The organism is Celerinatantimonas yamalensis (assembly GCF_046054155.1).
Classification (GTDB): domain Bacteria; phylum Pseudomonadota; class Gammaproteobacteria; order Enterobacterales; family Celerinatantimonadaceae; genus Celerinatantimonas; species Celerinatantimonas yamalensis.
Window position 1 is genome coordinate 1 of record NZ_JBEQCT010000011.1, and the last position, 57,671, is coordinate 57,671.

The 57,671-nt window shown below is 46.0% G+C and carries 49 protein-coding genes and 1 pseudogene; 29 read left to right on the forward strand and 21 right to left on the reverse strand.

Annotated elements, in window-relative coordinates:
- From ABUE30_RS17100 to ABUE30_RS17135, 8 genes and pseudogenes are all read left to right on the forward strand, one after another.
- Positions 1–530, forward strand: a pseudogene (locus ABUE30_RS17100) (type VI secretion system tip protein VgrG); the annotation flags it as partial.
- Positions 527–1,105, forward strand: a complete 579-nt coding sequence (locus tag ABUE30_RS17105) for a DUF4123 domain-containing protein (RefSeq protein ID WP_408625053.1) — start codon at positions 527–529, stop codon at positions 1,103–1,105. The pseudogene ABUE30_RS17100 and the gene ABUE30_RS17105, both read left to right, overlap by 4 nt.
- Positions 1,106–1,176: 71 nt before the next feature.
- Positions 1,177–4,839 (forward strand): toxin VasX, encoded by a 3,663-nt coding sequence (locus ABUE30_RS17110; protein WP_408625054.1) that lies wholly within the window; start codon positions 1,177–1,179, stop codon positions 4,837–4,839.
- Entirely contained in the window at positions 4,832–5,815 is a 984-nt protein-coding gene (locus ABUE30_RS17115; protein WP_408625055.1) for a hypothetical protein, read from the forward strand. The genes ABUE30_RS17110 and ABUE30_RS17115 overlap by 8 nt, the downstream gene beginning before the upstream one ends.
- Positions 5,816–5,945: 130 nt before the next feature.
- A complete protein-coding gene (locus ABUE30_RS17120; RefSeq protein ID WP_408625056.1) occupies positions 5,946–6,926 on the forward strand; it encodes a hypothetical protein in 981 nt (326 codons plus the stop codon).
- Positions 6,927–7,049: 123 nt separating this feature from the next.
- A complete protein-coding gene (locus ABUE30_RS17125) occupies positions 7,050–8,033 on the forward strand; it encodes a hypothetical protein (protein WP_408625057.1) in 984 nt (327 codons plus the stop codon).
- A 134-nt stretch (positions 8,034–8,167) separates the two neighbouring features.
- Positions 8,168–9,148 (forward strand): hypothetical protein, encoded by a 981-nt coding sequence (locus ABUE30_RS17130; protein WP_408625058.1) that lies wholly within the window; start codon positions 8,168–8,170, stop codon positions 9,146–9,148.
- A 123-nt stretch (positions 9,149–9,271) separates the two neighbouring features.
- The gene (locus tag ABUE30_RS17135) at positions 9,272–10,207 is read left to right on the forward strand and encodes a hypothetical protein (protein ID WP_408625059.1); all 936 of its coding nucleotides are present in this window, start codon (positions 9,272–9,274) and stop codon (positions 10,205–10,207) included.
- A 65-nt stretch (positions 10,208–10,272) separates the two neighbouring features.
- Here ABUE30_RS17135 and ABUE30_RS17140 read toward each other — a convergent pair whose 3' ends face one another.
- The 12 genes from ABUE30_RS17140 to ABUE30_RS17195 form a co-directional block, all read right to left on the reverse strand.
- Positions 10,273–11,199 carry a methyltransferase domain-containing protein gene (locus ABUE30_RS17140; protein WP_408625060.1) on the reverse strand — a complete coding sequence of 309 codons (927 nt, stop codon included), beginning with the start codon at positions 11,197–11,199 and terminating at the stop codon, positions 10,273–10,275.
- On the reverse strand, positions 11,156–13,066 hold the full coding sequence (locus ABUE30_RS17145) for a glycosyltransferase family 9 protein (RefSeq protein ID WP_408625061.1): 1,911 nt from the start codon (positions 13,064–13,066) through the stop codon (positions 11,156–11,158). Before ABUE30_RS17145 ends, ABUE30_RS17140 begins: the two co-directional genes overlap by 44 nt.
- A gap of 9 nt (positions 13,067–13,075) precedes the next feature.
- Positions 13,076–14,026, reverse strand: a complete 951-nt coding sequence (locus tag ABUE30_RS17150; RefSeq protein ID WP_408625062.1) for a glycosyltransferase family 2 protein — start codon at positions 14,024–14,026, stop codon at positions 13,076–13,078.
- A 314-nt stretch (positions 14,027–14,340) separates the two neighbouring features.
- The gene (locus ABUE30_RS17155; RefSeq protein WP_408625063.1) at positions 14,341–15,825 is read right to left on the reverse strand and encodes a glucosyltransferase domain-containing protein; all 1,485 of its coding nucleotides are present in this window, start codon (positions 15,823–15,825) and stop codon (positions 14,341–14,343) included.
- Between the two features lie 13 nt (positions 15,826–15,838).
- Entirely contained in the window at positions 15,839–16,759 is a 921-nt protein-coding gene (locus tag ABUE30_RS17160; protein WP_408625064.1) for a glycosyltransferase family 2 protein, read from the reverse strand.
- Entirely contained in the window at positions 16,756–17,115 is a 360-nt protein-coding gene (locus ABUE30_RS17165) for a GtrA family protein (RefSeq protein ID WP_408625065.1), read from the reverse strand. The genes ABUE30_RS17160 and ABUE30_RS17165 overlap by 4 nt, the downstream gene beginning before the upstream one ends.
- 249 nt (positions 17,116–17,364) lie before the next feature.
- Positions 17,365–18,543 (reverse strand): acyl-CoA reductase, encoded by a 1,179-nt coding sequence (locus ABUE30_RS17170; RefSeq protein ID WP_408625066.1) that lies wholly within the window; start codon positions 18,541–18,543, stop codon positions 17,365–17,367.
- Positions 18,522–19,592 carry a LuxE/PaaK family acyltransferase gene (locus ABUE30_RS17175; protein ID WP_408625067.1) on the reverse strand — a complete coding sequence of 357 codons (1,071 nt, stop codon included), beginning with the start codon at positions 19,590–19,592 and terminating at the stop codon, positions 18,522–18,524. Before ABUE30_RS17175 ends, ABUE30_RS17170 begins: the two co-directional genes overlap by 22 nt.
- Positions 19,585–20,967: an AMP-binding protein gene (locus ABUE30_RS17180; RefSeq protein WP_408625068.1), complete on the reverse strand. Its 1,383-nt coding sequence runs from the start codon at positions 20,965–20,967 to the stop codon at positions 19,585–19,587. Before ABUE30_RS17180 ends, ABUE30_RS17175 begins: the two co-directional genes overlap by 8 nt.
- Complete coding sequence (locus tag ABUE30_RS17185; RefSeq protein WP_408625069.1) at positions 20,964–21,713, reverse strand: SDR family NAD(P)-dependent oxidoreductase; 750 nt, start codon at positions 21,711–21,713, stop codon at positions 20,964–20,966. Before ABUE30_RS17185 ends, ABUE30_RS17180 begins: the two co-directional genes overlap by 4 nt.
- The gene (locus ABUE30_RS17190) at positions 21,710–21,952 is read right to left on the reverse strand and encodes an acyl carrier protein (protein WP_408625070.1); all 243 of its coding nucleotides are present in this window, start codon (positions 21,950–21,952) and stop codon (positions 21,710–21,712) included. Before ABUE30_RS17190 ends, ABUE30_RS17185 begins: the two co-directional genes overlap by 4 nt.
- Positions 21,945–22,502, reverse strand: coding sequence for a GNAT family N-acetyltransferase (locus tag ABUE30_RS17195; protein WP_408625071.1), 558 nt, complete (start codon positions 22,500–22,502; stop codon positions 21,945–21,947). The genes ABUE30_RS17190 and ABUE30_RS17195 overlap by 8 nt, the downstream gene beginning before the upstream one ends.
- A 109-nt stretch (positions 22,503–22,611) precedes the next feature.
- Between ABUE30_RS17195 and pseF the strand changes: the two genes are divergently transcribed.
- The 12 genes from pseF to choV all read left to right on the forward strand — a co-directional run bounded on the left by pseF (position 22,612) and on the right by choV (position 36,354).
- A complete protein-coding gene (gene pseF, locus ABUE30_RS17200; RefSeq protein ID WP_408625072.1) occupies positions 22,612–23,310 on the forward strand; it encodes a pseudaminic acid cytidylyltransferase in 699 nt (232 codons plus the stop codon).
- A gap of 2 nt (positions 23,311–23,312) precedes the next feature.
- Positions 23,313–24,344: a UDP-2,4-diacetamido-2,4,6-trideoxy-beta-L-altropyranose hydrolase gene (gene pseG / locus ABUE30_RS17205; protein ID WP_408625073.1), complete on the forward strand. Its 1,032-nt coding sequence runs from the start codon at positions 23,313–23,315 to the stop codon at positions 24,342–24,344.
- Between the two features lie 19 nt (positions 24,345–24,363).
- Positions 24,364–25,158 (forward strand): carbon-nitrogen hydrolase family protein, encoded by a 795-nt coding sequence (locus tag ABUE30_RS17210; RefSeq protein WP_408625124.1) that lies wholly within the window; start codon positions 24,364–24,366, stop codon positions 25,156–25,158.
- Positions 25,159–25,263: 105 nt separating this feature from the next.
- Positions 25,264–26,319: a mechanosensitive ion channel family protein gene (locus ABUE30_RS17215; protein WP_408625125.1), complete on the forward strand. Its 1,056-nt coding sequence runs from the start codon at positions 25,264–25,266 to the stop codon at positions 26,317–26,319.
- Between the two features lie 251 nt (positions 26,320–26,570).
- Complete coding sequence (locus ABUE30_RS17220) at positions 26,571–27,332, forward strand: FadR/GntR family transcriptional regulator (protein WP_408625074.1); 762 nt, start codon at positions 26,571–26,573, stop codon at positions 27,330–27,332.
- 43 nt (positions 27,333–27,375) lie between these two features.
- Positions 27,376–29,052 carry a choline dehydrogenase gene (betA, locus tag ABUE30_RS17225; RefSeq protein WP_408625075.1) on the forward strand — a complete coding sequence of 559 codons (1,677 nt, stop codon included), beginning with the start codon at positions 27,376–27,378 and terminating at the stop codon, positions 29,050–29,052.
- A 337-nt stretch (positions 29,053–29,389) separates the two neighbouring features.
- Positions 29,390–29,986 carry a transcriptional regulator BetI gene (betI, locus tag ABUE30_RS17230; protein WP_408625076.1) on the forward strand — a complete coding sequence of 199 codons (597 nt, stop codon included), beginning with the start codon at positions 29,390–29,392 and terminating at the stop codon, positions 29,984–29,986.
- Between the two features lie 33 nt (positions 29,987–30,019).
- On the forward strand, positions 30,020–31,480 hold the full coding sequence (gene betB / locus ABUE30_RS17235; RefSeq protein WP_408625077.1) for a betaine-aldehyde dehydrogenase: 1,461 nt from the start codon (positions 30,020–30,022) through the stop codon (positions 31,478–31,480).
- A gap of 35 nt (positions 31,481–31,515) precedes the next feature.
- On the forward strand, positions 31,516–33,213 hold the full coding sequence (betA, locus tag ABUE30_RS17240; protein WP_408625078.1) for a choline dehydrogenase: 1,698 nt from the start codon (positions 31,516–31,518) through the stop codon (positions 33,211–33,213).
- Positions 33,214–33,299: 86 nt separating this feature from the next.
- Positions 33,300–34,256, forward strand: a complete 957-nt coding sequence (locus ABUE30_RS17245; protein ID WP_408625079.1) for a choline ABC transporter substrate-binding protein — start codon at positions 33,300–33,302, stop codon at positions 34,254–34,256.
- A gap of 59 nt (positions 34,257–34,315) precedes the next feature.
- Positions 34,316–35,164 carry a choline ABC transporter permease subunit gene (gene choW / locus ABUE30_RS17250; protein ID WP_408625080.1) on the forward strand — a complete coding sequence of 283 codons (849 nt, stop codon included), beginning with the start codon at positions 34,316–34,318 and terminating at the stop codon, positions 35,162–35,164.
- Positions 35,161–36,354 (forward strand): choline ABC transporter ATP-binding protein, encoded by a 1,194-nt coding sequence (choV, locus tag ABUE30_RS17255; protein ID WP_408625081.1) that lies wholly within the window; start codon positions 35,161–35,163, stop codon positions 36,352–36,354. Before choW ends, choV begins: the two co-directional genes overlap by 4 nt.
- Positions 36,355–36,497: 143 nt before the next feature.
- On the opposite strand, the gene ABUE30_RS17260 is transcribed toward choV, so the two are convergent.
- Both ABUE30_RS17260 and grxB read right to left on the reverse strand, forming a co-directional pair.
- The gene (locus ABUE30_RS17260; protein WP_408625082.1) at positions 36,498–36,962 is read right to left on the reverse strand and encodes a Dps family protein; all 465 of its coding nucleotides are present in this window, start codon (positions 36,960–36,962) and stop codon (positions 36,498–36,500) included.
- A gap of 116 nt (positions 36,963–37,078) precedes the next feature.
- The gene (grxB, locus tag ABUE30_RS17265) at positions 37,079–37,726 is read right to left on the reverse strand and encodes a glutaredoxin 2 (RefSeq protein ID WP_408625083.1); all 648 of its coding nucleotides are present in this window, start codon (positions 37,724–37,726) and stop codon (positions 37,079–37,081) included.
- Positions 37,727–37,951: 225 nt separating this feature from the next.
- On the opposite strand from grxB, the gene gmk reads away from it, so the two are divergent.
- The 5 genes from gmk to ABUE30_RS17290 all read left to right on the forward strand — a co-directional run bounded on the left by gmk (position 37,952) and on the right by ABUE30_RS17290 (position 44,322).
- A complete protein-coding gene (gene gmk, locus ABUE30_RS17270) occupies positions 37,952–38,590 on the forward strand; it encodes a guanylate kinase (RefSeq protein ID WP_408625126.1) in 639 nt (212 codons plus the stop codon).
- Positions 38,591–38,624: 34 nt separating this feature from the next.
- A complete protein-coding gene (gene rpoZ, locus ABUE30_RS17275) occupies positions 38,625–38,900 on the forward strand; it encodes a DNA-directed RNA polymerase subunit omega (protein ID WP_408625084.1) in 276 nt (91 codons plus the stop codon).
- A 117-nt stretch (positions 38,901–39,017) separates the two neighbouring features.
- Positions 39,018–41,123 (forward strand): bifunctional GTP diphosphokinase/guanosine-3',5'-bis pyrophosphate 3'-pyrophosphohydrolase, encoded by a 2,106-nt coding sequence (gene spoT, locus ABUE30_RS17280; protein WP_408625085.1) that lies wholly within the window; start codon positions 39,018–39,020, stop codon positions 41,121–41,123.
- A 163-nt stretch (positions 41,124–41,286) separates the two neighbouring features.
- Positions 41,287–43,302 (forward strand): methyl-accepting chemotaxis protein, encoded by a 2,016-nt coding sequence (locus ABUE30_RS17285; protein WP_408625086.1) that lies wholly within the window; start codon positions 41,287–41,289, stop codon positions 43,300–43,302.
- A gap of 183 nt (positions 43,303–43,485) precedes the next feature.
- A complete protein-coding gene (locus tag ABUE30_RS17290) occupies positions 43,486–44,322 on the forward strand; it encodes an alpha/beta hydrolase (RefSeq protein ID WP_408625087.1) in 837 nt (278 codons plus the stop codon).
- A 92-nt stretch (positions 44,323–44,414) separates the two neighbouring features.
- Here the strand turns inward: ABUE30_RS17290 and ABUE30_RS17295 are convergent, their stop codons facing one another.
- The 3 genes from ABUE30_RS17295 to ABUE30_RS17305 form a co-directional block, all read right to left on the reverse strand.
- The gene (locus ABUE30_RS17295; protein ID WP_408625088.1) at positions 44,415–45,023 is read right to left on the reverse strand and encodes a thiol:disulfide interchange protein DsbA/DsbL; all 609 of its coding nucleotides are present in this window, start codon (positions 45,021–45,023) and stop codon (positions 44,415–44,417) included.
- 97 nt (positions 45,024–45,120) lie between these two features.
- Complete coding sequence (locus ABUE30_RS17300; protein ID WP_408625089.1) at positions 45,121–46,092, reverse strand: serine/threonine protein kinase; 972 nt, start codon at positions 46,090–46,092, stop codon at positions 45,121–45,123.
- 56 nt (positions 46,093–46,148) lie between these two features.
- Positions 46,149–46,415 carry a YihD family protein gene (locus ABUE30_RS17305; RefSeq protein ID WP_408625090.1) on the reverse strand — a complete coding sequence of 89 codons (267 nt, stop codon included), beginning with the start codon at positions 46,413–46,415 and terminating at the stop codon, positions 46,149–46,151.
- A 325-nt stretch (positions 46,416–46,740) separates the two neighbouring features.
- Between ABUE30_RS17305 and pgi the strand changes: the two genes are divergently transcribed.
- The 4 genes from pgi (at position 46,741) to ABUE30_RS17325 (ending at position 53,118) form a co-directional block, all read left to right on the forward strand.
- Positions 46,741–48,393, forward strand: a complete 1,653-nt coding sequence (pgi, locus tag ABUE30_RS17310; protein ID WP_408625091.1) for a glucose-6-phosphate isomerase — start codon at positions 46,741–46,743, stop codon at positions 48,391–48,393.
- Positions 48,394–48,533: 140 nt separating this feature from the next.
- Complete coding sequence (locus tag ABUE30_RS17315; RefSeq protein WP_408625092.1) at positions 48,534–50,873, forward strand: DNA polymerase II; 2,340 nt, start codon at positions 48,534–48,536, stop codon at positions 50,871–50,873.
- Positions 50,874–51,207: 334 nt separating this feature from the next.
- Positions 51,208–52,590 (forward strand): ATP-dependent RNA helicase DbpA, encoded by a 1,383-nt coding sequence (gene dbpA, locus ABUE30_RS17320; protein ID WP_408625093.1) that lies wholly within the window; start codon positions 51,208–51,210, stop codon positions 52,588–52,590.
- 144 nt (positions 52,591–52,734) lie between these two features.
- A complete protein-coding gene (locus ABUE30_RS17325; RefSeq protein WP_408625094.1) occupies positions 52,735–53,118 on the forward strand; it encodes a GNAT family N-acetyltransferase in 384 nt (127 codons plus the stop codon).
- Positions 53,119–53,136: 18 nt separating this feature from the next.
- Here the strand turns inward: ABUE30_RS17325 and glgX are convergent, their stop codons facing one another.
- The 4 genes from glgX to ABUE30_RS17345 form a co-directional block, all read right to left on the reverse strand.
- Entirely contained in the window at positions 53,137–55,215 is a 2,079-nt protein-coding gene (gene glgX / locus ABUE30_RS17330) for a glycogen debranching protein GlgX (RefSeq protein WP_408625095.1), read from the reverse strand.
- 179 nt (positions 55,216–55,394) lie between these two features.
- Complete coding sequence (locus ABUE30_RS17335) at positions 55,395–55,580, reverse strand: hypothetical protein (protein ID WP_408625096.1); 186 nt, start codon at positions 55,578–55,580, stop codon at positions 55,395–55,397.
- A 218-nt stretch (positions 55,581–55,798) separates the two neighbouring features.
- The gene (locus ABUE30_RS17340) at positions 55,799–55,996 is read right to left on the reverse strand and encodes a hypothetical protein (RefSeq protein ID WP_408625097.1); all 198 of its coding nucleotides are present in this window, start codon (positions 55,994–55,996) and stop codon (positions 55,799–55,801) included.
- Positions 55,997–56,834: 838 nt separating this feature from the next.
- Positions 56,835–57,332 (reverse strand): MarR family winged helix-turn-helix transcriptional regulator, encoded by a 498-nt coding sequence (locus ABUE30_RS17345; protein WP_408625098.1) that lies wholly within the window; start codon positions 57,330–57,332, stop codon positions 56,835–56,837.
- Positions 57,333–57,671: the final 339 nt, after the last annotated feature.

Here is a 57,671-nt window from a genome sequence, read left to right on the forward strand (position 1 = left end):
ATCATCTGACGGTGGCCCGCCATCAGTTCAGCCACATCAAGGGCGATGAACACAATCGTGTGGACGGGGAAAGCCGGGTGCATGTCCGGGGCATGCAAACCCAGTATGTTGAGCAGTCGCTACATCTAAAAACCGATGCCTCGCTACTTGACCAGACCAGCCGAGAGATCCACCTCAACGGCGGCATTAAAATCACCTTAGAAGCAGGCGCCGCCATTACTTTAAAAGCAGGGGGAAGCTTTATCACCATCGACAGTACCGGCATCAGCGCTAGCGGCCCTAAAGTCAAACTGAACTCAGGCGGCAGTGCCAGCAACGGCAGTGGTTATGCCGGTCATATTGCAAAATTGCCAGGAGATGTAGAAGCACCCCAGTCTTTGACAAAGCAGCAATATCAGGCAACACCCGCATCACTGTATCAACAAGTATTGGCGGATATAAAAACAGGCACCCCAATCACCATAACCTGCCAAAAGCGCGCAGATGGAACATGCCCTTTATCCAACTGCCCATGTAGGAATGACGCATGAGTGAATTACAGTTGCAACATCGAGATGACAAAAAGCAGACGTTAGGATGGTATGTACTCGTAAGTTACTATGAAGGGATGCCAGAAAAGATTTATTCAAAAATAAAATCTCATACGATTGAGCCATTATATTGGAACACTCAGCTCAATGACTTAATTAAGTTTAGCCCGCTCATCATACAGCTAAAAGATAACACCGACGAATTACTCCGATCCATATCAGCACAGCATTCATTGTACTTCGCAGATAATCAAAAAAAATCATTGGAGCAAATTACTACATGGTTTCGCACTAGACTCAACATATTAATTGACAATAAAAAAGGCATATTTCATTACTATCACCCGATTGTAGCCAGTTACTTTTTCTCTGAATCTTCTATTAAAGATACCGCCGACTGGCTTGCGCCATTTTGGGGTATTCAATACTTAGAGCAACAAGTCGGAAAAACCAGCAAGTGGGTATTTAGACATGGCAAGAATAATGTCACTGAAAAATCACAGCCTTGGAAAATGCGTGAGAGCCAAATAAAATCTCTCATACAAAAGTATCGTGATGAAACCGGCACTCAATAGGTTTATCTGGAAAAAGAAACACACCTAACAGAAAAATCCTGAAATACATAATCAAAGATAGAGAATAAATAATGACAGACGAAACAGATAAGATCACATCAAAAACAGCATGTGATGGTCAAAAATTATTCATTGAAGTAACCGGGATCGAACATGATGAAAAACAAGGTTTTCTTTTTTATGACCAAACAGATATGCAAGAATTGCAGTCTCTCGAGCAGCAAAAAGTTCTTGATACAACGCTAGAAGAAACACCGGATAAAGAGTCGCAATATACGTCCATATACAGTTGGAATTGGCAGAAACAAAAAGAGCCTCGTCACGTTTGGTTAAACGTGGAAAGTGAGCATAAATCGATCAAGCTTCCTCTTTTTCAAAACGTGAGTGCAACTGAGCGGCGTAAAAAAACAGCTCAAAAATATCAGCTGCAAGCGATTATTCCACTGTCATTTATGCCGCATCAAAATAACGTGGCGCGCAAAGATTCGCAGCAAGTTCCCGTGCGCAACGGCTATCTCTATATCGTTTATAATAAAAGAATTTGGCGTGAGCTACAAATTACGACCGATTCACAAGGACAGCCCCATTTTCAAGATGTTGATCTATTCAGTTATCGAACCGCAAGGGATCAGCCCTTCGTATTAGAGACGCCACGAAAAGCAACCGGCAAACCCCTTGATTGCATTTGGATCCCATTTAAAGATAACGACTCATCGACTAACATACGAATTGCTTTTTCAGAGGTGCCATGGAGCGCGGCGCGACTCAACTATCTCGAGTCAACCCCAACGGAGATCAACAAACGCTTTACGCCACTCCCTCAGCACTTAGAATTAGCCACAACATTGCAGGCAATGCGTCCCAGAGACTTAGCAGCAGAAATGTCACTAGGAAACCCTTATGAATTTAACCAAGATCTAACCGGCAAGGTATTATCCAATACGTTTAACAATGCTCAAGCCAACCTTGCAAATACCACTGACCAAACCATTCCCTCGGTGAATCAGCACCAATATGCGGCCCAAGTTGATGCGTTCGCTGAAATACTCACGAAGAAATCGACAGATAATCAGCAATCGATTGATTTTTCAAAAAATTGGGCCGCAACGACGGTAACAGACTGGCTGAGCGTTGCTAAAACACATGTCTATCGCGTTATGACGCTAGCAGACCCTATTCAAGCACTGCGACAAATACTTGCCACGACGCAATATGCCCAGCTTTACTATCAACAACTGCAAAAAGATGCGCGCCTTCAACGAAATTTTAAAAGTGCTCATTTAGCGACCAAAATCATTTTTCCCGAGCAACTGGGTCAACAGAAAAATAAATTACATGAGCATCTCGATTTGCTCAAAAGAGGCACTGGTACGCCTTTTAACTTAAGCCTACGCATAGATGAAAGAGCAACATGCCGAGCACAACTAGAAGAGTTAAAACAACATCTTTATCACCACTTGTCCGATCGAGATTTAGTGCTAATACTTAAAGATATTACAAGTTTAGATGATGCCAATGGTTTAGGGGGACATGTACTCCTCAATCGCTGTAATAGTGCATTACTCAATGACCCAATTGAAAATGATGATCTACTACTTCCAGAAGAAAAAAAACATCATGCGCATAGTTATCTAAACCAATTAATCAGTTTATATACAGATTCTGCTCTCACCCAAATCATATTTCTACAACAGGATGTGATAAATGAAGTGAGTAATTATCAGCAGCCAGCACCTGCCAATGACGGCACAGGATTTTTAACCCTACCGCATCTGAGTCAATGGGCCAACCAGAACTTGTTATTACAACCAACGGATTCTGTTTGTATCGATACACTGACCATTGCAACTAGCACCGCTGAACAAAAAAATTCCGCAGAATCTCAGTTTAGTCAAATGCGACGTATTTTCGGTGTTATTGACAAAATAACCAGTAGTTATGCTGAAATGTGGTTAAAGGTAGCGAATGCTTTGCGCAGCGATCTCTATTCTGTTCATTTTTCAAAGTTATACATCAACAACTTAAGTTTAATTAAAATATTAGCCAGCGATCAATTTGGCTCACTTGAATTTATATCAGCCAATAATAACCAGGAGTTAAACGGGTTACTCATTGGGCTAACTGGCTTAGAGAAAAATCCATCAACGAACCTAAATACAAAACCTTATGTCTATCAGCAAACGGGTAGAAAAACGGCGTATGGCACAGCCAACGTAAATGATGAGATACTCGCCGACACCAGTAAAAACCGTCTACCGAAGGGGATGAAGGCAAATATTTCCAAAGTAGAGGATGTGAAATTTGTTGTATTGAAAAATCCGGATAAAGATATTGAAAAATATTTAACAGAGAGTACTCGCGCTAGACGCCTTGTGCGAGAAGGCAAACTAAATGCAAAAACAGCCTATGAAAGGTTTAATGTTCCTATTTTTATTATGGCGATAGAATTCTGGAATTTAAAAAATAGCATTATTAATTATAATAAACATGATAGATTATTTTCTATATCTAGTATTATGTCTGCAATCGTAGATTTATCAGCAGCGGCTATTTCGGCTCATAATTTTTATGCTATGAAAGCTGAAAAGTTGAGCATGACTAGAGCAAAAGTGCTAAGTACATCCAATAAAGTTGCAGTTTATATGGGTAAAGATAAAGGCTTCACCCAACAAGTTGGTAAATTTGAATTCTCCGTCAATTTAAAAGAAAGCCTCAGTATACTAGATGTGGTAAATATTACAGCGGGGTTATTCACTGTAGCTGTAGCAACTTGGCAAATGATTCGACTATGGCGGGAAGAAGATTACGACGCAGCCATGGGGATGGGCATGGTCGCAGTCGGTACACTGATATCAACACTAGCCAGTAACTTACTAGCAGGCTCCGAGATAGTAGAAGGAGCCGGGATAGCAGAAGGCGTTGAGGCAATGACTTTAGGGATAGTAAGTTGGATAGGTTTAATCATTGTTATAACTGGCGCTGCAATTGTCTACTACTTTACCGATACTAATATTGAAAAATGGCTAAAACATGGCCCTTTTGGTGAAACGCCCGAAGCAACTGGCCCATATGCCTACCTCAATCAAGATCCAAGCCTTGCCTTTAACCAACTCTTAAATTTATTTTTATCACTGAGAGCGATCGTCTACCCCGTGGATCAATTGCCGCACAAATACCAAAAACGAGAAGCGTTAAAAAAAGCAGGGATCACCCATGCGGTCTATATCAGCTGTAATATTCCCCATTTAATTCATGTGAATAAATCAGAGTATCACTTCTTTGCCCAGCAAACTTTCGACTCATTTGAAGTTGACATACAACAATCAGCAACCCTTTATAATGGATATACTATCGACTCAAAACCAAATCCACCGCATTACCGCTATCTTAATAGTACATCGAGTAAAGCTGCCCAACCCATTGATAGCTATGACACAATTGAAGGAAAGATATATCTTTTTGCCAATACGCTAAAAGGCAAAGAAAAAGTGATTCCGATTCCACCAATCGGAAGTTCCCAAAAAACCTCTATTGTTAGTAAAAAATCGATTCATGCCAAAGTACAACTGCAAATCAATGATCTTATTTTTCCTTTACCTGAAATCGATCAATATCAAGATGTGCAAGCAGATATCCAAAATAAAAAGACAAGTAAGATCAAACCTGACTTTTCCAAAAAAAATCAACCCTACTGGCAAGACTCTATGAATATCCTTGAGGTTAAAAATGTCTAGTTACGGCCCAAATGCTTACAATAGCCAAACCATTGCGCCACAACCACCGGCTAAGGCCAAGCGGCGACTACTGAGTAAGTTACTTAGCGCAGGACAAGCCGCGCTGCCCTTTCACCGGACCCATCAGCAGATCCCACAGTCACTATGGGAGGATATGACCCCGGAGCGCTGGCGAGAGATGGAGCAAAGACATGATGGCGATTTTCAATACAACTGGAATGAACAATTTATCCAGATCTATGTTCCACAGCTTTGGGGGCGACTCTATTTATTCCTTGCTGCATTAGCAAAAGTGATCGTTATTTACTTCACTTTCTTTTTTATAATTACTCAATGCATTTCATTTCCCCTATCTGATTATGATGTGCCATTTTTAATTCATTCATCTGTTCTATATCTCGAATGGATTTTTCTACCCTGCGCGTTGATTTGGGCTCAATTTGAACTCTCGACGAACTTTCGCACCAACTTATGGTTTTTACGCCCACGGCTACTCTTTGAGTTCAACCGCCAAACCGGCATGGTCACGTTGTATAGACCTGGGCGGTTGGTTCGATTTTCACACCCTTTTGTGGAATTTGACTGTGTGCTGACCTCGGCCCCCACCCAGTTAGGATTTATGCGCTATGGCTTGATGTTGGTGCATCGCTATCAAGGTTATCGACGGGGGATACCGGCAGCACTCCTGCTCACCAAACTCTCGGAGCCGCGCGATGAAATGCTGCGTTTATGGAATTTCATTCAATGCTATATGGATGTCAGCCAGCCACTCCCCGACATTCTCGCCCTTGAAGCCGGCCGCTTAAACGACCCAACCACCGCTAAAGTTGACAAAAAAACTGGCCGCACGCCGCGCTACTGGCGCGATATGGATGAAGCCACCTTTGCGCAAACCATCCGTCAAACCGTGAGAACATACCCTGACCCGATGATGGGTGAAACAATTCCCGTGGTCGCTGATCGAGAGTCGTGTTAAACCATCTGGATGATATCCGGCGAATCATTTCATTGCGTGACCAAGCCTACCTTCATGGGAATGAAACGGCACCCACGTCATTCCCTTGAAGAAAACACTCAACCAACTAACCAAATAAAACGATACCGATATGCAAAAGTACGGATCCAACGCTTATAACAGCCAAACCATTGCACCACAACCGCCCGCCAAAGCGAAGCGGCTACTGAGTAAACTGCTTTGGCTAGGACAAACCCCACTCCCCTTTCACCGAACCCATCAGCAGATCCCACAATCACTATTGGAAGAGATCACACCGGAGCGCTGGCGAGAGATGGAGCAAAGACATGATGGCGATTTTCAATACAACTGGAATGAACAATTTATCCAGATCTATGTTCCACAGCTTTGGGGGCGACTCTATTTATTCCTTGCTGCATTAGCAAAGGTTATAGTACTTTATATCACTATTTTTGTCATCATAGCAGAACTGACAGCTCTTCCCGCATTTGACTATGATATCCCTTTCCTAATTCATTCATCAATTCTATATCTCGAATGGATTTTTCTACCCTGCGCGTTGATTTGGGCTCAATTTGAACTCTCGACGAACTTTCGCACCAACTTATGGTTTTTACGCCCACGGCTACTCTTTGAGTTCAACCGCCAAACCGGCATGGTCACGTTGTATAGACCTGGGCGGTTAGTTCGATTTTCACACCCTTTTGTGGAATTTGACTGTGTGCTGACCTCGGCCCCCACCCAGTTAGGATTTATGCGCTATGGCTTGATGTTGGTGCATCGCTATCAAGGTTATCGACGGGGGATACCGGCAGCACTCCTGCTTTCCAAGCGCTCGGAGCCGCGCGATGAAATGCTGCGTTTATGGAATTTCATTCAATGCTATATGGATGTCAGCCAGCCACTGCCCGACATGCTCGCCCTTGAAGCCGGCCGCTTAAACGACCCAACCACCGCTAAAGTTGACAAAAAAACTGGCCGCACGCCGCGCTATTGGCGCGATATGGATGAAGCCACCTTTGCGCAAACCATCCGTCAGACCGTGAGAACATACCCTGACCCGATGATGGGTGAAACGATTCCCGTGGTCGCTGATCGAGAGTCGTGTTAAACCATCTGGATGATATCTGGCGAATCATTTCATCTAAGCCTACCTTCATGGGAATGAAACGGCACCCACGTCATTCCCTTGAAGAAAACTCTCAACCGACTAACCAAATAAAACGATACCGATATGCAAAAGTACGGATCCAACGCTTATAACAGCCAAACCATTGCGCCACAACCACCGGCTAAGGCCAAGCGGCGACTACTGAGTAAGTTACTTAGCGCAGGACAAGCCGCGCTGCCCTTTCACCGTACCCATCAGCAGATCCCACAGTCAATCTTGGAGGATATGACCCCAGAGCGCTGGCGAGAGATGGAGCAAGAAGATGATGGCGATTTTCAATACAACTGGAATGAACAATTTATCCAGATCTATGTTCCACAGCTTTGGGGGCGACTCTATTTATTCCTTGCTGCATTAGCAAAAGTGATCGTATTGTATATATCCATCTTTATTATGATTATACAAATAGCTATTATACCAGCAACTCATTATGATATTCTGGGATTTATTTCAAGCTCCATATGGTATTTGGAATGGATTTTCATACCCAGTGCGTTAATTTGGGCTCAATTTGAACTCTCGACGAACTTTCGCACCAACTTATGGTTTTTACGCCCACGGCTACTCTTTGAGTTCAACCGCCAAACCGGCATGGTCACGTTGTATAGACCTGGGCGGTTGGTTCGATTTTCACACCCTTTTGTGGAATTTGACTGTGTGCTGACCTCGGCCCCCACCCAGTTAGGATTTATGCGCTATGGCTTGATGTTGGTGCATCGCTATCAAGGTTATCGACGGGGGATCCCGGCAGCACTCCTGCTTTCCAAACTCTCGGAGCCGCGCGATGAAATGCTGCGCTTATGGAATTTCATTCAGTGCTATATGGATGTCAGCCAGCCTCTACCTGATATGCTCGCCCTTGAAGCCGGCCGTTTAAACGACCCAACCACCGCTAAAGTTGACAAAAAAACTGGCCGCACGCCGCGCTACTGGCGCGATATGGATAAAGCCACCTTTGCGCAAACCATCCGTCAGACCGTGAGAACATACCCTGACCCGATGATGGGTGAAACGATTCCCGTGGTCGCTGATCGAGAATCGTGTTAAACCATCTGGATGATATCTGGCGAATCATTTCATCTAAGCCTACCTTCATGGGAATGAAACGGCACCCACGTCATTCCCTTGAAGAAAACATTCAACTGCCCCACAACGGCCTAACCAAATAAAACGATACCGATATGCAAAAGTACAGCCCTAACGCTTATAACAGCCAAACCATTGCACCACAACCGCCCGCCAAAGCGAAGCGGCTACTGAGTAAACTGCTTTGGCTAGGACAAACCCCACTCCCCTTTCACCGAACCCATCAGCAGATCCCACAATCACTATTGGAAGAGATCACACCGGAGCGCTGGCGGCAAATGGAACAACATAACGGGGGGGAAGTCCAATACAATTGGAATGAACAATCTATCCAGATCTATGTTCCACAGCTTTGGGGGCAATTCTATCTTTACCTTTCAGTATTAGCAAAAGCGGTCGTTATTTACTTCACTTTCTTTTTTATTATTACTCAATGCATTTCATTTCCCCTATCTGATTATGATGTGCCATTTTTAATTCATTCATCAATTCTATATCTCGAATGGATTTTTCTACCCTGCGCGTTGATTTGGGCTCAATTTGAACTCTCGACGAACTTTCGCACCAACTTATGGTTTTTACGCCCACGGCTACTCTTTGAGTTCAACCGCCAAACCGGCATGGTCACACTGTATAAACGCTGGCAGCGCGTCCGATTCTCGCACCCTTTTGTGGAATTTGACGGTGTGCTGAGATCTGCGCCCACCCAGTTAGGATTTATGCGCTATGGCTTGATGTTGGTGCATCGCTATCAAGGCTATTGGCGAGGGATCCCCGCATCTCTTATGCTCCCCAAGCGCTCGGAGCCGCGCGATGAAATGCTGCGTTTATGGAATTTTATTCAATGCTATATGGATGTCAGCCAGCCACTACCCGACATTCTCGCCCTTGAAGCCGGCCGTTTAAACGACCCAACCACCGCTAAAGTTGACAAAAAAACTGGCCGCACGCCGCGCTACTGGCGTGATATGGATGAAGCCACCTTTGCGCAAACCATCCGTCAGACCGTGAGAACATACCCTGACCCGATGATGGGTGAAACGATTCCCGTGGTCGCTGATCGAGAGTCGTGTTAAACCATCTGGATGATATCTGGCGAATCATTTCATCTAAGCCTACCTTCATGGGAATGAAACGGCACCCACGTCATTCCCTTGAAGAAAACTCTCAACGGCCTAACCAAATAAAACGATACCGATATGCAAAAGTACAGCCCCAACGCTTATAACAGCCAAACCATTGCGCCACAACCACCGGCTAAGGCCAAGCGACTACTGAGTAAGTTACTTAGCGCAGGACAAGCCGCGCTGCCCTTTCACCGTACCCATCAGCAGATCCCACAGTCAATCTTGGAGGATATGACCCCGGAGCACTGGCGAGAGATGGAGCAAGAAGATGATGGCGATTTTCAATACAACTGGAATGAACAATTTATCCAGATCTATGTTCCACAGCTTTGGGGGCGACTTTACTTATTCCTTGCTGCATTAGCAAAGGTTATAGTACTTTATATTTCTGTTATAGTTCTTATAGGTCAAATTATCCTTATTCCTGCCTCTAACTATGATATTCCAGCTTTTATCTCGTCATCAATTCTATATCTCGAATGGATTTTTCTACCCTGCGCGTTGATTTGGGCTCAATTTGAACTCTCGACGAACTTTCGCACCAACTTATGGTTTCTACGCCCACGGCTACTCTTTGAGTTCAACCGCCAAACCGGCATGGTCACGTTGTATAGACCTGGGCGGTTGGTTCGATTTTCACACCCTTTTGTGGAATTTGACTGTGTGCTGACCTCGGCCCCCACCCAGTTAGGATTTATGCGCTATGGCTTGATGTTGGTGCATCGCTATCAAGGTTATCGACGGGGGATACCGGCAGCACTCCTGCTTTCCAAACGCTCGGAGCCACGCGATGAAATGCTGCGCTTATGGAATTTTATTCAGTGCTATATGGATGTCAGCCAGCCTCTACCTGACATGCTCGCCCTTGAAGCCGGCCGTTTAAACGACCCAACCACCGCTAAAGTTGACAAAAAAACTGGCCGCACGCCGCGCTACTGGCGCGATATGGATGATGAAACCTACTATCGCAGCATCACCCAATCCATCAACCACGATGACTCATATTGAACATTGCCCTGAGTTCAAGCGAATCAGCTCGCTTTATGTCATACAGAGCGAGTCAAACACTATGATTAATTAGCCGTATCCCGCATGCTATAAATTTGAATTGCTACACCAATCACTGCAGCAGCTTGTTCTAAATCCATCTGAATGGCTTTCGCATACTTATCACTGGCGATCACAAAGTGACGAACACCGTTGGCCAATGCCATATGAACACCGACCACTGGAATACGGGTTCCGTTGATATTTTTAATACCAGTGACGGGATGCTTATCTGTAAATAACGTTGGCGATACGCCAGCGCAAATCAGAACTTCGGCAATTTCATCCCCCATCTCACCTGCCCCACAAATAGCAATCTTCTCACTGCCAATCTCGGTGAGTTGATGAATCAAACGCTGATAGAAGATGTCATGCCACCACGGTGGGGTGATTTTTTCAATAATGACTTCAATTTCATAACATCCCTTGGCATGTTGATCGGGTGTGATTGCATAGTCGTAGCCATCATCAACATCACGGAGTTCCCGAATACGGTAGCTATTGATGGTGAGCGCCTGTTCAATATCGGCAAGCAGCGAGGCTGGGGTGTAAAAACGCTTGTGATCATGGTTCCAATGGGAAGGCAATACCGCTTTGCGCTCATAGAGGTGGTGATGGGGTACGCTAATGACCATAAATCCACCTAGTTTGAGTACTCGATACCACTCTTGTAGAGTCGCAATAGGATCAGTGACATGTTCTAAACAGTGGCTGGAGAACACCGCATCCACCACGCCGTCGGCATAAGGGAGGTGCTCACCATCATAATCAGGGGTGGCTAAATCCATAATGGTCGCCCACGGGGTCACCGCAGGGCCTTGCCCCCCACCAATATCCAGCACTGTATTGCCCGCTAAATACCGCTCAATAATACCGCTATTGACTCGCCGCGAATGATTTTTACCCGGTTCACCGGCTGGCTGATAATCGAGAGGGAGTGTGTTGTTGCTCATGATTGCATCCTTTACCTAATTGAGAAATTTCTTCCAATAAATCGATTGCAGCAAGGTAAACCTCATTGACCGTGATCTGCAAAATACAATGGGCAAATTCATGCCGACAGCCTTGTGCGCAAGCAAGTTCAGCAGGTTGTAGAGGACGAACAATTCGTTGCGGGACCTGCCATGGGGAAAAGCGCTCAGGGGAGTTAAGATGAAAAGCCGGCGCACCAACGGGATGGACTGATAACTCAACCACGGGTTTAGTCAAGGCCGCAGCAAGGTGCATCACCCCACTGTCATTGCCAATAAACATTGTGGCCCCCGCAAGATGCCGACAGGTATCATAGAGATTATCACGGCCAATCCGATTGATAATATCGACGCGCTGAGGGAGTACACGAGCATCAATATCGCCCCCACCGACAAATACAAATGCAAAGCGCTTCGGATAAATCTGCACGAGTTGCTGCGCCAAGGCAAGATATCGCTTAATGGGCCATTGCCGTTTCGCACTACTTGCCCCCAAGCCAAAAACAATTGTTTCTTGACGCTTGGCATAAGCGGGGATCGGCCACAACCGCAACTCGCTTGAGGAGGCCACTAGCGACAAGGGTTTGAGTACCTCGAGCAGTTTTTCCACCTCATGCAGTTGGTGTGACACAGGTTGGGGATGCGTTAACGTTAAATGGGTAATCGGATTGGCACAGCGCCCTTCATCGGCCTGCAAGTTCACCAGCCCGACTCGCTCTGGGATCCCTAACAACACAGCTAGGTGATGCGCGAGGCTGTAATCAGGATAATAGCGGGCAAAAATCGCCACATCATAGTGCTCGTCAAATAAGCCCAGATCATCAAGGAGTAACTGCTCAGGTTGATGGCGCGCCACCAGTTGATTTTGACCCACCGCAATTACTTTTTTATAACGTGGGTCTTTGGAGACGAGCGGATAAAGCGTCTCAGTGACCACCAAAGTAACACTGCGGGCAGCACTGGCAAGTAATGCTTCAATCACAGGCGTAGCAACAACCATGTCACCGATGGCATCAATTTTAAAAACCAGCAGATCTTTATCACGCAGATCGACCGTTAAAGTGCTCGGCGCAGAACTAGCTGTCGAAGCCTGCCCAACTGCTAATATGTTATTAGTCAACACAGTAAGATACTGATCAATCTGAGCTTTCAGTTGCTGTTCATGATCCGCTTGCTTGGGCAGAGTATGATCGCTCAAGGTAGCAATTTGAGTGATTACTTGCAAAGTATCGGCTAGCCAGTCCTCATCAAAACCTTCTGGCCACAGCTTCACGGCGCACCGCAGCACTTCGATGGCCTGAAATCGGGTTTGAATCACATGTGCGCCTTTAATCCCATGCAATGCAGGGAATAAGAGTGGATCAAACCCTAATAACAGATACCCACCATTTTGCTCAAGCGAGCGCAGAGCGGCCAGATGACCCGCCCAGCGCCGAGCAAAACCAAGCTCACCCCAATCTGGATACAATCCGCTCGGTAGCACAATAGCCGATAAGTAGTGATCTGGGGTATAGCCAAGCCCTGGCGCGTAGCAGCCAAACTGATCGGGACGGCGTAAACTCACGATTCCGACTTGCCGTGAACGTTCAACTTGCGCGATGCCTGCTGAATCTGGCATCGCCAGCACACCATCATCATTGATGAGAATGCGTGTCTGCTGGGCACAACTTGCCATTAATTGTGGCAACTGTGAAAAATGACAGCATTTAATATTGGCGGCACTTATCGGTGTCGATTCCGTACACACCAAATAATAGTGGGCATCAACCCGCCACCGCGCAATGAGTTGAACCGCCAACGTAACGGGCAATTGCTCTAAAAACAGAATAACCGATAAAGAAGCCATCATATTAGGAACTTATGCGAAGTGAAATAATTGCCGCGCTTGCTGCGGCTGATGGCAAAGCGTTGCCACCTCACGGTGGCGCGCATCAAAATAAACGGATGATTGCACTGACAGTTGGATCATCTCACTAAACAGAGCATCTTCGCCTTGGCGTAAAAAATACAATGCAGCAGCAAAGCGCACATGGGCAATGCCCGCATCGATGGCTTCATTGCTCACCCCAAATTGTTGCCCCAATCGGCAGGCTGTTTCTAACTCTCGCGTTACTGTTAAACGACGCTGTACATCTCTTGCGGTTTGCGCACCAAAGCTATTGGCATGTACGCGGTAGCGACCCAATACCTGATCTACCCGATCAATACTGCCGTCAAGATACCCCGCGTTCATAATATGCCATGGATAATCACAGATGATTTGGCACTCGTGTTCAAGGGCCTGGATCAAAAAGGCGTGGCGTCGAAAGACAATACTACTCGCCTGTAAAAAAGTGCCATAGCGAATCAAATGCTCAACCGTTGCTTGCTGCGGAATATATTGGGCATTGTAAAAATCGCGGCTAAATCGTTTAAGTTGCGCACCGGTCTCACTATCAAATACGTCTGCTTCATGATACGCCAGCGCACAATCAGGGTGCGTATTTAAATAATCGACCATTGTTTGGAGTTTCCCTGGCAGCGCTAAATCATCACCGTCAAGATACGCAATCAATTGACCCTTTGCGCGATCGAGCAAACGAGCCATGGTGGCAACCAACCCTAAATTTGGGCAATTCGTCATCACCTGCAACCGCTCTGGGTAGCGTTGGCGCATAGTTTCAATGACTTGGGCAGTATGATCACTCGAAGCATCGTCACACACAATTACTTCAAAGTCGAAACGACACTGCTGCTCAAGCACACTTGCTAAACATGGGCCAATATAATCTTGCAGATTGTAAGCTGGAATGATCACTGAGAGTTGCATACTCGTCCTACCGATTAATTCAACAGATGCAGACGGCCCCAACTATCGACAAAGTGTTACATCATGGGCGTCAAAAGTTTTACTCTCATATGCCATACAATTTTTACGCCATAATACCAACTCAGCATCAAAGATGTATCTGCGTTATGACCTGTCATATGAATCACTTAAATCATTTCACAAACACTGACCAGTCGACTGCACATAAAGTTAGGTGATCACATGCTTACGTCGCCCTCAGCTATAGCAGCCAGCAACCCAGCTCATGGCAAGTTTGTAGCTGGGCTAGCCGTCATTTCTATTAACCTGTTATGCTATTCCTTTCCTTTAAACACAACCGCAAAGCTATCTTTTTTCTCGCCTAACGTATAATACGGGGTATCACTAATGACGTGAAAATAACCGTCCTTTAAAACTGCTGATTTAGATTTAAATACAATATTTAGATCTTTAGTGAGAAAATCATGTTTAAATAGATTTGCACCACTTGTTAGTAATTCAGAGTTACTCTCCAAATACATATCTGTGAAATATGACTTCAATAAATAAAATATGATTGGATAAGCATCTTTCGTTGCTAAATTCACATTAACTGCGGGAAAGGTTCCAGCGACCATCAACTCTTTTGATTTAAAATTAGTCTGATTAATCCTCTCACCTATTGTGTGAATAGCTAATAAATAGTTGTCATAACGCGCTTGCTGAGCATTTGGGTAAACCGCCGCATAAATATAAAAGATAACCAGCATCGGTATCATCAACCAATGACTTTTGTTTTTTATGATCACTTTATTTAAAAGATAAAATAGATAAACCAAAACGCCAGAAAACCCTATCATAACTCGGTATTTAACAACAGGTTCTTTTAAAAAACAAAAGATAAGAAAGGATAAAAAAATAATAACTAAAGGCGATGATAATAATATATAAGAGTAAAATCGACTTAATTTTAAACTATTTTTTCTTACCTGTGTAAAGTCTAAATAAAAAACACTCATAAAAAAGATCAACGCATAACCATAGGCCACATATTTGAAGTGCCCTTCAAATAGTAGATGAATCATACCAAAAAATAATTTGATGTGTACAATAAATTGATGAATAAAACTTCCATTAATTTTTAATAATTCACTATGCTGAACACTATAAGCCCCACCCACAAGATGCTGGAAAGAGAGACTATAGATGATATAACTCAAAACAAGGGCAAGAGCTTTTAATAAAATATCAATATTAATGTTTTTAGTTTTAAGGAAAACAGCCCTATCAATATAGAAAATAACCGACAAAGTTAAAAACAGATTGATTGCGGGTTGATACGTTGACCACACTAAAAATAATATAAAACAGGTTAAACCGAGACCCAACCAACTTTTCACCTCTTCAGTAACAAATGTGGCCCAAATCGCCAGGGCAGTAGCGAGAAACATCGTCAATGCATCATAATGGTATGAAGCATTAGCGAGTAAAAATGGGTTAGCAAGGATTAAGAGCGTGGCAATCACACCACTCATGACATGGCCTTGAAAAAGAAATTTCCGTATCTTATCACTCGCCCATATAACGGATAACACACCTAAAATAAGACCTAATGGATAGATATCTACAACGCGATCGGCAGAGATTAGTTTAAAAATAAAATTAGTGACTGGTCTTGCATTTAAGTCCCATCCAAACACACCGATAACACTTCGATAGATATCATCTAAATAATAAAAATTATTCGTTAAGAATCCAAAAAAGTATATAAATAAAAATAAACTAGACAGAATTAAATAATTTTTTTTATCAACTGACATTGAATAGCCCTAACTATTTTTTAAAATACCGTGGTCGATTGAGAGATTGATTATAAATTTTCCATAAGTACTCACCCAATATACCAATACTAAGCAATTGCACACCGCTAAACATGACTATTATATCAGAGATTAAGTAGGTAGAGCTCATCATTAAATGTGCTGTAAACAACCATTTGATGAAAACAACCAACAGTAGAAAAAATGAAGGAAAAAATAAAGAAACCCCTAAATATAACCATATTCTTAACGGAAATATAGATGATGACAGTAAAGATCCGACAGCAAAGCCTAATAATTTAAAAGGGCTAAAATTAGAGACCCCCTTCACACGTGGCTCTCTGGTATATTCGACAATGGCACAGGTTCCACCGACAATATTGTACACGCCTTTCATGAACAGTTCGTAATCACCCAGTTGAATGATACGGTCCACTACGCCTTTAGAAAGAAGCCGAAAATCACCCACATTTTCTTCTATCTTATTGTTAGATAACTGATTATATACTTTATAAAACAGCTTGGAGGATAATCGTTTCGCTAGGCTATCTGAACTGCGATCAACCCGTTTGGCTAAGACCGAATCCGCTTTGGAACTTTCCCATTTTTTGACTAAAAGTGGAATCGTTTCAATTGGGTCTTGCAAATCGACATCAATTGGGATGACCGCATCAATCGTCTCATCGATATGTTCAAGACCTGCAAACAATGCAGCTTCTTTACCAAAATTACGAGTAAAATGAATCACTTTTACTTGCACATCTTGCTGACACAATTCATTTAAAATAGCTTCTGTATTATCAACACTGCCATCATTCACAAATAATATTTCAAAGTCAAATGCTTGTTTAACCAGATTTTCTTTTGCATCATGATAAAATATAGGAATCGTTTTTTCTTCATTATAAACAGGAACGATTAACGACAGCTTCATACTTTTTCTCTAAAAACGAAGTAATTTGAATAAATATATCCGATCATAAAACTTACCAATGAGAAAAAAACGAGTGTGAATATAGGATTAATGTTTAATTCATCAGCAAATAAACCGATCAGCGCTGCAATACTCCCCATACCCAGAAGATATAAAAAATATCGCTTATATTTCATTGTCATACGGAAGGTAAATTTGGAGTTTGTCACAAAACCAAATAAATTAGCGCAGAAAAAGCCAAGAAGATTCGCCAATGATTGATCTCGCGAAACAGTCGCTAGAAATAGATAAAAAATAGTCCAATGTAAGAAAGTATTTATCAAACCAACAAATCCGTATCGTACTATCTTTCCCATGAGATAGTCATCCTTGAAATCATTTATGTTATCTTATTAAGAACGAATAAATGAATCGTCATTTAGACCAACCCCATCTATCACATCAACTCAAAGTAAGTTTTGAGGTATATTTAAAGATTATAATCCTCGAAAGCATAGCGCCGATATAAGTGTCTGTCAAAATATATAACCTTCTAATAACTATGTAAATATAGAGACTCATACTTGTTAAGTAAAAAGAATTAATCATCTGATACAATCGATTTATCAGCCTTGGCGACGAGATAATTGACTTAATAAATCAATACCATCCCAATACCAATCAAAAGCCAAGGCTTGACCGGGTGCGACAATTCTATCGAGACGTAACGCAGGATAGTCAGCTAAGCGCTCCCTTAATGCATCTCGAGATCCCCCTACCATCACACAGGTTTGAAAATTATCGGCAGTACTGAGCCAATCATGCCAAGTTGACCGTTGCTGCCAATACAGGACTCCGGCTCCGCGAGCGGGTAATGCTTGCCCGATAGCTAGCTGTCCCCACCCGACCCCATGATGCTGCTGATAGTCGCTCACCTGCCCGGTCGTCACCGCCAGTTGCAAGATGGTTAGCTGCTCACTGGCTTTAGCTAGAGAGTCATCTAAAAAACTTGCCAATTGAGCGAATAACCGCTCCCGGAATACAACATCTTGCCCCAGCCATACCAATAATCCTGGCGAAGAACAAGATTGCTGGCCAAACTGACTAATGTCCTGAGCCAGCTGTTTCAGTTGTAGCTCAATGGCGCGTCCCGGTAACTCACGCAGCGCCACTTCATCAAAGAGCGCTAAAGATTGACGATCGGCGAAAGTGAGCTCAAATGCGCTAGCGGGTAATGGCAGACCCCGAATCCCCTCAATACTGGCATCGCCGCCCCAGATAACCCGGCTTTGACAGATACCACTAAGCGCTTGGGTCAAAACATCGTCGCGAGCATAGCGAATGAAACGCAATCGCTCACTAATCGTTTGCCAGCGAGGCTCAGCTAATAAGGTATTCAGTATTTCGAATACGACTTGTTGTTCATCCAATTGCCGACTAGAAAGACGTACAATCGTCGGATTACCCTGCAATAGGGAAGCAAATGCCGAGTGAAACGCGACCATCGGTACATTACCTGGGACCAAATGAAAACTAACCCCCATGGGGGCGCGTGCGCCGCCGATGAGCCGTTCATTGACCGCTTTTTCAAGAGCGCGCTGGCGCAGAAAAAACCCCAACGCTTTGGCATTAGGTGCATCAGAAATATGACACAAGGCATCGCTAAGCGCTGCCATAAATTCTAAGATAAGTGATGCATAACACGGTAATGGCTGCTGATTAAACGACAACAAGCCTTCGTCGAATGGCGCGACCACTTCAATCTGCTGATATTGCTCAGTGGTTAATTGAATGTATCGCTGCACCCTCGCACCTCCGTATTTTGCTCGCGTCCCAACACCTGAAAATAGCGCCCTTTACGACCACACAGGCAATCATCATCACCCAACCATATGCCTAAATCTTCGGTTACAATGCTATGCCCCGGGTAACTGTGCGCCAGGGCACTGAATACTTGAATCAAGCCCATCTCTCCGATTGCCATAGGTTGCATCGTTTGTCGGTGCCGAATAATAACATCGGCATAGCGCGGCGCATGTAAGTGTCCGTGTTCACAGCTGACAAAAATACTACCGGTTTGCTCCGCCATACCATAAAAGTTATGTACCTGCGCGCTGCCGAGGTGCTCGCGGCAGCGCTGATTAAAATCAGCATGGCTCACCGCTAAATGCGTGAGCTTTTTCCAGCCACCACTATGAAAAATGAGCGCGTGAGATAGCGGCAATGAGATCCCTCGCTCGGCCAAAGGCTCTAACAAACATTGCCAAAGCATAAACGTAAAACCAAAAATCAATACAGGCTGATCGCGATAACGCTCAGCAAACGCTTCAATCGCTGGCCAATTCGGTTGCATCGAATCATCCAGTGCATAACAGTGATCTCGGCCGAGAAAGGATAACCCCAAAGCCCCTGCGCCGCGAGCCGAAAAGCCTTGGCGATTAGCAACCAAGCTCGGCTGCTCCACCAATAACATCGGTAACCGTGCTCGCCCCATCCAGCTTTGCATTATTTTAACCAGCGCTTTGCTTTGCATCGCGGCGGTATTGCGATCCAGCACGATATGTGATTTAGCGCCGCCAGTCCCTGACGAGGTTAAGGTTTTAAACACCTCATCATCTTCGATACTGGCTAGTTTAAGATGCTTAAAAAGGCGCACGGCCAATGGCAAGATTTCATCATAACGAGCAGCCGTTTCGCCCACGCCCGCGGCGCTGCACAATGTTTGATACGCATGACAGTGGCACCGATGATGCGCACTCAGCAGATTCAGTTGGTTGAGTAACCACGCTTGTTTATCGACTTGACTTAGCCCATAAACAGATTCGTCCCAAAATGCTTGCGGGTCATCATTCATCACTAAAATTCACTTGGTCAGATTGTTCAATCAACGTCTCTAACTGGCAATAGTCCAATTTACCATTGGCGCTATGAGGTTGCTCGCTTATCACTGCCAGCTTAAATAAGCTAGGATGCAGCGCCAACTCATCATGTAAATAGTCAGCCACACGCGATAATTGCTTGGCACTATTTAAAGCAATCCGCAGCGCATCATCATGGCCGCAGCAGGTACTAGGAATACCTTGGGCCGCCAACGCGCTTTCGAGCGAATCGAGCCCAGTGCGCACCCCAGCCAGTTTGATCATGCGCTTCAGTCGACCAGTGATGTAGTAAAAACCCTCGCTATCGCAATACCCCAGATCGCCTGTTTTAAGCAGCTGAGGGCGAGAGGGATGGTCTAAATCACTCAGCTCTTTGGCATAGCCAAGCATGACATTCGGACCGCGATAAACCAACTCACCGACGCTATTGGCTGGCAAACTTTGCTCACGTTCATCAACAATGCCCAGCTCACCGCCAGGAATCGCCACCCCAATACTATCTGGACGAGCCAATACTTGCGTTGCCGGCAGATAGGCAATACGCGCGGTCGCCTCGGTTTGCCCATACATGACATAAAATTCTTTGCCCTGAAGACTCGCCCAGTTGGCGAACTTCTCCGCCAAGTTAGGTGCAATCTTTCCCCCAGCCTGAGTGAGCACTTGCAAGTGAGGCCATTCGCTGCGGCGCATCCGCAACTGTTCATAGATCTGATAACTATAGGGAACACCCGCTAATTGAGTGACGCGTTGTTCGCTTAATAATTGCCAAAACGTGCGATTGAGCGGGTCGGGTTCATCCAGCACCATCGAGCCACCAGCCCACAAATGGCTATTCAGTAGTGATAATCCGTAAGAGTAAGCTAACGGCAAGGCACTCAGCACTCGCGATTGAGCATCCATGTGCAGATAATCAGTAATCGACTGCGCATTCGTCGACAGATTGGCCAAACTCAATTGGACTAATTTGACCCCACCCGTAGAGCCTGAAGTCGTCAGCAATAGCGCTAAATCAGGATCCAGTGAATGCGCCTTGCTGTAACTATGTTCCCCTTGTATTTGGCCATTTAAGTAACACCAATTAGGCTGATAACGAGAGATAATGGCACGCTGCGTGCGAGTGTCTAACTTAGGATTGAGTAAAATGAGTGGATGCTGCCCTAACAACGCAGCAAGATAGATAACAATACTATTGGGATGATGATAAGCGCGCAGTACAATGAGTTGACGTGTATTGCCCCAGCGCAGCAGTTGCTGGCGAGCTTGGACAAGTAGCGTCGCGTAGCTTATCGATCGCCCCTGATACCAAAGAGCCTCCCCTTGATGCGTCGCCATTTTCTCAATCAAATTCAAAGTTGCATTCCTCCATCGACTTTAAGTAGCTCACCCGTTATATAGCTGGCGTGATCACTGCTTAAAAAGAGAGCACACTGCGCCACTTCTTTCGCTTGACCGGCTCGCCCTAGCGCGATCTGCTGCAGGTGTGCATCGCGCTGCATGGGCGTTAAATCAGCAACCAGCTCGGTATCGATAAACCCCGGAGCCAACGCATTGACTCGAATGCCATCGCAGGCAAGCTCTTTAGCCAATGATCTAGTCATCCCGAGTAACGCGGCTTTACTGGCCGCGTAGATGCTTTGTCCAGGATATCCGCCCAAAGCCATCACTGAAGCCATATTTACAATGCTGCCCCCACCATTACGGCGCATCATGCGCGCGGCATATTGGCTACAGTAAAAAGGGCCAAAACTATTCGTCGCAAAGCTGTGCGCTAACTGCTCGGCACTCACCATTGCAAGCAGCGCATCATCACGCACACCGGCATTATTAATCAGAACATCTAATCGTTTAGTCAGGGCGAACACGCTGCGAAAGCCAGCTTTAACCGCGTCAGCATCGCCCACATCAAAGGCAACCACATGCACTTGCGCGGCAAATTGCGCCGTTAAGCGTTGCGCCAACGCCGCTAAGGCCAATTCATCGCGGCCGTTGAGATATAATATAGCCTGCTGCTCGGCAAACAGTTCGGCAATTGCGCGACCAATCCCCTTGGTCGCACCGGTAATCAACACCCGTTTTCCTAACAGCAGATCATTCATTGCGGCTGTACGCCATATTTAGCTAAAATTTCACGCGCCTTGGAAAAGGAGCTTAAATCAATAATATCGTCAGTGTCGAGCATGACATCATAACTATCTTCAAGCGCTGCAATCAGCTGCATATGGGCAACCGAATCCCACTGAGGGATCCCTTGATAATGTAAATTATCGCTAATTTGGGCCGCATCGATCGCCAGCGCGCTGGCAAATACATCGGCTAAAGGCATTAACTTAGACATGGCGAAAAAATCTCATCAAATGGTGCCGAGCAGCAAAGTAGGGCTGCGCGGTCAACGTTAAGGTCAGCCACTCGTCTATGTGAGTGACACTCTGATAGCCTAACATCCTATTCAAACGTAAGGCACTGTGATTGTCGGCTTTGACTTGGGTTTCAATCGTCGTGATGTCAAGCTGCTCGAAAGCTGCATCCAACTGACAAAGTGCTACCGCAATGGCAAGCAATCCATGACGCACACGGGTTTGGCCTAAGTACAGGCCACTATCAGCGCGCGCTTGACCATTAAGGGGTGCATCAACAAAGCCTTTAAGATTAGCATAGCCTGCGCGTATCCCTTGCACTTCAACGCACCAATGGCGCTGAGCAGGCTGAGCGTAAATATGTTGATACCAACGTCGCTGCTGCGCGGGGCTAATATGGGTTTGTGTCAGCATCGCCAAACGCACTTCATCACTATTGCGCCAACGCCGAAGCGAGGGCAAATCAGCGGGGACAATCGGTCGAAGTCGTACGCCGTAGCCACATAGTTCACTCGCGATTACACCGTTCACATCAACTCCTTTATGTTATGAATGATCACAGATCATCCTTTGAGCACTGGTGATCTGATTTATAATACCTTAATCTTGACCATCATCCTTTATGAAACAAGGAATTGGCATGGCGATTGCGATTATTCCGGCACGCGGCGGTAGTAAACGAATTCCGCGCAAGAATTTAAAATCATTTTGTGGTAAACCGATGCTCAGCTATGCCATCGAAGCGGCGAAAAGCAGCCGATGTTTCGATCATATTGTCGTCTCCACTGATGACCCAGAAATTGCCCAGCTGGCTCAAGAGTATGGCGCAACCGTCCCGTTTTTGCGTGATTCAGCGCTCGCCGATGATTACGTGGGGACCACCCCGGTTGTGATTGATACCATCGATCGTTTAGAGCAGCAATGCCAGTTGGTCGATAAGAGCTATTGCTGTATCTATGCCACCTCACCACTGCTTGATGGGGCGACCTTAAAACGGGCACTCGCGCAATTGCATCAAAGCGGCGCCGCTTATGTATTTTCCGCTGCGGAATATCCATTTCCTATCCAACGCGCGCTACGCCGCGATAGCCAAGGCTTTATTCAACCTTTCTATCCAGAGCATATCGGCAAACGTAGTCAAGATCTTGAAACGGCCTACCAAGACGCTGGGCAATTTTATTGGGGAACCCGTGAGGCGTGGTTATCTGGCCAAGGGGTTTTTGAGGGCGGCGGACAAGCGCTGATACTACCACGTTACAAAGTAGTCGATATCGACACCCCTGACGATTGGCGCATGGCTGAGATGCTCTATCAATCCTTGCATGCCGCAATCGATTAAGCATGCGCGCACTGAAAGTATTATTTCGTTTAGATGCAACCAGTGCGATCGGCACAGGTCACCTTATGCGCTGTCTCACCTTAGCACAGGCGTTCATAACGCAAGCTAAGCGCAGTTCAGTGAATATAAGCTGCGGTTTTTACACACAAGCTTTGCCGCAAGCGTTGGCCGAACAGCTCAAACTGCACGGCTTCGAACATCTGCTAGCCGATCGAATCGATGCCGACATTATGCCAATTTTAAACTGGCAAACAGATTTGCTGATTGTCGATCATTATGGACTCGATGCCAATTGGGAGCGCCAACTCTACGATCAACTGCCGATACTGGTGCTTGATGATTTAGCCGATCGCTCGCATTGCGCGAATTGGCTGCTCGATCAAGGGCCACTGCGCCAAGCAAAAGACTACCAGCCTCAGATCAATGTTCAGTGCCAGCTACTCCTCGGTTGCCAATACACATTAATTAACCCTGTTTTTCGCCAAATTCGCCATGCCTCAGCCTTCGCCTTTCGCCGTGGTTTTATCTGCTTTGGCGGTGCCGATCCGGTGCATGCGACCCTCACTACGCTGCATAGCTTAAGTCAGATTAAGCTCGCCCAGCACATCGACTGGCAAGTCGTGGCAGGTGCAGCCAACCCCGATTGGCAAACGTTACAGTCAGTTGCCCAACACAGTACCCTGCGGCTACATCTACACCGCCACGAACCGAATATTCCAGCTCAATTAGCCAATGCCGATTTTGCCATTGGCGCTGCAGGCGGCATGACATGGGAGCGCTGCTGCGTGGGGATCCCGACGCTGTGTGTACCGATTGTCGATAATCAAAGCTTTAATGCCCATGTGATCAAAGAGCAACGCCTCGGTGAACTTTTATCCTTAACCCAGCTCAACGAGCCCGCGACCCTTGAAGCGACGTTGTGCCGACTGCGCGATGATGCCAGCGGTTATCTTAAGCGCTCACAGTCGCTCATTGACGGGCTAGGTGCGAGCCGCTTGGCGCATTATCTAGTGAACCAATTGATTGATACATAGGAGCTTTTCGTTGAAGATCATGATCGCCCAAAAAGCCAGCACGTTTGCCGATAAACAGGCTAATTTACGCCAAATCGATACGCTCGCTCATGCAGGCTCGGCACTATCTGTCGATGTATTGGTGTTCCCTGAGCTATTTTTAACAGGCTACCACCTCAACCAATCGCAGCTCAGAATGCTAGCGGAGCCTCTCGATGGTCCCAGTATCAATCGCCTACAAGCTATCGCCAAAAGCGCGAAAGTTGCCATTATCTGCGGCTTTGCCGAGGTCGCCGAGGGGCAATTTTACAATAGTGCAGTGGTCATATCCGCAAGCGGCCAATGCATGCATCACTATCGTAAAGTCTTTCTCTTTGGTGATGCTGAAAAAGCGCTGTTTAGCCCCGGTGATCGCCTACCTACCTTTACCCTGAATGGCATCTGTTGTGGCTTGTCAATTTGTTATGACATTGAGTTTGCGGAAGTTACTCGACATTTTAGCCGACAAGGTGCATCACTTATTTTTAATCCAACAGCCAATATGCAGCCCTACACCAATGTGCCGCTGACATTGGTGCGTGCTCGTGCACTGGAAAATGGTATCGCTATCGTCTACGCCAATCTAGCTGGCCAAGAGGGTTCATTATGCTATACCGGACAAAGCGCAATTGTGGGTCCGGATGGACAAGATATCGTACGCGCAGGTGAAGATGCAGCGCTGCTTATCGCCGATGTAGCCAAAGCTCTGCAGCGTCAGAAGGATCACCCCCAATCGAGCCAACTGAACGATCTATCGCATCATCCTTATGATGTCTTTCATACGAAGATAAGCTAGGCTAAAGAAGTAGGCCATTCTAACCACTCGTGGATGAAAAGGGATTCGATGTTCGATAATGCCATACAGTTGTTTAATCATTCTACTTGGCTTCCCATATTGGCGATGGTGGCATTAGCGCTGACCATCGGCTTATTGGTGCGCTTTGTCTTATTACAGTTAATTCGCTACTGGCAAAAGCGTGATAAGCCGCTATTTAAGTCATTAGAATCCCACCTGCGCGGTTCACTATTTTTATTTATTCCATTGCTATTAATCAATATTGGCAGTCGTTATTTGGCCATCGATGCAGCTATACTCGAGCCGGTCTATCAGCTCATCAATGTGATGATCATTTTATCATTGGCATCTATATCCATTCGTCTAACCCGCGTGGCACAAGATATCTTGTTTTTACGCTATGACATTTCGCATGCTGATAACCTCAAGGCGCGAAAGATCCGCACCCAAATTATTTATATCAAAAAAGTTGCTATCGTGGTGATTGTTCTGTTAGCCACGGCTCTAATATTGCTCAACTTTTCCAGCGTCCGTCGCTTTGGCACGACGATTTTAACGGGCGCTGGGGTGGCAGGGGTCATCATCGGTTTTGCTTTGCAAAAGTCACTAGCCAATCTATTTGCTGGCATCCAAATTGCCTTCACCCAACCGATTAAAATTGACGATGCGGTGGTCGTTGAAAACGAATGGGGTTGGATTGAAGAGATAAATCTCACTTATGTGGTGGTGCGCATCTGGGATCTGCGCCGTTTAGTGCTACCCATCACCTACTTTACTGAAAATGCCTTTCAAAACTGGACGCGCAATAGTGCGCAGATTTTAGGCGCTGTCGTTTTGTATGTGGATTACTCCTTGCCATTGGCACCACTTCGTACTCATTTTGAGGAAGTGCTCGCTCAGACCAAGCTGTGGGATCAACAAGTCCAAGTGCTGCAAGTGACCGATACCAGTGAACGAACCATGACCGTCCGGCTATTGATGACCGCTAAAAATTCCCCAACAGCATGGGATCTGCGTTGTTATGTGCGCGAGCAGATGATCAGTTTCATTCAAGCCAACTACCCCGACAGCTTGCCGAAAGTGCGTGCCGAGCTTGGTGAGAGCTCACGCTCAAACGACGTCATTGGCGAATTAGCCTCGCCTCATTCCAATAACACTTAGCAATATACAGGCGAGCACCATACCTGCACACCCCTCATTCCCCCTTCGATAACCGTCCGTTAGACTCAGCCCAAATAGCCCGCTATCACAACGGGTAGACCCTATTCGGCCTTAATGGTAATACCATTAGAGTTGATCTGAACCAGATATTTTGCATAAAAACTTAAAATATCGCTATTTAGGTTGAAATTACGCCAAATAACTAGCATATTGGTCGTACCATTAAGAATGTATCGATGTGAGTTCAACAGATGAATCTCTACCCAGATCTATTTAAACCCGTTGCATCGGGCCGTGCCAGTGAAGAGATCGCACTCCAGATTGAGGCGGCGGTTTTATCAGGGCACCTGCAAGCGGGCGAGTGCTTGCCCAGCGAACGGGAATTGCAACAACTGTTTAAAACGGGTCGCGGTGTCGTTCGCGAGGCGCTCCAGACCCTACGCCAAAAAGGGATGATAGAGGTTCGTAAAGGCGCGCATGGCGGTACTTATATTAAGCAGATTGAAGTGGCACAAGTCAGCGAATCGTTGACGTTGTTTTTGCGGCAAAACCATATCGCTCCGCTGCACATCATCCGTTATCGAGAAAGTATGGACCATATGATGGCAACACTTGCTCTCACTCAAGCGGATGAGACAGCCCGCCATAGTCTGCAACCGATGGCCGAACAATTGCTCAAGCTGGCTGAAGATGAAGCGACATCACAGCAGCAACTCGGTGAGATGGACCGTCACCTCAATATCGCCTTTGCCAAACTCACCGATAATCCGGTATTTGTCTGGATGACCCAAGCCATGCAAATGGGCTTTAGCTCACAAGACTACAAACTCTATGAAGACCCACAGCTGCGTCTGGCAACCGCACAAAATTGGTTACATACCGCCGAAGCGATAGCGCAGTGCGATCTCATGCAGACCCATGCGTATATCAGTCGGCACTACTTACTGCTGCGAGAGTGCGCTGATACGCATGCTTTAACCCAAACGCAGTCCTCGTTTATTCACCCCAAATGATCGTTACAAGGAGTTTTATCGACATTTGATCCAAGGAGTTTTTATGACCCGCGAACACTATGACTTTATTATTATTGGCGGCGGCTCAGCAGGCTGCGTTTTAGCCAACCGACTGAGTGCCAATCCGAAACACAACGTATTGGTCCTGGAAGCTGGCCACCCCGATTATAAGTTTGATTTTCGAATCCAGATGCCTGCCGCGCTGACCTATCCGTTACAGAGCAAAATGTACAACTGGTGGTATGAATCCGAGCCTGAACCGTATATGCACAATCGTCGCATCTACCAACCTCGGGGCAAAGTCTTAGGTGGCTCAAGCTGTATCAATGGCATGATCTACATTCGCGGAAACGCCATGGACTATGAAAAATGGGCCGCTAATGAAGGTCTTGGTGACTGGGATTATGCGCACTGTCTGCCCTATTTTCAGCGCTTGGAAAACAGTCTTAGTGGCGCTGATGACGGCTATAAAGGTGCCAACGGCCCGTTGCTGTTGACCGAACCAGAATGCAGTGAAAGCCCGCTCTTTGAAGCTTTTTTTGACGCGGTCCAACAAGCAGGTTATCCCCTTACCGATAACGTCAATGGCTACCGCCAAGAAGGATTTGGCAAGTTTGAGCGCACCACAACATCTAACGGTCGCCGATTAAGTGCCGCTCGGGCGTATATTCATCCGATCAAACAGCGCAAGAATCTCACTACCATTTGCCGGGCGCAGGCAAGTCGTATCTTATTTGAAGGCACTCGAGCTATTGGCGTGGAATATCGCAAGCATGGTCAACGCCATCAGGTACATGGCGGTGAGATCATCTGCTGTGGCGGCGCAATTAACTCACCACAACTGTTACAACTGTCTGGCATTGGTCCAGCAGCAGAGCTCAGTGCACTGGGTATCAACCCGATTGTGAATCTACCTGGCGTCGGTGAAAACTTGCAAGATCACCTCGAGCTCTATGTCCAATACAGCTGTAAAAAACCGGTCAGCATGTATCCGGCACTCAAGTGGTACAACCAGCCCGGCATCGGCTGGCAATGGCTCACTCAAGGCACTGGCGCGGCGGCCACTAACCATTTTGAGGCAGGCGGATTTATTCGCAGCAATGAACAAGTCGCTTACCCTAATCTGCAATATCACTTTTTGCCGATCGCCATTCGTTATGATGGCACCTCGCCGCAACAAGGGCATGGCTATCAGTGCCATGTTGGCCCCATGAACACCGATGTGCGCGGCAGTGTCAAACTCAAAAGTAGCGATCCGTTTGCTCATCCAGCGATTCAATTTAACTATCTGTCGACCGATCAAGAGCGCCGTGAATGGGTCGAAGCCATTCGCTGCACAAGACGGATCATGGAACAGTCGGCCTTTGACGTTTATCGCGGTGATGAGCTCTCGCCCGGTGCTGATTGTCAGACGGACGAACAGATCCTCGACTTTGTCGCTCGTGAAGGCGAAAGTGCCTATCACCCCAGCTGCACTTGCAAAATGGGCGAAGATGAACAAGCAGTGGTTGACAGTCAGCTGCGCGTGCACCACTGTCAAAACCTGCGAGTCATCGATGCCTCGGTGCTCCCAGCTATCACCAACGGCAATATCTACGGGCCGACGATGATGATCGCCGAAAAAGCAGCCGATCTGATTTTAGGCAACGCCCCACTTGAGCCGTCAAGCCAACCGTTTTACCAGCATCAACATCAATCGGCCCAAGCCATCAGTCAATAACACTGCTCAGCGGGTCAACTCAGCTCTTGAGTTGCCCCGTTTTAAAGTTAGCTCTCTACACATTTTATTGTATTTACCACTCTATTCATCAACAAAGTTCTCAGAAACATTCTATATTCTCGCTCAAACACTTACTCTTCTAATTAACTGAAATTAAAGTAATACATTGAATTATAAATATATTTTTAATTGTTAAATTACATTCACATTTTTATAAAGAGAAGTTGATAATCATAAACGAAAAAATCGTAAAAAATTAATGAAAGTGATGATCTTTTGACATCTAAGAAAAATTCTGACAATCTATTTTTTATTGAACGGTTAATTAAATAAAAATATGCCTAAAGTTGGAATGCCCGAGATCCGCCGCCCACAACTGATTAACGCAACGATGGAAGTCATCGATGATGTCGGGTTGTCTGGGGCCAGCGTCGCGCTTATTAGCCGCAAAGCAGGGGTTTCAGCGGGGATTATTAACCATTATTTTGGCGGCAAACACGGCCTGTTAGAAGCCACCATGCGCTCGGTGCTACAACAACTTGGTGATGGGGTGCGCACGCGGCTGCGACAGACGCCTAAAGACCAGGTATTAGCACGGATCCAAGCCATTGTTGAAGGAAACTTCGACCCGCGCCAGTTAGAAAATAAAGTGGTTAAAACGTGGCTGGCTTTCTGGGCACACTCAATGCACGACAGTGACTTGTATCGATTGCAACGGGTGAATGAAAAACGCCTATTGTCACATCTTCGCATTGAGCTGAAAAAAGTGCTCAGCAAAGAGCGTGCTCACTTTGTCGCTCAGGGAATCGCCGCATTAATTGACGGCTTGTGGCTACGTGGTGCACTCACCCCTGAAGGGGTGCAAAGTCAGCGTGCGCTGGCTCTCATTGAGGACTATGTAGTGCGCGAGTTATCACAGCGCTCAGCCATTTAATTTTATCGCCAATGCTTATTTAAGGAGCAACGGATGGATCAACAGTTATTGTATATTCACGGTCACGCTCAACCGGCCACTTCGGGTGAAACATTTACCACTATCAATCCTGCAACAGGCAAGGCCATCGCTGAAGTGGCGCAGGCTAGTCAAGCTGATGTGGATAAAGCAGTTGCATCCGCCCAACAGGGATTTGCTGTTTGGTCAAAAATGAGCGCGGTCGAACGCTCACGTATTTTACTCAAAGCGGTCGCTATCTTGCGTGAACGCAACGATGAGCTCGCCCAATTAGAAGTGCTCGATACCGGTAAACCGATTCAAGAAGCCAATTGCGTGGATATCGCAACCGGTGCCGATGTGATCGAATACTACGCAGGCCTAATCCCAACAATGCAAGGCACCCAGCAACCTCTATCGAATAGCAGCTTTTTTTATACTCGCCGTGAACCACTTGGCGTATGTGCGGGTATCGGCGCGTGGAACTATCCGATTCAAATCGCTATGTGGAAATCAGCCCCAGCGCTGGCCGCAGGCAACTCGATGTTGTTCAAACCCTCTGAAGAAACACCGTTGACGGCCTTGAAATTAGCAGAAATATTTACCGAAGCAGGCGTCCCAGATGGTGTTTTTAACGTGGTACAGGGCGACTATCGCGTTGGACAAATGCTCTCACGCCACCCCGATATCGCCAAGATTTCATTCACCGGTGAAGTCGGAACCGGTAAAAAAGTAATGACGGATGCGGCAGCGACCCTCAAAGCGGTCACCATGGAGCTTGGCGGTAAATCACCACTGATTGTATTTGATGATGCCGATCTAAACACCGCTGTATCAGGCGCAATGGTCGCCAACTTTTACACGCAAGGGGAAGTATGCACCAACGGCACTCGTGTATTTGTGCAGCGTGGTATCTATGATCGCTTTGTCGAACAGCTCGCCAAACGCACCGCGCAGCTAAAAGTCGGCGATCCGATGCACCCTGATACGCAAATTGGGGCGTTAATTAGCGAAAAACACATGCACAAAGTGCTCGAATATATCGAGCTTGCCAAACAAGCTGGAGCAAGCTTACTGATTGGCGGTGAGCGCGTCTGCGAAGGTGAATTAGCCAACGGCTATTTTGTTACCCCAACCGTCTTTACCGACTGTACCGACGAAATGCCTAATGTGCGCGATGAAATTTTTGGCCCAGTCATGTCGGTATTGCCTTTTGATGATGAAACCGAAGTCATTGAGCGGGCCAATAACACCCAATTTGGTCTAGCAGCTGGCCTATTTAGCAGTAATTTAAGCCGCGCGCACCGTGTGATAGCCAAGCTTGAAGCAGGGATCTGCTGGGTCAACACGTGGGGAGACTCGCCGGCAGCTATGCCAGTTGGCGGCTATAAGCACTCCGGTGTAGGCCGTGAAAATGGCATTGAAACGCTGCACCATTACACTCAAACCAAAAGCGTGTATATCGAGCTGGGCCAGTTTGAAAGCCCTTACGCTTAATACTCTTTAGATATGTAACCAGAATAGAGGCCCTTATGGACACACATCAATTCGATTACATTATTGTCGGTGCAGGATCTGCTGGCTGTGTATTAGCCGATCGCTTAACACAAAGCGGTGAGTATCAAGTCTTACTACTTGAAGCAGGCAGTAGTGACCAAAGTTTATTTATCAAAATGCCAACCGCCTTATCCTATCCGATGAATAGCGATAAATACGCGTGGCAGTTTGAATCCGAACAAGAAGAAGGTATTGGAAATCGCCGGCTGCATTGTCCACGAGGCAAAGTTTTAGGCGGCAGTTCATCGATTAATGGGATGGTTTATGTTCGAGGCCATGCTGAAGATTTTAATCAGTGGGTCGAACATGGCGCCAGTGGCTGGGACTACCAGTCCTGTGTACCGTATTTTAAACGCGCAGAAAATTGGATTGGTGGCGCAGACGACTATCGCGGTGCAAAGGGGCCAATGGGTACTTGTGCTGGCAATAATATGCAGCTCAATCCACTCTATCAGGCTTTTATTAATGCCGGTCAAGAGGCGGGCTACCCCTACACCAAAGATTACAACGGCTATCAGCAAGAGGGCTTTGGCTCCATGCAAATGACTGTTGATGGCGGAGTGCGTGCATCGACATCACGCGCTTATCTGCAACGGGCAAAACACCGCGCCAATTTAACCCTCAAAAAAGGGGTATTGGTGCGTAAAGTGCTGTTAGAGGGCACCACAGCGTACGGCATTGAGTTTGAACAAAATGGTCAAATCAAACAAGCCCGCGCGACCCAAGAAGTGATTTTAAGCAGTGGTTCAATCGGCTCACCGCAGCTATTACAGCTCTCGGGCATTGGCCCCGCAAAGGTGCTCGAACAAGCGGGTGTGAGCACGGTGGTGGACTTGCCCGGCGTAGGTGAAAACCTCCAAGATCATCTCGAGATCTATTTTCAATATCGCTGTAAACAACCGATCACCCTCAACAGTAAATTAGATTTTATCAACATGGGAATCATTGGCGCGCGTTGGCTATTACTACGCGATGGGCTGGGCGCGACCAACCATTTTGAGTCATGTGCTTTCATTCGCTCTGATAAGGGTGTTAAATGGCCAGATATTCAGTATCATTTTTTGCCAGCTGCGATGCGTTATGATGGCAAAGCTGCCGTCAAAGGCCATGGCTTCCAAGTTCATGTTGGGCCTAATAAACCCACCAGCCGCGGTTATGTACGGATCACATGCGACGATCCCAAAGCACCACCAATGATTAAATTTAACTACTTAAGCACTCATAAAGATGTTGAAGACTGGCGTAAAGTCATCCGTCTAACTCGAGATATTTTAGCCCAGCAAGCCATGAGCCCTTATCGCGGAGAAGAGCTCGCTCCAGGCATTGATATTCAAAGCGATGAGCAGATTGATGCATGGGTGCGCCAGTCGGTCGAGAGTGCTTACCACCCATCTTGTAGTTGTAAAATGGGCGCAGATAACGACCCACAAGCAGTACTCGATAATCAATGCCGTGTACGCGGTATTCAAAATTTGCGGGTAGTGGATTCATCCATCTTCCCCACGATCACCAACGGCAACCTCAATGGTCCAACCATCATGGTTGCTGAACGTGCTGCCGATATAATCCTCGGCAAACCACTTCTTCCATCAGCTGACGTTCCGGTCTGGATCGATCCCAGCTGGCAGACTCGCCAACGCCTTCACCAGGGCAACGAGTCCGCTCACCCCTGACGAGTTACTTGTTAACTCTGTTCACTGAGACAGTTCAACCCACTTTGGGTTGAGTGCTATCACTTCAACAAAGAGGAATTTTTGTCATGGAGACAATCTCATCAAAGCGACATCTTAAAATTTGCGCAGCCCTACTGGCAGCCTTCAGCCTAACCCCTAGCGCGTATGCTCAATCACAGTGTTCAACCGTTCGTTTCTCCAATGTCGGCTGGACAGATATTACCGCCACCACGGCCACTACACGCATAGTATTAGATGGACTTGGCTACAAAACCACAACTAACCTATTATCTGTACCGGTGACCTACCGCTCACTTGCAAACAAAGATATTGATGTATTTTTAGGGAACTGGATGCCGACCATGGCTGGCGACATTGCTAAATATCAGAAAGATGGCACTGTTGACAGCGTTCGCGCCAACTTAACTGGCGCCAAATACACTCTGGCAGTACCTCAATATGTTTACGACGCAGGCGTACACAGCTTTGCTGATTTGAAAAAATTCGCAAGCAAATTTCACCGCAACATCTATGGTATTGAACCCGGTAATGATGGGAACCGCTTGATCCAAAAAATGATCAGCGATGATGCCTTTGGTTTAAAACATTTCAATCTGGTTGAATCAAGCGAAGCGGGCATGCTCTCTCAGCTCAAACGCGCGGTTCGTCGCCACCAATGGATGGTGTTCTTAGGCTGGGAACCCCACCCAATGAACAGCAACTTCAAAATTAAATACCTGTCAGGCGGCGATGACTATTTTGGTCCAAACTTCGGTGGCGCCAAAGTTTATACCAATGTTCGACATGGTTATGTCAAAGACTGTCCAAATGTAGGTCAGTTGCTGAAAAATCTGCACTTCTCTTTGAAAATGGAGAACCAGATCATGAACAGCATCATGAATGACAATGCCAAACCACAGCAAGCAGCCAAACAGTGGCTCAGTGCTCACCCACACATTCTGACCAGTTGGCTAAAAGGGGTGAAAACCCTGGATGGCAAACCTGGATTACCCGCAGTGAAAGCCTCTTTAGGTCTGAAATAAGTAAAGTCAATCGGGCGGCCTCGCCGCTCGTTGACCTTTAAATTCAAATGAGGAATCTCATGAATTTTATTACCGAACACAAAATCCCATTTGGCCATTGGATGGAACTGTTTTTTGACTGGTTGAGCCTGCATGCCGCCGGTTTTTTCGATGCTATTTCAGCCGGTCTAGGCTGGATGATTATGTCATTGGTCGATCTCTTTGAATGGTTTCCACCTTTGGTCTTAATTGCCTTAGTTGCAGCACTTGCTTACGGATTACATCGGCGCTGGTCACTGGTGATTTTTGTGGTGCTAGCGCTGACACTGATCCTCAACCTCGGCTACTGGCAAGATATGGTTGAAACCTTTGTGCTGGTCTTTATCGCGACCCTATTAGCGGTCTTGATGGCAGTGCCTATCGGGATTTTTGCGGCGCATAAACCAAAAGTGTTTGCCTATCTACGCCCTATTTTAGATCTTATGCAAACCGTTCCGACGTTTGTTTATTTGATCCCAACCTTGGTTTTATTTGGTTTAGGTGTCGTTCCCGGATTGATTTCAACGGTTATTTTTTCCATTGCCTCCCCTATCCGTTTAACCTATCTGGGAATGCGTAAAGTTCCCGAAGAGCTCATTGAAGCTGGCCGAGCATTCGGCGCCACCCCCATGAAACTATTGTTTAAAGTTGAGCTGCCCGCCGCTATGCCTAATATTATGGCCGGTGTGACTCAATGTATTATGTTATCGCTCTCCATGGTGGTGATGTCAGCCTTGGTTGGTGCAGGCGGTCTAGGTAAGCCGGTCGTTCAGGCGCTCAATACCGTCAATATTTCGCAAGGGTTTGAAGCCGGTCTGTGTATTGTACTCGTTGCGATGATCCTTGATCGTCTCTGTAAGACATCATCTAGCGAGCAGGAGGATTCATGAGTACTGCGGTAAATATTAAACACTTGGATGTGGTCTTTGGCAACAACATCGACCAAACCATCAACCACCTCGATGCCGGTTTGAGTCGTCAAGAGATCATTGATGAAATCGGCGATGTTGTCGCTGTGAGCGATGCTTCACTCACGATTCAAAAAGGTGAAATTTGCGTCCTAATGGGACTATCTGGTTCCGGTAAATCTAGCTTATTGCGCGCAGTGAACGGACTCAATCCGATTACCCGCGGTTCGATTGAGATTGAAGATCAGGGAAAAATGATCGATTTGGCTAATTGTGATGCCAATACACTGCGCCATCTGCGTACCAACCGCGTATCGATGGTATTTCAAAAATTCGCTCTAATGCCTTGGCTCACCGTGCTTGAAAACGTCGCTTTTGGTCTTGAAATTCAAGGCATGGGAAAAATTGAGCGCGAGCGTAAAGCGCTCGAACAGTTAGAGATGGTAGGCTTGGATGACTGGGCCAATCAGCACCCGCATGAACTTTCTGGGGGAATGCAGCAACGCGTCGGGTTAGCCCGTGCATTTGCCATGGACAGTGATATTCTGTTAATGGATGAACCATTCTCGGCACTCGATCCGTTGATCCGCACTCAGTTGCAAGATGAGTTAATCGAGTTACAGCATAAACTCAACAAAACGATTATCTTCGTCAGCCATGACTTAGATGAGGCTCTCAAGCTTGGTAGCAAGATTGCTATTATGGAGTCAGGCAAAATCATCCAATATGGTGAGCCAGAAGAGATCGTTCTTAAACCCAAAGATAGCTATGTTGAAGACTTTGTCGCTCATACCAACCCGCTGAATGTATTGCGTGGTAAATCGTTGATGACCGCTCTACACAAGTTACCTCGCAACAAGCAATATATCGTTCTAAAACCCTTTGAAAATACGCGATTGTCACTCACTATCGATGGTCGAATTGATAAGGTGCAGCGGGGTGAACAAACTCTATCGGTGATCCCTTGGCATGAGCAAGATGAATTTAGTACCATCACGACCGACAGTATCGTTGTCGCCGACCCTGATATCAGTATGCGTGATGCACTAGAGCTACGCTATCGAAGTGGTCAGCCAGTGATGTTATGCGATAAGAACAAATTGATCGGAGTATTACGCGATCAAGACTTTTACCATGCCTTGCTTGGCAAACATTTTGGTCATTGTGATTAACGAAAGCTTGGGATAAACACTGCCGCGCTGTAGCGATTCTTTCCTATCGCTACAGCCATTCTTACTGCGATGAATGATTATTGAAATCATAAAAAAAGCCGAGCTATTGGCTCGACTCTTTTGGAATTTCAATCAATTGCTGTTTAAGCGATGTAAGCGGACAACATCCAAACTTCTTTTTCTTGGAAGCCAATATAGTCGCTCAACAAACTGACGGTGCCTTCATCATTGGCCTCTGCGGCTTGAGCTAATAAGGCACGCTGCATTTTCAATAATGTTTTGTAACTATCCAGCAGCCCAGTCACACAGGTAATACCATCATGAACACCGGTCTGTTCTTTAATGCCGCTATTTTTTAAATAGCTGCTATAGCTGTGCGATGGCGTGCCACCCAGTGTTAAAATTCGCTCAGCGACCTCGTCAACTTTGGTCAGCAGATCGGTGTAAGTGGTTTCAAATTTAACGTGTAACTCAAAAAATTTATCACCTCGAATATTCCAGTGATAGCCGCGCACGTTTTGGTACAATATCTGATAATTTGCTAATAATTCGTCAAGCCCTTCAACAAGCTGTGATGCAGCATGTTCATCTAAACCAATGCGATTCATAAGCTATCTCCTCTTGAATCTGATAAATTGTAACTACGACTAACAAGTTAACCTGGGTTAACTTGTTTATCCAACTGATTAACCATATTAAATCCATTGTTAATAACGATGAGTGGTTAAATTGCTTGCTCATCGTTAAGTGGAACGTCCGACAATGATGCTAATTTACGTCGGTAAGCATCTACTTTAGCAGGATACACAACGTCTTTCACACTGGATAATTCCCGCAACATGGCAAATAAATGAAAATCATCTTCTGAGAGATCTCCATTGACGGCTCGTTCACTCAAGATCATCGGCTCCAGTTGCAACAACGCCTGATTTAATTGCTCTAAGTAATGATCTGTTTGTTGCAAATGCTCGCTAAAATCACCAATTATGTGCTGCTTAGACGCAATAAAATACTGCTGCGCCGACTCACTTTCAAACTCGCCAAACGCAAGACTCACAACCCTTGGCAACACTAAAGAGTCAATCAAACATCGATGATCACTGAGCCATGTTTGCAACTGAGCATTATGTCGTTGGGTGACAATGGGTTGACCATCTAAGCGTTCAATCCAATGCACTATATCCATGCTTTGCGGCATAAAGCTGCCATCTTCTTTTTCCAAAACGGGAAGCATTTTCTTCCCTATCATTGCAGTTGGAGTGTCAACATCATCATGGGGCAGAATGTTCAATGTGACCGGAATACCCTTCAGGCCAAAGATCATTCTCGCAATGACACATTGTGGGCAATGATCATAGATATGCAACTTCATCCTGAAGCCTCGCGCAACGTTTATTAAGGAACAACTTAATACCTATCAACGCGACCCATTCTGGGCTGATTTAGATGTTGAATCAACCATCAATATAACTTCTTATCATTGATAAAAAAAATAATTGAAGAAAACGGCGATCAATACGTGAAGTTACTTTCAATTAGGGACTAAACTGGTAATCTTAGGCGTCTTTATAGGTTAGCGACAGACTTGACCACTATGATCGCAAAAGGCACCCTCTACATCATTTCTGCGCCAAGTGGCGCTGGAAAATCATCGATGATCAGTGCGCTGATTAATCGCAATCATGATCTGCCAGCACAGGTCTCTATTTCACATACGACTCGTTCTGCGCGCCCCGGTGAACAAAATGGGGTACACTATCATTTCGTGGATAAAGCGCAATTTGAACACTTGATTGAGCAAGGCGCTTTTTTCGAATATGCGCAAGTATTTGGCAACTACTATGGCACCTCTCGATTCACGATTGAAGCGACATTGGCACGTGGCATTGATGTCTTTTTAGATATCGATTGGCAAGGCGCTCGACAAATTCGCCAGCAGATGTCAGAAGTGGTCTCCGTCTTTATCTTACCCCCCAGTCGCGAAGAACTTGAGAAACGTTTAAAAATGCGCGGACAAGACAGCGACGAGGTGATCCAAGGCCGAATGACACAAGCTCGTGATGAAATAAGTCACTATGATGAATATGACTATTTAATCATTAACCAGAATTTTGATGAGGCCGTCAGCCAATTACAGGCTATTTTACAATGCCATCGTTTACGCCAGCGCGCGCAAGCACTAAAATACCAAACTATTGTGACGGATTTGCTGGTAAATGAGTCCGAGATCGATTAATATTTTGCGTTATTTTTGAACAATGGAGTTACATATGGCACGGGTTACAGTTGAAGACGCGGTCAAACAAGTAGGCAACCGCTTTGATTTGATTTTAATGGCGTCTCGGCGTGCACGTCAACTTGCAACTGGAGGAAAAGATCCCTTAGTTCCTGAAGACAATGATAAACCAACGGTTATCGCTTTACGCGAAATCGAAGCAGGTTTGATCAATAGTGCCGTGATGGATGCTCAAGATCGTATGGAACGTAAGGAACGTGAAGCAGCCGAATTAGCAGCTGTAGCGGCGATTGCGGACAAACACAACTAACCGTCACCGCCCCTCCCTATAAAAATAAGCGCTGCGCCGGGTTTACTCGGCGCCATAAACCTTTAATAATTATTCTGAACAACGTGTTCGTGGAGCAGTGCGCCAAGGGGTGACAGCTTGTATTTGTTTGAGAGCCTTAAAGAGGTAACTAGCCAATATCTGGATAATGAGCAAGTTGAATTGCTCAAGCAGGCGTATATTGTCGCCCGAAATGCGCATGAGGGACAATTTCGTTCAAGTGGCGAGCCATACATTACCCATCCACTGGCCGTCGCGCGCATCCTCGCAGAAATGCGCATGGATTATGAAACCATTGCCGCAGCTTTGTTACATGATGTCATTGAAGATACTGATGTGAGCTATGAAACTCTTGCCACGCAATTTGGTAAAGATATAGCCGATCTTGTCGAAGGTGTCAGTAAACTCGATAAACTCAAATTTCGTGATAAAAAAGAGGCGCAAGCAGAGAACTTTCGCAAAATGATGATGGCGATGGTTCAAGACATTCGCGTCATTTTGATAAAGCTCACTGACCGCACCCACAATATGCGCACATTAGGCGCCTTACGCCCTGATAAACGCCGTCGGATCGCCCGTGAAACATTAGAAATTTACAGCCCGATCGCCAATCGTTTAGGCATCAACGCCGTAAAAAACGAACTTGAAGAACTTGGTTTTGAAGCCCTTTACCCCATGCGTTATCGCGTTCTCAAAGGCGCTGTAAAAAATGCCCGCGGCAATCGCAAAGAACTGATTAAAAATATCCTAGATGAAATTGCGGGTCGCTTAGAAGATGCCCATATTGATGCACGAGTGGTTGGCCGTGAAAAACACCTCTTTAGCATCTATACCAAGATGGTCAACAAAGAGCTACAGTTCCATGAAGTCATGGATATCTATGGCTTTCGCATCGTCGTTAATGATCTCGATACCTGTTATCGAGTCCTTGGCCAAGTACATAGCCTGTACAAACCTCGCCCAGGTCGCTTTAAAGACTATGTCGCCATCCCTAAAGCAAATGGCTATCAATCTTTGCATACCACCTTAGTGGGTCCTCATGGGGTGCCTGTGGAGATCCAAATCCGCACCGAACACATGGATCAAATGGCGGACAAAGGGATTGCCGCACACTGGTCATATAAAAATCATGAGCCAACTGGTAATACCGCACAAGTCCGAGCTAAACGCTGGATGCAAAGCTTATTAGAGCTGCAGCAAAGTGCTGGGAACTCTTTTGAATTTATTGAAAACGTCAAAACTGATCTCTTCCCCGATGAGATCTATGTGTTCACCCCTGAGGGTAAAATAATTGAGATGGCATCCTCTGCGACCCCTGTCGACTTTGCCTATGCAGTGCATACCGATATCGGCAATAGCTGTGTTGGGGCACGCGTTAATCGCCAACCCTATCCGCTCAGCCGCGCGTTAAGCAACGGACAAACGGTGGAAATTATTACCGCTCCAGGTGCTCGTCCCAACGCCGCTTGGTTGAACTTTGTGGTCACAGGTAAAGCACGCGGTAAAATTCGTCAGTTTTTAAAAACGCAAGAACGACAAGATTCAGTGGCTCTGGGTAAGCGATTACTCAACCATGCGTTAGCCGGACATTCGTTAGATGACATAAAAGCCGAAAATCTCACCCGCGTTCTGATTGAAACGAAGTGCGTCGACATCGACGGGCTATTGGCTGAAATTGGTTTAGGTAATGCCATGAGCTTGGTGATTGCCCGACGTTTACTCGGCGAAGATCAAAGCGTTATGCCAGCTCGGCGCGGTTCAATGGCCATCCATGGTGCTGATGGGGTGATGGTTAGCTACGCCAAATGCTGTCGCCCGATTCCCGGCGATCCAATCGTTGGACACATTAGCCCCGGGAAAGGTCTGGTGGTACACCTAGAATCATGTCGTAATATCTATGGCTACCAAAAAGAACCGGATCGCTACATGACACTACGCTGGAGCGATGATGCCGACCAAATTGGCGAATATCGCACAGAACTTCGCATTGATGTGGTCAATCACCAAGGAATTTTAGCTTCACTGACCAATCTAGTCGCTTCCACAGGCGCCAATATTCATAATATTGTGACCGAAGAAAAAGCAGGAAGGGTGTATACCATTGATCTGATGATCACCACCAAAAGCCGAGTTCATTTAGCTGGGATCATGCGTAAAATTAAAGCCATGCCCGAAGTACTACGCGTAGTCCGTAACCGCAACTAGCCCTTATTTTGCAAGCACTCCAGCCACCCTTTTGGATGTGCGGCTTGCAGTTAACTACCCCGAGCATCCCCTCATAGTTGCCTGTTTAGCAAATCGATGATGAAATTACGCAGTTTTGGAGTTGCCTCCTATACTTATTGTGTTATTACTCATGGAGGCAGCAATGGTCACAAAAAAAGTGCTCAGTATCCGCACAAAGCTGATTATACTCACCGGTATTCTTTCAGCTGTGCTGCTTGGTGTTATCTGTATGGTATGGCTATCACTTCAACATAGTCATGCGAATGCTCAAATTATCAATATTGCTGGCCGACAACGCATGCTCACTAAAAAGTTCTCTGCCGAACAACTTTATCAAGCACTGAGCAAAACACCGAATCAGCAGCTCTCTGGCGTCCTAGGGATCGCCAATACCGAAAAACTATATGAGGTTTCTCTCACAGCGCTGTTAAAAGGCGGGAAGACATACACCGATTTAGCTCTAAAGCAGCCAATTACCTTGCCTTTTTATGGGGATTCAGAGATTTATTTATCGACACTTGAAAAAGTAAAACAGCAGTGGCACCAGCAACTCGCCGCGGCTAAATCGATGCAAGCTGCGAAAGGACAAGCTGATTTTTCACAAAAAGTGAATGAGTTCTTAGCGCTCAACCATCAAGCCATGGTCACCATGAACCAAGCCGTAGGTATTTTTACCCAACACACTAATGATGATACGAACGCCATTGCCGCAGACATCGAAACTCTCAGTTTTATCATTCTGCTGGTCTGCGTTTTGTTATCTATTTGGACCATCCGTAGTATTTCAAAACCGATGTCGCAACTGCTACGATCAAGTCAACGCATCAGCATCGGAAAACTTCAACCTGAAACCAAGCTCATCGCATTGATCAACACCAGTGAAACCGGTCAGATCGCCAGCTGTTTAGAACAATTACGCGAAACACTGCAAACAACACTTGCTGAGATGCAAACATCGTCTTATCAGGTGCATCTATCCGCCGACCAAGTCTCTTCATTATCAGCGGATATCAGCGCGGTAAATGCGAGTGAACAAACTCAATTTAAACGGATGATAGAAAGCTCAGATGAACTAAGTCACGCTTCGCAACAATTTGGCGATATAGCAGGCAGCACCTCAGAAGTCGTTATTAAATGCACCACATGCTCGCAGCTTGCAAGTGACTCGGTTGCTGAAAATATCGAAATGATGCATACCACCGCAAATGAAACGCAGCGTGCGTCAGATGTTATTCAAGCCTTGAGTAGTACCGCTGAAAGCGTCTACGGCATCGTGGACTCTATTCACAATATTTCAGATCAAACTAATTTATTGGCGCTTAACGCGGCTATCGAAGCGGCGCGAGCCGGAGAGCAAGGCCGAGGTTTTGCGGTAGTCGCCGATGAAGTACGCACATTAGCCGCCCGCACAGGCCGTGCAACGAACGAAATTAGCCAATTAATCGGTCAATTAACCGATGGGGTGAATAACGCGGTCGAGAGCATGCAACGCGTGGCGCAAAGGGTGTCATCAAGCCAAGAAAAATCGAATAAAACCGAAGAGAATATCGAAATCGTCCGACAGCTCATCGGGCAAGTCAGTCTGGCACAAGAACAGATCGGCGAGCAAGCACGCATTCAACATACCCAGCTCAGTAAACTGAAGGAAAAACAAACCGAGCTTTATGAAACCCTTGATGAAAGCCGGCAAAAGTCACACTCATCCTCGCTAATTGCTGACCAATTAGCCTTAATTTCGCAAAGCATCAACGTTAATCTAGAACGTTTTGATTTAGGTGTGGTGCGTCGTGATGTAGAAAAATCAGCCGATGAAAAACGCCACCAACCACGTCTTAAAGCTGCGTTCCACTGTGAACTACGCCAAGGCACAATAAAATACGAAGGATTAACGGAAGATCTCAGTCTTGGTGGGGCTTGTATTCTCAGTGGCGAATCATTGCCATTCAGTAGCAACGAACCATTAGAAATTCGTTTTAATTATACCAGCGACAATAGCCAAGATAAATTAACGTTACGTGGCAAATTAGTCGGACAGTCCAAAACAGCGCAGCAGCAATCACAATACCATCTGCAATTTATTGAAATGAGCGAGCAGCAACAAGCCACACTACAGTCTATATTTGATCATCATGGCATCAACAGTCAGTTCGAAAGCTGATATACGCCTCTGCCACGGAGGCTTTTCAAGTGTCCTGGTTTAAAATAGAGCATGGCTCGCTTGAGTGTGAAGCTGTCCACATAAGTTGCCAACCGTGTTCAGATTAATTGGCCAAGATGTATGACAGCACGTCACGAAGCTCTTACATTAGAAGTTCCTTATTTATTCACTGCAGAGTAACGCATGAATCATATTCCAACTTCTATCCAACTTGGGTCTGATCAGGCCCAAGCGTCATCTCAAGAATATTTTCAAGACGGACGCTACTATGCGACCAATCAGCCCTATCTTGAAACCTATGAAGCGCTCGAAAACCCCACTCACGGTGCAGTTCTCATTTTTCCAGGCGGCGGGTTAAAAACATTAGCATGGGCCAATGAGGGCCAAGCCATCGCCAAATGGGTCAACCAAGCGCTAAAACTCAGTGCCTTTGTGGTGCATTATCGACTAAGCCCTTATGTCTATCCGCTCCCCCAATATGACGCCCGTCAGGCGTTACGCATTGTGCGTAGCTACGCCGACCAATGGCATCTAAATCCAAACGCCATTGGCGTGATGGGGTTTTCCATCGGGGGGCATCTAGCATTACAGTTAGCCATCGCTCCGACGAGCATTCCTGAATCTGACGGTGAACTCTCCCATATAAGTGCGCGCCCAAACTGGGGGATCGTAGGCTATTCGGTGTCAACAATGAATAGCGATCTCGCTCATGAAAGCTCAACCACAACGTTATTCGGGGGGCAACCATCGCTGAAACAACAACAACTTTGTGATCTGCCTATGCAGATCGGTGCACAAACACCGCCGCTGTTTATCTTCCACGAGTTAAATGATCCAGCTGTTCCAGCCGCGCAAAGCTTACGATTGATGCAACATCTCCACCCAGTCAGTCAAAACAGCGAACTACATATGTATCAAGGGGATAAACACGGGGTTGGCTTAGCTACGGATGAACCGGGAAATGTCCACACTTGGCCACTGGCAGCCCAGCAGTGGCTACAAAACAATCGACTCATTTAATTTTTATTCACGCAGTGCCTGCAAACTTAAAGTCTGCAGGCATAAAAAAGGGCCGACAGCGATCGACCCTTAATATTGGCAATGCTGATTAATTAATCTTTTTTATGAGCAAGATATTGAATTAATTCCATATATTCTTTAACCGAAGAGACGGAACTAGGATCGACTTGGTATTTGCCATTGACGATCACTGTCGGCACGCCTTGAATTTGATAATCTTGTGTATCTTTATTCATTTGAGCCACCATGCCATTGACCGCAAAGCTATCTTCGGCACTATCAAACTCTTCAGCTGAAATCCCATTATCAACAAAAATTTTACGAATATCAGCGCGGCTTTGAATCGGTATATGCTTTACATGAATTGCATCAAAAAAAACCTGCACCATTTTTTTTGAAACGCCCAGCAGTTCAGATGTCGCATAAGCGCGAACCATCTCTTCACCCATCGCCCCACCCAAAAAGGCAACATGTACGCGTTTAAACTGTACATCAGGCATACTGTTTTCGAGCTTCTCGATAATCGGTTCAAACGCAAAGCAATGGGGGCAATATAGCGAAAAAAACTCCATCACTTGCGGTTTTTCCGTCGCCTGCTGACGAACCACTGTATAATTCACACCTTCTTTAAAGGCTTGTGCCTGTGCAACCATCGGCAGCAAGGCTATAACAAAAACAAAGGCAAAAAACTTCTTGAGCATCACATCGAGTTCCGGTCATTTATGGCTTATTTAGCTTACGAGGTTATATAAATCAAATCAAACAAAATACTTAGCTCATGGGCCAATCGGCCCATTCTTAATAGAGTACCAATGACAGCGGAGGTTCATACAAAGCTGACAATTGCTCTTTCAATGCCAAGATCTGATTTTGCCAATATTGCTGACTGTTAAACCATGGGAAGGCGCGGCGAAAAGCCCCATCTTGCCAACGTCGTGCCAACCAGCCCATATAATGAATCATCCGCATTGCCCGCAAGGGTTCAATAAACTTAAGCTCTTGGACCGATAAGGAGGCAAAGGAATCGTAGCCTTCGAGTAACGTTTCCAATTGGATCTGCTGCTCAGCGCGATCACCATTTAACAACATCCACAGATCCTGGATAGCAGGACCCATCCGCGCATCATCTAAATCGACCAACTGCGGGCCATCCCGCCAAAGAATATTCCCCGGATGACAGTCCCCATGCAGACGAATCGCCTGCGTGTGTGGCTGATATTGCGCGATAATCTGTGCGCTCACTTGATCAGCAATCGCAAAAAAAGCTTCCTGTAAATTTTCTGGTAACCACGTCCTGAGCACCCCGAGAGGTTGCGTCACAAACTCATCGATAGAGATAGTCGGGCGCGCAACAAAAGGATATTTGGCTCCTATTTGGTGGGCTCGACCTAAATACTGGCCCACATGGGCGAGTTGATCGAGGTTATCCACCTCAAATTGGCGTCCCCCAACACTTGGGAATAAGGCGAAACGCATATCCTGCCAAGAAAGCAAGGTTTGGCCATGAAAGGAGAGCGGCGCAACGACTGGAATATCCGCTTCTTGCAACTCTAAGCTAAATTGATGGTCTTCTAAAATTTGTGCATCACTCCAGCGCTGCGGGCGATAAAACTTCACCACATATCGTACTCGGTCGCTGGCTTGAAATTGATAGACACGGTTTTCATAGCTATTAAGGGCGAGTAACCCTGTTTCAGGAAAGATCCCAACCGATTCTAAAGCATCCAACTGACAGTCTGGTGTCAAGTTAGAGAAATCAAAGTTCGCCATATATTACTCTGTGGGTCCACCGAGCCCCCATCATAGCAAATTAGCTCTTTTAGCGGTTATTTTAATATGCCGCGCGCTTTTAAAATAGCGGTTTTAAAATCGTCTTCATAGTCTTTCTTAAGCCCTGGGATCACCTCACCTTTGCCTGTTTGTTGCATTTTTAAATGATAAATCAGCGTATCATCAGTCAATTGCTCTAATGATTCGGAAAACCCCGCCTCACTCGCTAACTTAGCTAGCATTTGCGTCAAATTAAGCTCTTGATGTTGCAGCCAAATCGGGGTTAGTAGCTCAATTAGTTCTTCAATACGATGACATTGCATCATTTTCTCCTTGATATTCACTAGATTTATTTTCATTACAAAGTGTAGGGAATAGTCAACAGCGGCGCAATCAATTCTCTGCACCACTCACTTAATCGCGCAATTTATGCCGCATTCGTTGTCAGTAACGCCCGCTATCGTGCGGCCATGCCATAATGATGATTTCTCACAATGCTGCAAAAGCATTCACGGTTGTGATAATTTGACGTAAACTGGTCAACTGCCAATGTGGCGAGCCATCAGAGTGTTTATCCTTACAAGTTAGAAGCTTTATGGGTAACGATAAGCAGTCTGAATTCAATTCACCATTATCTGGACAAAAAATATGTTAGAAAAAATCAATCCAACTGAAACGTCTGCGTGGCAGGCACTGCAAGCTCATTATGAGGCGATCAAGGATACGGATCTCAAAGCACTTTTTGCAGTTGATCCCAACCGCTTTGATAAATTTACCGCCAGCTTTAACGACCAGATCCTACTGGACTATTCGAAAAACCTGATCACCGATGAAACCCTTAGCCAACTGTTCAAGCTGGCTGAACAATGCCAGCTCAAACAAGCCACACAAGCGATGTTTTCCGGTGAAAAAATCAATATAACCGAAGACCGTGCCGTCCTGCATACGGCGCTGCGTAACCGCAGCAATACACCTATTTTAGTCGATGGCGAAGATGTAATGCCCAAAGTCAACGCCGTGTTGGCTAAAATGCGCGCATTTTGTCAAAAGATCCACAGCGGCGAATGGACGGGTTACACGGGCAAAGCGATCACCAGTATCGTCAATATCGGCATCGGCGGCTCAGATCTAGGCCCGGTGATGATTACCGAAGCGCTTAAACCGTATAAAAAAGCCAATATTGAAAGTTATTTTGTTTCAAACGTTGATGGCACACACATTGCCGAAACACTCAAACAACTCGACCCTGAAACCACGCTGTTTTTAGTTGCCTCAAAAACCTTTACCACCCAAGAAACCATGACCAATGCGCACAGCGCCCGTGACTGGTTTTTACAAAGCGCGCACGATGAAGCCTTTGTTGCGAAGCACTTTGCCGCGCTGTCAACCAATAGCACGGCTGTCGCTGCATTTGGCATTGATACCGACAACATGTTCGAATTCTGGGATTGGGTCGGCGGTCGTTATTCATCTTGGTCTGCCATTGGCTTATCCATTGCATTGAACATTGGCTTTGACAACTTTGAGGAGTTACTCGCCGGGGCTCATGATATGGATCAGCATTTTGTCAACACCCCAATTGAGCAAAATTTACCTGCGCTGCTTGGCCTGATTGGTATTTGGTACAACAATTTCTTTGGCGCGCAAACCGTAGCCATCTTACCTTATGACCAATACATGCATCGCTTCCCAGCCTACTTCCAGCAAGGCGATATGGAGTCTAACGGTAAGTATGTGGATCGCAATGGCAATCCGGTTGACTACCAAACGGGCCCAATCATTTGGGGTGAGCCAGGTACCAATGGTCAGCACGCTTTCTATCAGTTGATCCATCAAGGCACTAAAATGGTTCCAGCTGATTTTATCGCGCCAGCCAAAACACATAATCCACTCTCGGATCACCACGAGAAGCTATTGTCTAACTTCTTTGCTCAGACAGAAGCGCTTGCCTTTGGCAAAGATGCTGACACCGTTCGATCAGAGTTTCTCGCGCAAGGTAAGTCAGCCGAAGACGTCGCACAGTTAGTGCCTTTTAAAGTATTTGAAGGGAACCGTCCAACTAACTCAATATTACTGAAAAAAATCACACCGCGCTCCCTTGGTGCACTGATTGCGATGTATGAGCATAAGATCTTTGTTCAAGGGGTGATCTGGAATATCTGCACCTTTGACCAATGGGGTGTTGAGTTGGGTAAACAGCTAGCCAACAACATTCTGCCAGAGCTTGGTGATGACGCAACTGTAACCGGCCATGACAGCTCAACCAATGGCTTGATCAATACCTTTAAAAAATGGCGTTAAGTGACAGATTGGAACCCTAGTCACAGCTCAGCGGTGATAGCGTCGTATCGCCGCTAAGTAAGCTCTAAGACAACTTAGATCCTTATCGCAACTGGGTTATCTACACTCTTGAAAGTTCTTCACGATCCTAAGGCCATGCCATGACCCAAAGCCAAGGTTTATTACTCAACCGCGCTAGTTATGACAGCCAAAAGCAAGCGGTCATTGAGCTGTGGGTCGCCACAGTAGATGGGCCCGTAAGACTGTGGGTTGACAACCAACAGCCGCTATTTTTTATCGATACAGCCAGCTTACCCGCAGTCAAACAGGCATTAGCCGCACTCTCTTATCAAGCCAAAGCGCTAGCGCATACCACCTTTAGTCAGCAACCAGTGAGCGCCCTGTATTTTAGCAACTTGGATCACTACTACCGAGGGCGAGAACTGTTGGATCGCGCGCTCATCAATCACTATGAAGCGGATATCCGCCTACATGAACGTTATCTTATGGAGCGCTTTGCCTATGGCATGGTCACATTTACCGGGCAAGCAGACGCCAAAGCAGGATACACCGAATATCGACAGGTTAAACTACGCGGCATAGACGCGCCGTTACCTCCATTAAAGCAGCTCTCTTTTGATTTAGAGTGCTCTCGCCATGGCGAACTTTACAGCATCGGTTTCACCGGTTGCGGGCAATCACTGGTTTTGATGATCGGTAGCGAGCAGCTCTCAGATGAAACGCCCACTGAATGGGTTACCAATGAAGCGATGTTAATCCAGCGGTTTATCGACTGGGTGCAGTATCTCGACCCTGATCTATTGATCGGCTGGAATGTGGTGCAGTTTGACTGTCGACTACTCGTTGAGCGAGCTAAGCGCCACCATGTACAGTTGCGCTTAGGTCGTGGACAGAGCTTAGCCCGTTGGCGCGAGCCCACCACGACTCGCCAAGGGATCATTACGATACCGGGACGGGTCGTCATTGATGGCATTGATGCATTAAAAACAGCCACCTACCAGTTTGATAGCTTCAGCTTGGAGTTTGTCGCGCAAAATCTACTTGGCCGCGGCAAACTCACCGACAATAGTGAGCAACGCTTAGCCGAAATTGAGCATAATTTTCGCGCTAACAAGCCTGCCCTAGCCGCCTATAACTTGGCTGATTGTCAGTTGGTCGAAGATATTTTTCAGCAGACCCAGATCATCGATTTTCTCGCTCTGCGCAGCCAATTGACCGGTTTGGAATTCGATCGCTCAGGGGGCAGTGTTGCCGCATTTAGCAATGTCTATCTACCCAAACTGCATCGCGCGCACTACATCGCCCCGAATCTACCTGCGGGAGGCGGCCTTGCCAGCCCAGGCGGATATGTGATGGACTCCAAGCCCGGATTATATCGCAACGTGTTAGTGCTTGATTTTAAAAGCCTATATCCCTCGATTATTCGCACCTTTAAAATTGACCCGATGGGCTTAATCGAAGGATTGGCCCACCCTGATGACGCCATTGATGGTTTTTTGGGGGCCAAATTCTCTCGCACTGAGCATTTTCTACCCGCGATCATCGATCAACTCTGGCAACAGCGTGATGTTGCCAAACGCCACCACGATAGCGCTCGCTCACAGGCGATTAAGATCTTAATGAACAGCTTTTATGGAGTACTCGGCTCGGGAGGCTGTCGCTTCTACGATCAACGTCTGGCAAGTTCCATTACCATGCGGGGTCAGCAGATTTTACAACAAACCGCGCAATGGCTCACCGAAGAGGGCTGCGGCGTGATCTATGGCGATACGGATTCTATTTTTGTTTTGGTGGGCGATGCGCTTAATGACCACCAAGCGAACGCGCGCGGGCAAACGTTGGCGGCAACCATCAACCAAAAATGGCAAGAAACCATTACCTATGAATACCAACTCGATTGTGCCTTAGAGCTTGAGTTTGAAACTCACTACCAACGCTTTCATATGCCCACTATCCGCGGCTCACTGGCTGGTAGTAAAAAGCGTTATGCCGGCTTAACCTGCGATGGCAAACTGATCTTTAAAGGGCTGGAAACAGTGCGTAGTGATTGGACTGAACTGGCCAAAATATTTCAAACCGAGCTTTATCGATTAGTTTTTGCCGACCAAGATCCCAGCACGATGATTCTAGATACAGTCGAGAGCACCCAACGCGGTGAACATGATGAGCAATTAGTCTATCGCAAGCGCCTACGCCGAGATTTAGCCGACTACACGAAGAATATCCCCCCTCAAGTGCGCGCTGCGAGAGATGCTGATGCACGCAGCCAAGCCCTAGGCAAGCCGCAGCGCTATCAAAACAAAGGCTGGATTCGCTATCTGATTACTTTAAATGGCCCGCAAGCGCTGGAATATCAAGATAGCCCCCCCGATTATCAGCACTATATCGACAAACAGCTCAAACCAGTTGCCGATGCTATCTTACCGCTGTTGGGGTTTGATTTTGACGCCATCATCAGTGCTCAATTAGGCTTGTTTTAACACCGTCCATTTACAGTATCTCTCACCTTTAGTCGCGACATTCCATACATGAGCACGGCCCAAGGCGGCGGTTGCATGGACACGGGTTTAAAGGTGTACTCGCGTTTTTGATTCTTTTTCAAGCAAAAGTAGCCATCACCTCTTGACCCAAAAACCGATCGAAAAACTCAATTCAAGAATAATACTTGTGTATAAACAGCAACGTACTGATGTATAAAATATCCCGACCATGACGATTTAAGTCACCGGATAAAAGATTCGCTGACAGCGTGCGATTAAATCACGATAATAGATGGAGATATTCATTTTTCACCCCAATTTAAGGATACACCTTTTGAGTCAAACGTCTTTTGCCACATTACCTTTAAAACCAGAACTGATTGCAACGCTTGATGCGTTAGGCTACACCCAGATGACTCCCATTCAGGCGCTGAGTTTGCCAATCATTTTAGCCGGCCAAGATGTGATTGGCCAAGGCAAGACAGGTTCAGGCAAAACGGCTGCTTTTGGCCTTGGGGTATTATCAAATTTAGATGTGGCGCGCTTTCGCGTGCAAGCATTAATCTTATGTCCCACCCGTGAGCTCGCAGACCAAGTTGCCAGTGATATCCGCACACTAGCCCGCGGTATTCACAATATTAAGGTGCTCACATTATGTGGTGGCAGCCCCATGGGGCCACAGATTGGTTCGCTCGAACACGGGGCGCATATTTTAGTCGGAACACCTGGACGCGTGTTAGATCACCTTGAAAAAAGTCGTATTGATCTGACTGAACTGAACACATTTGTACTTGATGAAGCGGACCGTATGCTGGAGATGGGTTTTCAAGAAGCGCTCGATGCCATTGTCAGCCATGCCCCAGCGATCCGCCAAACCTTACTATTTAGCGCAACCTTTCCACCCAAAATTCAAGCGATTGCAGACCACATCATGCAAAAACCACAATTGATCCAAGTGGAGTCAAGCGATGATGTTAGCCAGATTGAACAGCATTTTTTCCATATCGAAGATGAATTAGCTCGGCTTGAAGCGATTGAGCAACTGATGTATGTCCATCAACCTGAATCTGCAGTGATCTTTTGCAACACAAAAAGGGCTGTCAAAGAGGTGGCGCAAGCCCTCAAAGAACACCGCTTTAGCGTCGTAGCACTGCATGGTGACCTAGAGCAACGCGATCGGGATCAAGCCCTCTTGCAGTTTGCTAATAAGAGTATCTCAATATTAGTCGCCACCGATGTGGCAGCGCGCGGTCTTGACATCGACCAGCTCGATGCTGTCTTTAACTTTGAGCTCTCCCCTGACCCCCAAGTACATGTGCATCGCATCGGACGCACCGGCCGAGCGGGCAATCAAGGGCAAGCCTTTAGCTTCTTCTCAGACAGTGAACGTTATCGCTTAGCGCAAATTGAAGATGAGTTACCTACGCCCATTGAGATTGAAGAATTGCCGGCACTCAATAGCCGGCCACAAGCGTATCAAGCTCAAATGGTCACGCTGCAAATTGATGGCGGCAAAAAACAAAAAATTCGCCCGGGCGATATCTTAGGCGCGTTAACCAGCCATAGCGACATTAGTGCCCAAGAGGTGGGAAAAATAAATGTGTTGGCGATGCGCGCTTATGTCGCGGTTAATCAACGGGTCGCCAAACAGGCGCTGAACACACTAGAATCCGGCAAAATCAAAGGCCGTCAATTTAGAGCCCGTTTATTAAAATAGGCTGAAGCGCCTCTTGCTCTTATCAATGTATGATCGACGATAAAAGAGGCGTCATTTTATACACATCGCAATAGAGGACTCCGATGAGCATCAGTTGCCGAATTTTAACCGTGCAAGATAACCCGTCATACCGAGCGTTAAGGCTTGAAAGTCTGCGCTGCCACCCTGAAAACTACGGTTCTGATTATCATCAAGAACGCGCAAAACAGTGTCCAAAATATGATGCTTGGCGCCTTTTCTGACCAGCAGCTGATTGGCCTGTGCGGCTTAATATCGTTCGAGCATCATCAAGTAAAACTGGTTCAAATGTACGTCAAATCGTCACATCAAGGCCAAAGCGTTGGCAAGAAACTTTTAAATATGGCGAAACAGTGTTTAAAGCAGCTTGATGCTGACACCTTATGCTTAGGCGTTTATCCGCACAATACCTCGGCCTTAAGCCTCTATGAAAAACAAGGATTTACACAAGTGGGGCACGGCAATGGTGAAATCATGATGCGATATCATCGCCCCACCAGCCCCATTTAAACTGGCAGGGCGATTAACTTACAGTTCTAGCAGTTCTTCGGAGGCAACCAGTACAACCACTGAACGAGGTGGCAAACATAGCTGCGTTTGTTCTACTGGTTTAGACCCAGAAAAATCATAAATATCATCTGGGGAATCGACAGCCGTGTTGATGATTCGCCGCCAATGTTGGTCTGATGCCAAAGGAGGCAACTCAAAGTTGAGAGCTTCCCAATAGGCGTTGATGGCAATATAGAGGTGCTCATCGCTATATGGCAATGCATAACTCAGTGCCAGCGAATGTGACTGCTCTGACCAATCAGGTTGCCCTGCTTTCACCCCATGCCACTCGATGCGACTATCATTGAGAACCACACTGAGCGATTGGTGAATGTAGCGCTCTAATGCTGGAATTCGAAAACGAAATTCAATCAGCTTTTTGACAAACCGCAGTAAATCAGCATTTTTGTCCACCAGCGACCAATCAAACCAGCTTTGCAAATTATCCTGACAATATCCGTTATTATTTCCCTCTTGAGTACGGCCCACTTCATCACCCATACTAAGCATTGGGGTACCTAGCGATAACAACATGATGGTAAAGAAATTTTTGACCTGTCGTTGACGTAGCGCGAGCACTTTAGGGTCATTAGTCGGCCCTTCCACACCAAAGTTATAACTTAAATTATGGTTGTCACCATCTCGGCTATGCTCGCCATTACTCTCGTTATGCTTGTTGTTGTAGCTGACTAAGTCATGCAAAGTAAATCCGTCATGAGCGGTGACAAAGTTAATAGAACGCTGAGGGGTACGATGATCATCATAATAAAGATCGGGGCTCCCTAACAAGCGATTGGCAAAAGCGCCCACTTGATTGGAGTCTCCCCGTAAAAAAGCCCGTACATCATCACGAAACCGTCCATTCCACTCATTCCAACGATCGCCGACAAATTGCCCGACTTGATACAAGCCAACCGCATCCCATGCTTCAGCAATAATCTTAGTACCTGCTAAAATAGGGTCTGAGTCAATTGACCATAATAGGGGTGGATCGCCCAACACATCCCCTTGCGAATTGCGCATGAGCACTGAGGCCAAGTCAAAGCGAAACCCGTCCACATGCATCTGCGTGACCCAAAAGGTAAGTACGTCACGGATCATCCGCCGCATCACAGAATTATTGGTGTTACAGGTATTCCCACAGCCACTGTAATTGCTGTAATACTGCTGTCGATCTTGTTCAAGAATATAATAGGTATCGTTTTGTAAACCACGTAAATTTAAAGTTGGGCCATTCTCGTTTCCCTCAGTCGTATGGTTAAAGACAACATCAATAATCACTTCGATACCCGCTGCATGTAACTCTCTAACCATCATGCGAAACTCATGAAAGGCCCCGCCGGGGGATTGATCAGAACTGTAGGCGGTATGGGGAGCAAAAAAACTCACCGGACAATAGCCCCAATAATTGGTTTTCCCTAGGGTTGCATCCGAGGCATCAAATTGGGCTACGGGCATCAACTCAACAGCAGTAATTCCCAGTTGCTTTAAATAGGGAATTTTTTCAATAACGCCCGCATAGGTTCCACGTTTATTAGCACTAACCTGTGAGTTCGGATGACGAGTGAATCCACCGACATGCATCTCATAGATCACTGTATCGGCTAAGGGGCGGTGAATAGGTTTCGTTCCTTGCCAATCAAAATTTCGCCGTTCTAATACCACCGATTTAAGTGCGCAGTGTTCGGTGGATACGCCATGGGTACTGTAACTCGCCCGTGAATAGTTTTTCGGAAAACGGATCTCTTTCGCGTAAGGGTCGCACAATACTTTGCTTGCATCAAAGCGCATCCCGTTTTCAGGAACGTAAGGACCGTCAACTTGGAAACCATACAATGTGCCAGCACTGAGTCCTTCAACAAAGATATGCCAATAATTATCGGTACGGTTAACTTGAGGATCATACCGAATATGCTGATAAGCTTTGCGACTATTGATTGATTTAAACAGCAGTAAGGTAACTTTCGTTGCCGATTTACTATACAAACTAAAATTAATGCCGGCTGCTTCCAAGCAAGCCCCTAAGGGATAGCTACGCCCTGGTCGTGTATTCAACACGTTCTCCTATCTTTTTGCCTGCAAACTGACTGAAAAATGCGGATCATACAATGCGTACTCACTAGTCATACCTATCCTAAGAATGGTCTGATGTGGCCAAAAAGCAAATATGAGAGGCAGAAGATAAAGGAATTACGGATGGATCAACTGGAATCGGTCAACCCATCCTATATTGTCAGTCAATCGCGGGGAGCAATTGAATAAGTCATATCTTGTGAACCACGACGGCGCTTAGTAATGCGGTTTGCACCATAACCGCCCATTTGTGGCAGATCATCGGGCAACAATACTTCAAGTAACCCCTGCTCCACTTGGGCTTCCATACCTTTAATCATCTGTAAGTAGTTCATTTTTTCTTGGGTCATTGCATCATCCTCGATAGTGGTATATCAAGGATTAAGCAATTAATGAACCAAGATTAAATAATCAGACTACAGAAGTAAAAAGGAGCCGCTATTTGGGAGAAATAGCGGCCCTAAAAGTAACTAACGATTGCTTATCGGGTGTCCAATAAGCATTTATAAGCATACCGACAAAAGTGCATTGAAGCGACTAGTAGATCTACTAGTCTCGACGCATTCAACTAACCATAAGAGCGGGCAGCCACTAGGGCTGCCCTAAAGTACATTCGACTCAATCCTAAGTCTCTTCCAGCTCCTTGCAGATCCATTTGTATCGCGATCCGTTGCACTTTCCCCTTGCCTTCCATCGGCGAGTCCAAGCCATCAATGGCACAACATCCTTTCCGTCGATGCGCATCTCCTTCCTGGGAGGTGTCCAAAACCAGTGTCCTTAAACCGTCCTGGTGAGCAAGATATCCTATCGGCTCTGGCTGTCCCTACGCCTTTAAGTTTACCGAAATGGCCAAACAAATAACCACTATATGCAGTGAGTAAAAATCATGAAAATCATGGGAAATATATATCCAAATGATTTATATGATAAAAAAATAATATCGGACATATTTTTAGCAAGATAGATGGCATGAACTATCAGAAATTTCGCACAAAGTTCCGATGCGATCGGCTCGCCAATCTCAAACTCATGGAACGAAGATGGCAAATTTAAGGATTGGGATTGGGATTGGGATTGGGATTGGGATTGGGATTGGGATTGGGAAGATGATCCTACAGAGATAAAATAGACAAGCGCAGAAAAAGGTGAGGCGGTACTATAAATAGTACCGCCTCGATAGTCATATGGCTCATAATCCGTGAACCAATGTTGCTCCATGCAATCCCTATGACTTGCCAACTTTCCGTGTTTATTTCCTCTTCACAACTCCGTTGCATGCTCCATTAGCCTTCCAGGCATAGCAGATTAATCCTGTTCTGCTGCACTCTCCTTCCTGGAGGTGTCCTTGCTCTCTATCCTAGAGAGTATCCTTTACTATCCTTAGTGCCTCTCTATCCTAGAGAAGTATCTGCGTCCTTACGTGATTAATAATAGCGAAAATGACCCTAAGAAGATCACCAAGAATAACAAAAAAAAAGGTTACGTTTTTGTAAAAACAAATAACTAATTGAATTTTAAATAAAATTAAAATTTATCTTACACGAAACAGTTATTTTTCTGACAATCTTGTAAGATATATCTCACACCAGACTGGGCTAATTAGCTTATGACGAGGAGCGCTCTTTTTCAGCGGCGGAAACACTCCCCGCAACTAACAAAGGGGAAGCATCCAGATGTTCCGCATTCATCATCGCAGAAATTCGCTGCACACTAGATAATAGTAATAGTTGCTCCCAATCCTCTAAACGCTGATAGCGTGACACGAAGCTATCTTGCAATGGCAACGGCGCCTTACTCAGTAATTCTTGGCCAGACTCGGTTAGATGTGCATGTACTTTGCGTTTATCTAATTGACTACGTAATCGCACCACCAATCCACGTTTTTCTAGCCGATCTAAAATCGTCGTGGCCGTGGCTTGACTCATATTGGTGTTTTTAGCCATTTGACGAATCGTCTCTTCATCAGATGAATCTCTGATCTCACGCATTAATACCAGCTGAGGGCCAGTCAACCCGACTTCTTTACTCAAGCGACTCGAATGCAGATCGATAGCGCGAATGATCTGCCGAATAGCAACCAAAACTTCTTCATGTCTTTCCATTATGAGCCCACCTAAAAATATCGGAATAGAAGTAAAAACAAGCTACAATGACGCTCTCTAATGCTCTGCATGAAAGGGCTAAGATCACGACAATATTTTGTTAGTCATCTAAACCTTTTAGCCATCAAAAGATGTAGAACTTATCAATTCCAATAAATTGAATAAATCTTAAACTACATTTATCTGTTTAAATATACGAAAATTCAGCTTGAATACTCTCTATTCTAACTTTTTATTATTTAGAGGGCTATAGTTAGAACTCTAATAAATACGATCTTTCTAATATAATTTACAATTTGTTGTGTATCTTCCGACGACATTGCTTCGTCCTTTGATCAC

Bases quoted from the DNA above. Each gene is read 5' to 3' on its own strand.
- ABUE30_RS17215 (WP_408625125.1), top strand. From the start codon at position 25,264: ATGGTGGCATTAGCGCTGACCATCGGCTTATTGGTGCGCTTTGTCTTA.
- ABUE30_RS17185 (WP_408625069.1), bottom strand. From the start codon at position 21,713: ATGAATGATCTGCTGTTAGGAAAACGGGTGTTGATTACCGGTGCGACC.
- choW (WP_408625080.1), top strand. From the start codon at position 34,316: ATGAATTTTATTACCGAACACAAAATCCCATTTGGCCATTGGATGGAA.
- betI (WP_408625076.1), top strand. From the start codon at position 29,390: ATGCCTAAAGTTGGAATGCCCGAGATCCGCCGCCCACAACTGATTAAC.
- pgi (WP_408625091.1), top strand. From the start codon at position 46,741: ATGTTAGAAAAAATCAATCCAACTGAAACGTCTGCGTGGCAGGCACTG.
- ABUE30_RS17305 (WP_408625090.1), bottom strand. From the start codon at position 46,415: ATGCAATGTCATCGTATTGAAGAACTAATTGAGCTACTAACCCCGATT.
- ABUE30_RS17260 (WP_408625082.1), bottom strand. From the start codon at position 36,962: ATGAATCGCATTGGTTTAGATGAACATGCTGCATCACAGCTTGTTGAA.
- ABUE30_RS17300 (WP_408625089.1), bottom strand. From the start codon at position 46,092: ATGGCGAACTTTGATTTCTCTAACTTGACACCAGACTGTCAGTTGGAT.
- ABUE30_RS17140 (WP_408625060.1), bottom strand. From the start codon at position 11,199: ATGAGCAACAACACACTCCCTCTCGATTATCAGCCAGCCGGTGAACCG.
- ABUE30_RS17160 (WP_408625064.1), bottom strand. From the start codon at position 16,759: ATGAAGCTGTCGTTAATCGTTCCTGTTTATAATGAAGAAAAAACGATT.
- ABUE30_RS17290 (WP_408625087.1), top strand. From the start codon at position 43,486: ATGAATCATATTCCAACTTCTATCCAACTTGGGTCTGATCAGGCCCAA.
- ABUE30_RS17345 (WP_408625098.1), bottom strand. From the start codon at position 57,332: ATGGAAAGACATGAAGAAGTTTTGGTTGCTATTCGGCAGATCATTCGC.
- rpoZ (WP_408625084.1), top strand. From the start codon at position 38,625: ATGGCACGGGTTACAGTTGAAGACGCGGTCAAACAAGTAGGCAACCGC.
- ABUE30_RS17315 (WP_408625092.1), top strand. From the start codon at position 48,534: ATGACCCAAAGCCAAGGTTTATTACTCAACCGCGCTAGTTATGACAGC.
- ABUE30_RS17175 (WP_408625067.1), bottom strand. From the start codon at position 19,592: ATGAATGATGACCCGCAAGCATTTTGGGACGAATCTGTTTATGGGCTA.
- grxB (WP_408625083.1), bottom strand. From the start codon at position 37,726: ATGAAGTTGCATATCTATGATCATTGCCCACAATGTGTCATTGCGAGA.
- ABUE30_RS17130 (WP_408625058.1), top strand. From the start codon at position 8,168: ATGCAAAAGTACAGCCCTAACGCTTATAACAGCCAAACCATTGCACCA.
- ABUE30_RS17150 (WP_408625062.1), bottom strand. From the start codon at position 14,026: ATGCAACTCTCAGTGATCATTCCAGCTTACAATCTGCAAGATTATATT.
- ABUE30_RS17145 (WP_408625061.1), bottom strand. From the start codon at position 13,066: ATGATGGCTTCTTTATCGGTTATTCTGTTTTTAGAGCAATTGCCCGTT.
- ABUE30_RS17135 (WP_408625059.1), top strand. From the start codon at position 9,272: ATGCAAAAGTACAGCCCCAACGCTTATAACAGCCAAACCATTGCGCCA.
- ABUE30_RS17110 (WP_408625054.1), top strand. From the start codon at position 1,177: ATGACAGACGAAACAGATAAGATCACATCAAAAACAGCATGTGATGGT.
- ABUE30_RS17120 (WP_408625056.1), top strand. From the start codon at position 5,946: ATGCAAAAGTACGGATCCAACGCTTATAACAGCCAAACCATTGCACCA.
- ABUE30_RS17105 (WP_408625053.1), top strand. From the start codon at position 527: ATGAGTGAATTACAGTTGCAACATCGAGATGACAAAAAGCAGACGTTA.
- pseF (WP_408625072.1), top strand. From the start codon at position 22,612: ATGGCGATTGCGATTATTCCGGCACGCGGCGGTAGTAAACGAATTCCG.
- ABUE30_RS17210 (WP_408625124.1), top strand. From the start codon at position 24,364: ATGATCGCCCAAAAAGCCAGCACGTTTGCCGATAAACAGGCTAATTTA.
- ABUE30_RS17165 (WP_408625065.1), bottom strand. From the start codon at position 17,115: ATGGGAAAGATAGTACGATACGGATTTGTTGGTTTGATAAATACTTTC.
- ABUE30_RS17295 (WP_408625088.1), bottom strand. From the start codon at position 45,023: ATGCTCAAGAAGTTTTTTGCCTTTGTTTTTGTTATAGCCTTGCTGCCG.
- ABUE30_RS17115 (WP_408625055.1), top strand. From the start codon at position 4,832: ATGTCTAGTTACGGCCCAAATGCTTACAATAGCCAAACCATTGCGCCA.
- betB (WP_408625077.1), top strand. From the start codon at position 30,020: ATGGATCAACAGTTATTGTATATTCACGGTCACGCTCAACCGGCCACT.
- betA (WP_408625078.1), top strand. From the start codon at position 31,516: ATGGACACACATCAATTCGATTACATTATTGTCGGTGCAGGATCTGCT.
- pseG (WP_408625073.1), top strand. From the start codon at position 23,313: ATGCGCGCACTGAAAGTATTATTTCGTTTAGATGCAACCAGTGCGATC.
- choV (WP_408625081.1), top strand. From the start codon at position 35,161: ATGAGTACTGCGGTAAATATTAAACACTTGGATGTGGTCTTTGGCAAC.
- ABUE30_RS17125 (WP_408625057.1), top strand. From the start codon at position 7,050: ATGCAAAAGTACGGATCCAACGCTTATAACAGCCAAACCATTGCGCCA.
- ABUE30_RS17190 (WP_408625070.1), bottom strand. From the start codon at position 21,952: ATGTCTAAGTTAATGCCTTTAGCCGATGTATTTGCCAGCGCGCTGGCG.
- ABUE30_RS17220 (WP_408625074.1), top strand. From the start codon at position 26,571: ATGAATCTCTACCCAGATCTATTTAAACCCGTTGCATCGGGCCGTGCC.
- ABUE30_RS17245 (WP_408625079.1), top strand. From the start codon at position 33,300: ATGGAGACAATCTCATCAAAGCGACATCTTAAAATTTGCGCAGCCCTA.
- ABUE30_RS17155 (WP_408625063.1), bottom strand. From the start codon at position 15,825: ATGTCAGTTGATAAAAAAAATTATTTAATTCTGTCTAGTTTATTTTTA.
- ABUE30_RS17285 (WP_408625086.1), top strand. From the start codon at position 41,287: ATGGTCACAAAAAAAGTGCTCAGTATCCGCACAAAGCTGATTATACTC.
- betA (WP_408625075.1), top strand. From the start codon at position 27,376: ATGACCCGCGAACACTATGACTTTATTATTATTGGCGGCGGCTCAGCA.
- ABUE30_RS17335 (WP_408625096.1), bottom strand. From the start codon at position 55,580: ATGACCCAAGAAAAAATGAACTACTTACAGATGATTAAAGGTATGGAA.